44 protein-coding genes (1 of these 44 only partly in view) are annotated in these 51,860 nt (G+C 39.4%); 6 read left to right on the forward strand and 38 right to left on the reverse strand.

The features are described 5' to 3' along the window. From F606_RS20990 to F606_RS0110755, 6 genes are all read right to left on the reverse strand, one after another. Positions 1-657, reverse strand: partial view of a D-alanyl-D-alanine carboxypeptidase family protein gene (locus tag F606_RS20990; RefSeq protein WP_071595048.1) — the 5' portion only. It extends 456 nt beyond the left edge of the window; only the first 657 of its 1,113 coding nucleotides appear in the window; it begins with the start codon at positions 655-657; the stop codon falls past the left edge of the window. Positions 658-898: 241 nt separating this feature from the next. Next, positions 899-2,191 (reverse strand): O-acetylhomoserine aminocarboxypropyltransferase/cysteine synthase family protein, encoded by a 1,293-nt coding sequence (locus F606_RS0110735; RefSeq protein ID WP_019553887.1) that lies wholly within the window; start codon positions 2,189-2,191, stop codon positions 899-901. A 242-nt stretch (positions 2,192-2,433) separates the two neighbouring features. Next, positions 2,434-5,499: an efflux RND transporter permease subunit gene (locus tag F606_RS0110740; protein WP_019553888.1), complete on the reverse strand. Its 3,066-nt coding sequence runs from the start codon at positions 5,497-5,499 to the stop codon at positions 2,434-2,436. After that, positions 5,496-6,590 (reverse strand): efflux RND transporter periplasmic adaptor subunit, encoded by a 1,095-nt coding sequence (locus tag F606_RS0110745; protein WP_019553889.1) that lies wholly within the window; start codon positions 6,588-6,590, stop codon positions 5,496-5,498. Before F606_RS0110745 ends, F606_RS0110740 begins: the two co-directional genes overlap by 4 nt. Before the next feature lie 241 nt (positions 6,591-6,831). Continuing rightward, positions 6,832-7,269, reverse strand: a complete 438-nt coding sequence (locus F606_RS0110750; protein WP_019553890.1) for a MarR family transcriptional regulator — start codon at positions 7,267-7,269, stop codon at positions 6,832-6,834. 120 nt (positions 7,270-7,389) lie between these two features. Then, positions 7,390-8,640, reverse strand: a complete 1,251-nt coding sequence (locus F606_RS0110755) for a M20 family metallo-hydrolase (protein WP_019553891.1) — start codon at positions 8,638-8,640, stop codon at positions 7,390-7,392. A 264-nt stretch (positions 8,641-8,904) separates the two neighbouring features. Here F606_RS0110755 and F606_RS0110760 point away from each other — a divergent pair, with 264 nt between their 5' ends. Next, positions 8,905-10,068 (forward strand): 3'-5' exoribonuclease YhaM family protein, encoded by a 1,164-nt coding sequence (locus F606_RS0110760; RefSeq protein ID WP_019553892.1) that lies wholly within the window; start codon positions 8,905-8,907, stop codon positions 10,066-10,068. 64 nt (positions 10,069-10,132) lie between these two features. On the opposite strand, the gene F606_RS0110765 is transcribed toward F606_RS0110760, so the two are convergent. The 13 genes from F606_RS0110765 to F606_RS0110825 all read right to left on the reverse strand — a co-directional run bounded on the left by F606_RS0110765 (position 10,133) and on the right by F606_RS0110825 (position 24,251). Next, complete coding sequence (locus tag F606_RS0110765; RefSeq protein WP_019553893.1) at positions 10,133-10,561, reverse strand: HutP family protein; 429 nt, start codon at positions 10,559-10,561, stop codon at positions 10,133-10,135. Then, positions 10,533-11,993: a sodium:solute symporter family protein gene (locus tag F606_RS0110770; RefSeq protein WP_019553894.1), complete on the reverse strand. Its 1,461-nt coding sequence runs from the start codon at positions 11,991-11,993 to the stop codon at positions 10,533-10,535. Before F606_RS0110770 ends, F606_RS0110765 begins: the two co-directional genes overlap by 29 nt. Positions 11,994-12,270: 277 nt before the next feature. Continuing rightward, complete coding sequence (gene deoC, locus F606_RS0110775) at positions 12,271-12,942, reverse strand: deoxyribose-phosphate aldolase (RefSeq protein WP_019553895.1); 672 nt, start codon at positions 12,940-12,942, stop codon at positions 12,271-12,273. An 11-nt stretch (positions 12,943-12,953) separates the two neighbouring features. After that, positions 12,954-13,409 carry a ribose 5-phosphate isomerase B gene (gene rpiB / locus F606_RS0110780; RefSeq protein WP_019553896.1) on the reverse strand — a complete coding sequence of 152 codons (456 nt, stop codon included), beginning with the start codon at positions 13,407-13,409 and terminating at the stop codon, positions 12,954-12,956. Positions 13,410-13,627: 218 nt separating this feature from the next. Then, positions 13,628-14,659, reverse strand: coding sequence for a zinc-binding dehydrogenase (locus F606_RS0110785; RefSeq protein WP_019553897.1), 1,032 nt, complete (start codon positions 14,657-14,659; stop codon positions 13,628-13,630). Positions 14,660-14,733: 74 nt separating this feature from the next. Beyond that, a complete protein-coding gene (locus F606_RS0110790; RefSeq protein ID WP_019553898.1) occupies positions 14,734-15,657 on the reverse strand; it encodes a transketolase family protein in 924 nt (307 codons plus the stop codon). Next, positions 15,657-16,478, reverse strand: a complete 822-nt coding sequence (locus F606_RS0110795; protein ID WP_019553899.1) for a transketolase — start codon at positions 16,476-16,478, stop codon at positions 15,657-15,659. The genes F606_RS0110790 and F606_RS0110795 overlap by 1 nt, the downstream gene beginning before the upstream one ends. Positions 16,479-16,489: 11 nt before the next feature. Continuing rightward, positions 16,490-17,530 (reverse strand): galactitol-1-phosphate 5-dehydrogenase, encoded by a 1,041-nt coding sequence (locus tag F606_RS0110800; protein WP_019553900.1) that lies wholly within the window; start codon positions 17,528-17,530, stop codon positions 16,490-16,492. Between the two features lie 159 nt (positions 17,531-17,689). After that, a complete protein-coding gene (locus F606_RS0110805; protein WP_019553901.1) occupies positions 17,690-18,952 on the reverse strand; it encodes a PTS galactitol transporter subunit IIC in 1,263 nt (420 codons plus the stop codon). 69 nt (positions 18,953-19,021) lie between these two features. Further along, positions 19,022-19,309 carry a PTS sugar transporter subunit IIB gene (locus tag F606_RS0110810; RefSeq protein WP_019553902.1) on the reverse strand — a complete coding sequence of 96 codons (288 nt, stop codon included), beginning with the start codon at positions 19,307-19,309 and terminating at the stop codon, positions 19,022-19,024. A gap of 55 nt (positions 19,310-19,364) precedes the next feature. After that, on the reverse strand, positions 19,365-19,835 hold the full coding sequence (locus tag F606_RS0110815) for a PTS sugar transporter subunit IIA (RefSeq protein ID WP_019553903.1): 471 nt from the start codon (positions 19,833-19,835) through the stop codon (positions 19,365-19,367). Further along, positions 19,825-22,770, reverse strand: a complete 2,946-nt coding sequence (locus F606_RS0110820) for a sigma 54-interacting transcriptional regulator (RefSeq protein WP_245542113.1) — start codon at positions 22,768-22,770, stop codon at positions 19,825-19,827. Before F606_RS0110820 ends, F606_RS0110815 begins: the two co-directional genes overlap by 11 nt. Positions 22,771-23,123: 353 nt before the next feature. After that, positions 23,124-24,251 (reverse strand): ROK family transcriptional regulator, encoded by a 1,128-nt coding sequence (locus F606_RS0110825; protein ID WP_019553905.1) that lies wholly within the window; start codon positions 24,249-24,251, stop codon positions 23,124-23,126. A gap of 169 nt (positions 24,252-24,420) precedes the next feature. Here F606_RS0110825 and F606_RS0110830 point away from each other — a divergent pair, with 169 nt between their 5' ends. Both F606_RS0110830 and F606_RS0110835 read left to right on the forward strand, forming a co-directional pair. Beyond that, positions 24,421-25,137 (forward strand): phosphatase, encoded by a 717-nt coding sequence (locus F606_RS0110830; RefSeq protein WP_019553906.1) that lies wholly within the window; start codon positions 24,421-24,423, stop codon positions 25,135-25,137. Between the two features lie 210 nt (positions 25,138-25,347). Beyond that, positions 25,348-26,778 (forward strand): amino acid permease, encoded by a 1,431-nt coding sequence (locus F606_RS0110835; RefSeq protein ID WP_019553907.1) that lies wholly within the window; start codon positions 25,348-25,350, stop codon positions 26,776-26,778. 71 nt (positions 26,779-26,849) lie between these two features. Here F606_RS0110835 and F606_RS0110840 read toward each other — a convergent pair whose 3' ends face one another. The 3 genes from F606_RS0110840 to F606_RS0110850 are packed head-to-tail and all read right to left on the reverse strand — an operon-like array spanning position 26,850 to position 28,972. Continuing rightward, on the reverse strand, positions 26,850-27,308 hold the full coding sequence (locus F606_RS0110840) for a CoA-binding protein (RefSeq protein WP_019553908.1): 459 nt from the start codon (positions 27,306-27,308) through the stop codon (positions 26,850-26,852). A gap of 28 nt (positions 27,309-27,336) precedes the next feature. Beyond that, entirely contained in the window at positions 27,337-27,774 is a 438-nt protein-coding gene (locus F606_RS0110845) for a cupin domain-containing protein (RefSeq protein WP_019553909.1), read from the reverse strand. 55 nt (positions 27,775-27,829) lie between these two features. Continuing rightward, a complete protein-coding gene (locus F606_RS0110850) occupies positions 27,830-28,972 on the reverse strand; it encodes a RuBisCO large subunit C-terminal-like domain-containing protein (protein WP_019553910.1) in 1,143 nt (380 codons plus the stop codon). A gap of 286 nt (positions 28,973-29,258) precedes the next feature. Here F606_RS0110850 and F606_RS0110855 point away from each other — a divergent pair, with 286 nt between their 5' ends. Next, positions 29,259-30,842, forward strand: coding sequence for a WG repeat-containing protein (locus F606_RS0110855; protein ID WP_019553911.1), 1,584 nt, complete (start codon positions 29,259-29,261; stop codon positions 30,840-30,842). A gap of 118 nt (positions 30,843-30,960) precedes the next feature. Here F606_RS0110855 and F606_RS0110860 read toward each other — a convergent pair whose 3' ends face one another. The 12 genes from F606_RS0110860 to F606_RS0110915 all read right to left on the reverse strand — a co-directional run bounded on the left by F606_RS0110860 (position 30,961) and on the right by F606_RS0110915 (position 43,006). Next, positions 30,961-31,404: a YaiI/YqxD family protein gene (locus F606_RS0110860; RefSeq protein WP_019553912.1), complete on the reverse strand. Its 444-nt coding sequence runs from the start codon at positions 31,402-31,404 to the stop codon at positions 30,961-30,963. A 104-nt stretch (positions 31,405-31,508) separates the two neighbouring features. After that, the gene (gene gabT / locus F606_RS0110865; RefSeq protein ID WP_019553913.1) at positions 31,509-32,816 is read right to left on the reverse strand and encodes a 4-aminobutyrate--2-oxoglutarate transaminase; all 1,308 of its coding nucleotides are present in this window, start codon (positions 32,814-32,816) and stop codon (positions 31,509-31,511) included. 164 nt (positions 32,817-32,980) lie between these two features. Further along, on the reverse strand, positions 32,981-34,240 hold the full coding sequence (locus F606_RS0110870) for a PucR family transcriptional regulator (RefSeq protein ID WP_019553914.1): 1,260 nt from the start codon (positions 34,238-34,240) through the stop codon (positions 32,981-32,983). A 278-nt stretch (positions 34,241-34,518) separates the two neighbouring features. Continuing rightward, complete coding sequence (locus F606_RS0110875) at positions 34,519-35,934, reverse strand: aldehyde dehydrogenase family protein (RefSeq protein ID WP_019553915.1); 1,416 nt, start codon at positions 35,932-35,934, stop codon at positions 34,519-34,521. Positions 35,935-36,146: 212 nt separating this feature from the next. Next, complete coding sequence (locus tag F606_RS22325; RefSeq protein ID WP_019553916.1) at positions 36,147-36,836, reverse strand: energy transducer TonB; 690 nt, start codon at positions 36,834-36,836, stop codon at positions 36,147-36,149. 6 nt (positions 36,837-36,842) lie between these two features. Beyond that, positions 36,843-37,253: an ExbD/TolR family protein gene (locus F606_RS0110885; protein ID WP_019553917.1), complete on the reverse strand. Its 411-nt coding sequence runs from the start codon at positions 37,251-37,253 to the stop codon at positions 36,843-36,845. Then, on the reverse strand, positions 37,240-37,887 hold the full coding sequence (locus tag F606_RS21000; RefSeq protein ID WP_071595049.1) for a MotA/TolQ/ExbB proton channel family protein: 648 nt from the start codon (positions 37,885-37,887) through the stop codon (positions 37,240-37,242). The genes F606_RS0110885 and F606_RS21000 overlap by 14 nt, the downstream gene beginning before the upstream one ends. 71 nt (positions 37,888-37,958) lie before the next feature. Beyond that, positions 37,959-39,890, reverse strand: coding sequence for a TonB-dependent receptor plug domain-containing protein (locus F606_RS0110895; protein WP_019553919.1), 1,932 nt, complete (start codon positions 39,888-39,890; stop codon positions 37,959-37,961). Continuing rightward, positions 39,880-40,071 (reverse strand): hypothetical protein, encoded by a 192-nt coding sequence (locus F606_RS0110900; protein ID WP_019553920.1) that lies wholly within the window; start codon positions 40,069-40,071, stop codon positions 39,880-39,882. The genes F606_RS0110895 and F606_RS0110900 overlap by 11 nt, the downstream gene beginning before the upstream one ends. Before the next feature lie 93 nt (positions 40,072-40,164). Further along, complete coding sequence (locus tag F606_RS21005; RefSeq protein ID WP_019553921.1) at positions 40,165-41,193, reverse strand: ABC transporter substrate-binding protein; 1,029 nt, start codon at positions 41,191-41,193, stop codon at positions 40,165-40,167. Further along, a complete protein-coding gene (locus F606_RS0110910) occupies positions 41,193-41,978 on the reverse strand; it encodes an ABC transporter ATP-binding protein (protein ID WP_019553922.1) in 786 nt (261 codons plus the stop codon). The genes F606_RS21005 and F606_RS0110910 overlap by 1 nt, the downstream gene beginning before the upstream one ends. Before the next feature lie 11 nt (positions 41,979-41,989). Beyond that, positions 41,990-43,006 carry a FecCD family ABC transporter permease gene (locus F606_RS0110915; protein WP_033368330.1) on the reverse strand — a complete coding sequence of 339 codons (1,017 nt, stop codon included), beginning with the start codon at positions 43,004-43,006 and terminating at the stop codon, positions 41,990-41,992. 246 nt (positions 43,007-43,252) lie between these two features. Between F606_RS0110915 and F606_RS0110920 the strand changes: the two genes are divergently transcribed. Both F606_RS0110920 and F606_RS0110925 read left to right on the forward strand, forming a co-directional pair. Further along, positions 43,253-43,924 carry a PDZ domain-containing protein gene (locus tag F606_RS0110920; protein WP_019553924.1) on the forward strand — a complete coding sequence of 224 codons (672 nt, stop codon included), beginning with the start codon at positions 43,253-43,255 and terminating at the stop codon, positions 43,922-43,924. Between the two features lie 187 nt (positions 43,925-44,111). Next, positions 44,112-45,773, forward strand: a complete 1,662-nt coding sequence (locus F606_RS0110925; RefSeq protein ID WP_019553925.1) for a ribonuclease J — start codon at positions 44,112-44,114, stop codon at positions 45,771-45,773. 71 nt (positions 45,774-45,844) lie between these two features. Here the strand turns inward: F606_RS0110925 and F606_RS0110930 are convergent, their stop codons facing one another. The 4 genes from F606_RS0110930 to F606_RS0110945 form a co-directional block, all read right to left on the reverse strand. Further along, the gene (locus F606_RS0110930; RefSeq protein ID WP_019553926.1) at positions 45,845-47,563 is read right to left on the reverse strand and encodes a methyl-accepting chemotaxis protein; all 1,719 of its coding nucleotides are present in this window, start codon (positions 47,561-47,563) and stop codon (positions 45,845-45,847) included. Between the two features lie 310 nt (positions 47,564-47,873). Continuing rightward, positions 47,874-49,034 (reverse strand): iron-containing alcohol dehydrogenase, encoded by a 1,161-nt coding sequence (locus F606_RS0110935; RefSeq protein WP_019553927.1) that lies wholly within the window; start codon positions 49,032-49,034, stop codon positions 47,874-47,876. Between the two features lie 199 nt (positions 49,035-49,233). Beyond that, on the reverse strand, positions 49,234-50,907 hold the full coding sequence (locus tag F606_RS0110940; protein ID WP_019553928.1) for a methyl-accepting chemotaxis protein: 1,674 nt from the start codon (positions 50,905-50,907) through the stop codon (positions 49,234-49,236). A 114-nt stretch (positions 50,908-51,021) separates the two neighbouring features. Then, positions 51,022-51,627: a LysE/ArgO family amino acid transporter gene (locus tag F606_RS0110945; RefSeq protein WP_019553929.1), complete on the reverse strand. Its 606-nt coding sequence runs from the start codon at positions 51,625-51,627 to the stop codon at positions 51,022-51,024. Positions 51,628-51,860 lie beyond the last annotated feature (233 nt).

Here is a 51,860-nt window from a genome sequence, read left to right on the forward strand (position 1 = left end):
ACACTCGCCAGCTGCCTGTGTATAGCCAGTTTTCATTCCATTTGCACCAGGATATACACCTAAAAGCTCATTGGTATTTTCAAATTTTATTTTTTTTGCAGACGGAAACTGCCATTGAATTTCTTTTTCTTTCGTACCAACAATTTGGCGAAAAATTGGATTTTTATAACCATATGCGGCTATACGTGCCAAATCATGTGCCGTTGAATAATGGTCGGAATTTGGTAAGCCGCTCGAATTCGCAAAATGGGTATTTGTTGCACCAATCGCTTGCGCTTTTTCCGTCATGTATGCAGCATAGTCCTGCACCGATCCAGCTAAATAATCAGCGACAGCGACGGTGGCATCATTGCCTGATGCCAGCATCATCCCCGTCACAAGGTCTTTCAATTTTAGTTGATCATCGGTCTCCAGATACATTGAAGAACCTTCGACAGCTGCCGCTTGAGCATCTACGGTAATTGTATCGTCAAGATTCGCATTTTCAATCGCCAAAAGCAGCGTCATCATTTTTGTTGTACTTGCTGGATATTGCCTGGACTCTGCATTTTTTTCATAAATCACCTTACCAGTCGAAGCTTCAATCAAAATCATCGATGTCGCTGTCATATCAGCTAATGCCTGCGGATTATCCTCCGCAAAAACAGTTGCTATCATTGAAAAACAAAGTATAGAAATTAAACATATTCCCTGTAAAAACCGCACATTTATATCCCCTTATCGTATCGCCAAACATTCTCATAAATGTCATTCTACCACTCCTTGCAGACTCCTGCAAACATTGGAAAAAGCGAAGCACGACGGCAGATTGCCATTGCTTCGCTTTTTGCATTGTACTTTATAGATTTATCGTGATTTTGCGGGGGACAAATCCGCGATAAAAATTTTACCAAATGGTTTAGACAGCAGCCAATGCCTGTGCTAAATCATCGATAATATCATCAATATGCTCCGTACCAATTGAAAGACGAACCGTGTTTGGTTTGATACCACTAGCCAGGAGTTCTTCACTGTTCATCTGTGAATGTGTCGTACTAGCTGGATGAATAACCAACGATTTCACATCAGCTACATTGGCGAGCAAAGAGAATATTTTTAAATGATCAATAAAGTCTTGTGCTTCTTTTTCTCCACCTTTGATTTCAAAAGTAAAGATAGAAATTCCGCCATTTGGAAAATATTTTTTATAAAGTTCATGATCCGGATGCGAACTTTGCACTGGATGATTTACTTTTTCTACTTTAGGATGTTTGCTTAAAAAATCAACTACTTTTAGAGAATTTTCCACATGACGTTCCACGCGCAATGATAACGTTTCAACACCCTGTAATAATAAAAATGCATTAAACGGCGAAAGAGTTGCCCCAGTGTCTCTAAGGAGCAGCGTTCTGATATAAATAACATAGGCTGGTGCACCTACATCTTTAGCAAAACTCAACCCATGATAACTTACATTTGGTTCAACCAAATGCGGGAATTTACCGGAACCAATCCAATCAAATTTACCACTGTCAACAATAATACCACCAAGCGTGGTACCATGGCCGCCAATGAATTTCGTTGCAGAGTGAACAACAATATCTGCACCATATTCAAAAGGTCTTAATTGGTAAGGTGTGGCAAAGGTACTGTCAACAACGAGGGGAATTTTGTGTTTGTGAGCAATTGCGGCTACAGCGGCAATATCAATTAAATTTGCATTTGGATTACCAATGGATTCAATAACTACAGCGCGTGTATTTTCTTTTATTGCATCTTCAAATACCTGTACACCTTTTGTTGGGTCAACAAAGGTGGTTTCTATACCGCGGTCGGGAAATGTATGCTCAAGCAAATTATAAGTACCACCATAAATTGTAGTGGCCGCAACAATGTGTTGACCATTATGAGCTAAAGCTTGCAATGCATATGTAACAGCCGCTGCCCCCGATGCCACAGCAAGTGCTGCCACACCGCCTTCAAGAGCAGCAATTCGTTTCTCCAGTACATCTTCTGTAGGATTTGTAAGGCGTCCATAAACGTTACCAGCGTCTCTTAATCCGAAACGATCGGCAGCATGCTTTGAATTATGGAACACATAAGATGTCGTCTGATAAATCGGTACGGCTCTTGCATCCGTTGTCGGATCTGCCTCTTCTTGACCTACATGTAATTGCATTGTTTCAAACTTGTATTTTTTTTCTTCACTCATAACAATCTGCCCCTTTTCCTATTATATATTGAATATTTCCGAGTAATGACCGCCACCTGCATTTCCTTAAACATATATGATTAATATGTTTACAATTATATAGTCAGTTTTAGAATATGTCAATACTTTTGTAAAAAATATTTCATTTCATTCTAATTTTATACGCATTTGTTTTTATCCTGTTTTTTATTTTAAATATTCCATAAAAAAATTGGCACAGTTTTCACTGTACCAATTTTCAATCAATCTGTTTTCTCTTTATTTTTCTTTACTCGAAACCATGAAGCATACATGGTAGGTAAAACCAGTAACGTCAAAATGGTTGCAAGGAACAATCCGCTGGCAATGGCTACTGCCATAGGTCCCCAAAACGTATTGCGAATTAAAGGAATCATACCTAAGATAGCTGCTGCTGCCGTAAGCATGATTGGGCGAAACCGCAAAACTGCAGAATCAATGATTGCATCCCATTGATCTTCACCCTCTGCAATATGTTTTTGGATCTGGTCAATTAGAATTACCGCATTCCTGATAATCATCCCACTTAATGCCAAAATACCAAGTTCAGCCACAAACCCCATAGCTTGATTTGTGACGAGCATACCGATGCTGACACCAATAAGGCCCAAAGGAGCTGTCATAAGTGTCAAGAACATTAAGGACATACTTCGAAGCTGGAACATCAACAATGTTATGATCGTAATGAGCATAATAGGGATTGGCACCATAAGGAATTTCATGGAATCATTACTATTAGCTAAAGCACCATCTACATCGATTGAATACCCCATTGGTAAATCTGCACGAATAGATTGTGTAGATGCATAGGCCTTCTGTGTTTCATCATTCGCTGTACCGGAAATAATATTCGCGCGAATGGTAATTGTCGGTTCTAAATTACGCCGCCAAATTAAGCCATCTTCCGCATCATAGCTTATTTTAGCAATCTGTTCCAGCGGCACATAACCGCTTTTGCCAAGATAAATTGGAATATCTTTCACTTTTGCTAAGTCTGAACGGTCCTCATCTTTTAGTTTAAAAACAATATCAATCGTTCTATCTTTTTCATAATACTCCGCCACGGATGCTCCGGAGAGCTGCGTATATAAAGTTTTTGATAAATCCTCTCCCGTAATGCCCAGGTTACGAAGTTTATCCTGGTCCACCGTAAGATGCATAACCTTGCTTTTTTCATTCCAATCATAATTGATCTGCTCAATATTAGGGTTCTGCGCCATTTGTTCGCTAACCCTGCCGGCGATTTCACGAACTTTTTCATGATCATAGCCGGAAACGCGCAGCATAATTGGGTAAGCTGCTGGCGGACCCGTTTGAATGAATTTTATATTCCCGCGAACATTCGGGAACTTCGTATCAAGTTGTTCATTAATTTTTGCGGTAAGTGCCTTACGCGATGCAACATCTTTCGACACAACCACAAATTGCGCATAGTTTTTCGCTGGCAAAACAGGTTCTGTCGTGAGCACAAAACGTGGTGCACCTTCCCCCACATAATATGAATAGTTTTTAATATCACCAGTTTCCTGATCGAGAAAATCAGCAAAACGTTTTGCTTCGTTTTCGGTCGACTTAATGGATGACCCCTCCGGCAAAGTCATTTCAACAATAATTTCCGGACGCAAAGATGGTGGGAAAAATTCCTGTTTGATAAACTGCATCATATAAACGGATATACAAAAGCTTATCAAAGTCGCCCCAAGAATCAGTTTGCGATGATCCAAACACCAAATGAGAATTTTTTTAAATATTTTATAAAATTTACTTTGATAAGGATCAATTTTGCCATCTTCTTTTTTATGAACCTTAACCTTAATAAGCTTATAGCCAAATAGTGGTGCCACCATAACCGATACCACCCAAGAAATAAGCAGCGCTATACCGATAACTGGAAACAATGCTTTGGTAAACTCCGCTGCCATCCCCTTCGAAAAAGCCACCGGTATAAAACCCGCACAAGTAATAAGGGTACCAGTAAGCATGGGCATTGCCGTTGCTGAATAAGCATAACAAGCTGCGCTGAAACGATCACAGCCTTCTTCTAGTTTTACGCTCATCATTTCAACCGCAATGATAGCATCATCAACTAAAAGGCCCAAAGCGATAATCAAGGCCCCAAGTGATACTTTTTGCAAATCAATTGACATAATCTGCATAGCACAAAAAACACCGGTAAGGACAAGTGGAATACAACAAGCTACCACAAGGCCCGTACGCCAGCCCAGGCTCAAAAAGCTGACAGCCAAAACAATAATAATTGCTTCCCGCAGCGTACTGACAAAATCACTAATAGCGTCTTTAACAACGAGCGGCTGATCGGAAACTGGATTGATCTCCAGTCCCAATGGTAAATCTTTTTTGACATTCGCAACAATATTGTTTAAGTTGTCACCCAGTGTCAAAATATTGCCACCCGATTCCATCGACACAGCAATCCCGATTGCTTCCTGCCCATTATAAAACATTTTCGGTTCGGCAGGTTCGACATAACGTCTGTCCACCGTTGCAATGTCTGCCAAACGAAATGTTTTGCCATTCCCCCGAATCGGCAAATTGCGAATTGCTTCAATATCATCAAACATGCCAGTAACACGCATATAGACATTATCCGTTGATGTTTCGATCATTCCCGCGGGTGTCACTGCATTTTGTGTTTTTACAGCATTAGCAATCGTATTGGCATCAATACCAAGCTCAGCCAATTTATTATTAGCAATTTCGATATAAACTTTTTCCGGCTGTTCGCCGACCAGTTCTACTTTTTTTACATTTGGCGTTTGCAGCAAAAGGCGGCGAATTTTTTCTGCCTGCTGCCGCATTTCTTCATATGAATATCCATCTGCCGTCAACGCATAAATCGAACCGTATACATCATCAAATCGATCATTAAAATACGGACCAGCTACACCCTCTGGCAAATCTTGTTTCATATCGTTAACAAGATTTCGAACTTCCAGCCAGGTGGATCGAATCTTATCAGAATCGACATCCTGACGCAGCGTTACATAGATTACCGATGAACCAGATCGTGAATAACTTTTTACATAATCAAGACCTGGCGTATCCTGTAATTTTTTTTCAATTTTATCGGTAATCTGTTCTTCCATCTGTGATGCCGTTGCCCCTGGCCACGCAACGTTGACAATCATTTGCCTGATAATAAATTCCGGATCTTCCATCCGTCCAAGTCTCATATAGGAAAAAATCCCCATGAAAAATACAACAATAATGAAATACCAGACGAGTGTTTTGTTGTTTAATGAAATTTCACTTAAATTGAATTTTTTCATTGACCATCACCAGACATTACACGAACTTCTTGATTATCTCGTAATTTATGCACCCCGGCAATCACGACGACGTCCTTATTTTTAAGCCCTGACGTCACCTTCACTTGATTGTCACCAAATGATTCCACAGTAATATCCGTCAAATGCACGAGGGAATCATCATCAACTACCCAAACTTGCGGCTGTGCACCCGTCTGATAAATAGCTGATAAAGGCAATAAATATAAATAATTGCTATCTGTGCCTTTTGCATTGACCGCATTCACGCTCGCCGTCATCCCTAGCTGAATAGATTCCGGTGGTTCTAACAAACTAATACGAACTTTATAGGTACGCGCTACACTATCTGCCATAGGAGATACTTCACGAACTTTCCCCTGCAGCTGCAAGTTATTCATGGCCCAAAAACCAACTGTAACATCTTTGCCCACTGACATATCCTGAACACGATTTTCTGGTACATTGATTTCCACTTCAAGTTCATTCGTTTTTATGAGAGTAAGTACACTCTGTCCCGATGCTACAACCTGTCCCACTTCTCCATTTAAAGCTGATACGACTCCGTCACTATCCGCAATTAAATCCGTATACCCAAGCGAATTACTGTTTTGGGCATACTGTGCCTGCGCCTGCTGATAATCTGCTACTGCCGCATCATAAGAGGTTTGATATTGATCAATTGTTGATGCACTGATTGCCGCTTCATTATAGAGCTGCTGATACCTGGCAAGATTGGCCTGTGCTAAATTAAGCTTAGCCCGGGCTGCTTCGACTTGAGCTGCACTCATATTAACACTTTGTGCAACATCTTTCGCATCAAGCGTCATAAGGATATCACCGGCCTTCACCCGACTGCCAAGCTGCACATTCCGTGCAATGATCTTACCACCAACCTGAAAAGCCAAATTACTTTCATAGCGACCACGTACTTCACCTGAATAAGTTGACGTCTCCGCTCCGTCTCCCAGTGAAACCATCTGTGTTTTCACCATAGGCGGCACCGCTTGTTCTTCTGCTTTTTTCCCACATCCCGAAAACAATAGAATGACGACAAAAGCAATCAACCACAAAAAATTATATTTATTTCGCATAAAAATCTCCTTTCAAATCGATTATCAATATGAAATCCAGACTCACTTCTATCAATAAAAAAGCTATTGCCCAATCGGGCTACGTTGCATTAAATATTTTATATGGCAATCGACACGGGAATGGTGTATAGGGTTGAGTGGCGTTACGGAGGAAGCAACCGATGCCCTATGCACCATTCCTGTCAGCCTAATAGGCTGTTCTAGATGCAATTTCTTTAATGCGTTTATATATTATTATATGTTAAATTTTATCTAAATCAGCACTATACGCTCTGTGCGATAGATAATGGAAGCCCTGCAAAACAATTTCTACGGTTTTCGGGTCTAACCCCTCACTCAAAAAATCAATCCAGCGACAAACTACATTACGCAGGAATTCTTCCTGTTCATTTCCTTTTTCTGTTGTATAAATTCGTTTGATCCGCTTGTCCACTTTACCTTGTACGCGTCGTACATAGCCTTTCATTTCCAGCGATTTAATCGTCCGCGCAACGACAGCTTTATCAACAAACATTAACCCTGCCATATCCTCCTGACTTACGCCCTCATGATCATAAAGGTTCAGAATCAATACATATTCTGAAAATGTAATATCCAAAGGCTCACAAGCTTTCACAATATACGCCTGTGAACGACGATTTAATATACCAAACCAACGACTTGCATTTCTATAATCCATAGTTTCCTCCCTAGATAGTTGATTTAATCAACTTAATTGTAACAAACAATTCACCTAATTACAATCATTTACGTAAAAATAGCCGCTGAAGCAACTGCTTCAACGGCTACAATCTAATAATTATACAGACTGCTTCCAGCTAAATTCTTTTTGTGACAGTTTACAGATAACTTGATAGAGCACATCTGTCGCTGCTACAATATGTTCCATCGATGCCGATTCAGCTGGATTATGGCTAATGCCGCCTTTACATGGAATAAAGATCATTCCAGTCGGAGCAAAAGCAGCAAGGTGCATCGCATCATGTCCGGCACCGCTTGGCAGCTTCATATAAGAATAGTCTGCCTCTTTGCAGATATTGATTAAGGCATCCTGCACCATTTCTTGAATGATGACAGGGGTTTCATTGACGATTGTTTTAATATGGACTGGAATATCCCGCTGTGCGGCAATTTCTTTTATCTTTGGCAAGAGCAGCTCAACCATATGAACTTTTGCTGGCATAGATATGCTGCGAATATCAACCCCAAGCTCAACACGCCCTGGTATTACATTCATGACACCAGGCGAAACTTGAATCGCACCCACTGTACCAACAAGCTGACCTTTGGCTTCTTTAGCCAATTTTTCGACCAGCAAAATGATTTCGGCTGCCGCACATAAACCATCATGCCGCAAGTGCATCGGCGTGGCACCTGAATGATCCGCATCACCTGCCAATATTATTTTTAAGCGAGTTGGTGCAGCGATGCCGGTAACGATCCCAATTTGTTTACCAGCCGCTTCTAATAGTTTACCTTGCTCAATATGGATTTCTATAAAAGATTTAATTTTTCCCGTATATTTTGCTGTATCAAGCAAAGCAGGATCAAGACCCCGATAACGCAGCATATCAGCAAGTGAAATCCCCATATCATCAACCAAAGCATCCAATTCCGGACTGGTTAACGTACCGCAAAAAGCTCTGCTGCCAAGATTTGCCGCGCCAAAACGACTGGATTCTTCCGCCATAAAAACAACAACTTCTAATGGGTTTTCACTGACAAAGTTATTTTCATTGAGCCAATTAATTACTTCAATTGATGCCAAAACTCCCATAACACCATCAAAGTTCCCACCCTTGGGAACACTGTCAATATGAGAACCAAACATGACTACATCTGCTGTAGGATCTGAGCCTTCACGACGACCGATTAGATTACCAAACGAATCGCTGCGAACAGCAAGACCAGCTTTTTTCATCAAACCGATAATAAACTCACGCGCCCGCCAATCTTCATCTGAAAAAGCCAGTCGTGTAATGCCGTCTTCTGTATCCGTAAATTCTTTCATAGCATTAAAATTATGCAATAATCTTTCTTGTGATAACATATCCATACCCCTTTTCCTTTGCCAAAATGTGCTTGTTGCCCACCGTATATGGTAATAAAAAATACATCCATCCTGTTTATATTGTTTACACAAAAGAACATTTTCTTAGGCCTTAAGTAGTGGCTTATTCTTGTATCATAGCACATCTATATCAAAAATCACATATCGAAACCAAAAATCTTAACAGACAATTTACATTACGATAACATGCTAGCTTGGCAAAATCATTATAATGAAAATAGATATATACAGGAGGTAGATGCAATGAATCCATTCTTTACTTTTGCGAACCAAAAATGCAGCCGTAAAAATTTTTTGCAAATATCCATCGGAGCCGCTGCAGCTGTTGCACTTATGAAGATGCCCTCTTTATCGGCAGCTGCACAAATTGAGCTTACCCCGATTCCACTTGCCCAATGCCCTACTGATCCTTTGATTATATCGCAAAAATCACAAAATGTTCAAAACGCTTATAAAAAAGTTCTAACTTTTGTTAATAAAATTACCGATCGGACTTTACGAGAAAAAGTTTTAGCTATCATTCAATATCCGGCACCAACGGTAATGGAACAATATACCAGCAATAGTTCTGTTGAAAGAACGTATCAAAAATTATTGCAGAAAAAGCTTGTCGATCCAGCCATTATCACTTGGGAAACTTTATTCCCACCGTATCAAAAACCAACAAAACCGGTTCAGCTTTTTATATCCGCCCCCGGCAGCGGCTATAGCAGCCACCATTCTTATCCTGGTGGACTTGCCATACATACTGCTATTAATCTAGGTATTGCGGATGCCATCTGCAGCATCTACCAAGATACTTTATCATATGAAGTGAATCGTGATGTTGTCCTAGCCGCAGAAGCCTTACATGATTTAGCCAAGCCATGGGTCTTTCAATGGAATACAGACGGGTCCTGCCTTAAAGAATTAACAATCGCCGGCACTGGTTCCCACCATATATTAAGTATTGCGGAATCCATCCATCGCAAATTGCCTGCAGAAGTTATTGTAGCGCAGGCTTGTGCCCATAATCATCCAGGTACACCAAAAGACGAAGCCGATGTCGTCAGCTGGATTCAAGCTAGTTCGATTATTGCTGGTGTTGACCCTGTTGCGTTAGGTTTATTAGCGCCTGATGGCAAGACCCTTCCACTCCCGCATAAACAAGAAGGTTATATCACTCATCTTGGGGATCATGATTTTGTAATCAGTGTTCCTGCCGCACAAAACAGTATACAATTATTAAAAAAATTAGCACAAACTGATTACGGGATGAGTTCAACTGACCTTGAAACCATCCGTTTCAATAAATTCCGCAACTACATTGGAGCCCAGCTAAGTTTTATGCAGTTAAACCACACGGCTGCATCTCCCGATCCTTCGGCTGGCATAAAAACCCTCGTCGCTCAGGTTATTACAAAATAGTTTTTGCCTTTCGACAAAAAAATCAGTGGATTCTGTATCCCCCATACAGAATCCACTGATTTTTTTATATTTCTTTAATGGACCGATGTGCAAGCCCCACACAAAGTTCATTTAAGTTAAGCACCCCAACACTCATATAAATCGCTACGCAAAGATGTTCCCCATAACGAGCAATACCAATCTTCCCGCCAACATTAAAACCGATTGCTTTCATTTTCACCTGTTCAAGTGCCGCACTAGCAGCACCCGCAACCGCACCAGCACCGATATGGTTTTCCGGCACAATTTCCTGACGCTGCGCGGCAACCACAGCTCGTTCAATAATTTTGACGATAGAATTCACGAATTCGCCGCCAAAATCAACAGCAGTGGCTTTTATTGCTTTATTTGCCAAGGCTTGTTTAATCTCATTTTCTTCTTCACGGCTGGCCGTCACAGCAATTTTAAGGGCTGCCCGACCAACATCAACGCTCGTAAATTTTGACGTCTCCACAAAATGCCTCCTTTGTTTCATTATCTATTCCTATTTGTGCCGGTTTTTTAATTGGTTCTGCATCAAATACAGCGGTCAAAAGGAATGTTGCTGTGCAAATAATCCATTCAAAATAAATAGGGTGTCCCAATACTTGAAGTTCAGGGAATATCCCCCATATAACAAGTCCAATAAGACCAACAACCGTCGTATAAAAAGCAGAACTTTTGCGGCATAGCTGCGGCATAAAAACAGTAAATAAAAACACTACGGTAAATGCCGTTGTCAAACTAAGACCCGCCAGCATTGTTTTGAGAATCCCCACCGCATTAAATGCGAGCCATAACGTCCCCAGACCTAATACTAAAATGATAATTCGGTTGACCTTGATAAACTCTTGATCCTGTATATTCGGCTTGAAAAAACGTTTATAGATGTCTTGGGAAACAAGCGTGCCGGCACCTAAAAGTATCGTACAAGCAGTTGACACATCCGCCGCCCACAATGCTGCCAGCGTAACACCAGAAGCAATCGGATCTAAACTCATAACCACTTGCGGCAAAGCCATCGTCGGATTCACATCGGGAAACTGTACCTTGGCGGCAAGCCCTAAAATAGCACATAAAAATCCTATTGGAAAAATCAAAATCCCACCCCAAATAAATCCTCGCCGAGCCGTTTTTGCATCTTTGGCCCCGCAGGCAATTTGCACCGTTCCTTGTGATGTAATAGCCTGTGTTGACATTACACAAATCCAGCCGAGCACAACAGCCAGTCCCAGTCCCCCTAAAGGGCTGAGCCAGCCAAAATCAGCTGGTGGAAGCTGCTCTACAATATGTCCAAGACCTCCATTGTTATACAAAACCATCGTCGTCGAATACAAAATACCAATATAAATAAGTGCTACACTCATAATATTAGAAAGCCCTGATGACCACAACCCGCCGATTAGTGTTATCCCAATAAATACCACCGCACTGACAATCATCCCGCCTTGCATCGTAAACATATCCGGCATAAGCGAAGACAAAATTGCGCCCCCCGCTATATATTGCAAGGAAGTAATAACCAATAAAATAATGGCAAGACCTACCGCACTGATCATACGACCTCGTTTATCGTAATATCGTTCAAAAAGTTCCGGGATTGTCGAGCAGTCTAATGCCCGATATTTCCCGGCAGCAGCCACTCCCATAATAACAGCGCCAATAGCCCAGGCAGCATTATACCAGCCCGCCGCCAAACCAACACTAATTGCATTTTCAGCAACGCCGACTGTAGAAGCCGCCCCAACAGCCAGCCCCGTTACATTGAAGGCAATCAACGTAACCGTAAGTTTTCGTCCCGCAAATAAATAATCGGCTGAACCTTGATCCGCACGATGTTTGACATAAAAGCTAATCCCAAACAAAAGTGCAATATATACACAAACAATTATAAACTGAATAGACATAGCTATCCCTACCCTTCTACCATCCTACACAAATACAGACATCGCTGTATTCAAAACTACAAAAGCTAGCCCCTGCCACCATCCTACACTGCTACAACAAACCTCCTTTTGGCAGGTCTATATTCTTTGCATTATATAAGAAATAAACAAAAACTTCAATACTTTTGCCATAAAAAACATGAATTTTAAATTCGTTACATAAAACAAAAAAATCCTGTAAAATACAGGATTTAAAGAAAAATTTTATTCCTATTTATCGTACCACCGCATAGCAAAATCAATAATCACCGTCTATTTTTTCTTCATTGATTATTTTCACTGCATTGCTTGTACCTAAGCGACTTGCACCAGCTTCCAGCATCGCACAGGCATCCTGCCATGATCGTATGCCGCCAGCGGCTTTGATTTTAATCGAATTTCCTGTCACCGACTTTAGCAGTTTGATATCTTCAATCGTTGCGCCACCACCATTGAAACCCGTTGCTGTTTTAACATAATCGGCACCGGCTTCCATAATAATTTTACAAGCTGCCACTTTTTCTTCCTGAGACAGTAGTGCTGTTTCAATAATAACTTTTGTCAAATTCCCCCTAGCTGTGTGTACTACAGCAGCAATGTCTTGTTTGACAACATTATACTCTCTAGACTTCAAAGCTCCGATATTAATCAGCATATCAATTTCTACTGCACCATTTTCAACCGCTTCTGCTGTTTCAGCAATCTTAGTGTTTGTTGTCGCTCCACCCAAAGAAAACCCAATTGGGACACCGACCTTAATTCCATGAGGGGACAACATCTTTACGGCATAGGGTATCCAGTACGGATTGACAAAAACTGTCTTAAAACCATATTGAATCGTTTCTTCACAAAATATTGTGATATCCGTTCTACTAGCTGTCGGTTTCAGCAATGTCGAATCCAAGACAGCAAGCATAGCTTCTTTATTCATTGAATTACACCTCACTTGCCCTTATTAGCTTCATAATCGGCAATATATTGAATTCGCCTTTCATGTTTCCCCCCTAAAAATTCTGTATGCAGCCAAATGGAAGCAATTTCCCACCCCATAGCTGGAGAAATGACTCGTGCTCCCATGCATAACACATTTGCATTATTATGTTCCCGCGTCGCTTTCGCTGAGAACAAATCATGTACCAACGATGCACGAATTTTAGGCACTTTATTGGCCATAATTGACATGCCTATACCCGTACCGCAAACTAAGATTCCTAGTTTTGAATCATCATCGGCTACAGTCTCCGCTACCAACTGGGCAATCGGTGAAAAATCAACGGCGTCTTCACTATAGGTACCTTTATCTTCAATACAAAAGCCTTGCTGCTTCAATTGCTTAATTAAATACGTTTTCATCGAAAAACCCGCATGATCACTGCCAATTACAATTTTTTTTTGCATACTGCACCCCACATTTATTTACTATGGATTTTTCTTATATTTATATAAAACGAACTTGGTATCTCGTAAATAGTCAAAATAAAAATTTATTTTCTGTCAACGATGAAACTGAACATACTACATTTTAAAATTTTCATTGAGCTCAATAACTGCAGAATAACCTGCACATTGCTGTATCATCCGGCCGAAATCTACAACAGGAATTATTTATTAAAAATTTACGCTAAGGGTTCCAAAGCAATTTTAATGGCTTCACCGCTTTTTAAGAGTTTGTATGCTTTATCCCATTCATCAATTTTCATTTTATGTGTAATCATCGCTGCCGCTTGAATAGCCCCACTGTTCATAAGATCCAATGTTGGTTCCCAATCATGTGTATTTTGGCTTCGACTGCCTGAAACAACAAGTTCCTTTTGGATTATTTTTGAAAAATCAACTACTACTTCATTTTTAGCAAAAATACCAACTTGAATATATTGCCCTTGTTTCCTTAATAAATCCATGCCCATCTGCATGGATGGTACGGCTCCTGTACAATCGAAACAAATATCTGCACCATAACCTTCTGTTAATCCATCAATCACCGTTCTCGGACTTTCCGTTTGTATATCTACCGTATAATCAATCCCCAAGGTTTTCGCTTCAGCCAGACGTTTTGAATCTTGTGTAAGACCAGTCATCACAACTGTCCCGCCTTTTGCTTTAACAATTTGTGCCACTAACAGCCCAATTGGTCCGGGGCCAAGCACAAGCACGATATCATTTTGATGGATGGTTGCTTTATCAACACCATGGTATGCACAAGCTGCCGCTTCGGTGATCGATGCATCTAAAAATGTTACATGTTCAGGCAGACGATGTACACTTTCCTTACGAGCAATTACATAATTCGTAAAAGCTCCGTCTTGCTGCGTACCAATCCCCTTACGAGTTGCACAAAGATTATATTTTTTTTCTTGGCAATAACGGCAGGTTCCGCAAATTTCAAACGTTGTTTCCGATGTAACACGATCTCCTATTTTGAAATCTTTTACATTGGCACCTAGTTCAACAATTTCACCAGCAAATTCATGTCCTAACGTTACGGGGGCAGCTACTTTATAATTGCCCTCAAATGTATGGATATCCGAACCACAAATACCCGCATATTTCACTTTTATCTTAACCTGATCCGCATTTATTTGCGGTTCTTCACGATCAATCACTTCTAAATGACCTACCCCTAAAGCTGTTTTTACTAATGCTTTCATACTGATTCCTCCACTAAGTCAACTTATAAATTTAGCATTTTTGTCACGATTACCGCAAACCATATCCATAATACTCAAGACAAAAATTTTACTGCTTTTATGATATCCGTTTCTGTTAATCCATATTTTTCCAAAAGTTCTGTTGGCGAACCAGAACAACCAAACTGATCTTTTACACCAACCATTGCTATTTTAACGGGATAATGTTGTGAAACAACTTCACTAACGGCACTACCAAGACCACCGATTACGCTATGTTCCTCAACCGTCACAATTTTCCCGGTAAGTTTTGCTGTTTCAATAATTAATGCTTCATCAATGGGTTTAATGGTATGAATATTAATAACCCTGGCTTCAATACCTTCTTGGTGTAATTTTTCCGCAGCTATCAGAGCCTTCGCAACCATAATTCCTGTTGCGATAATCCCGACAGCTTTGCCTTCACGCAGTACTTCACCTTTACCCCAATTAAACTGGTATCCTGCGTCATGTAAATCTGGTGTTGCTGCTCTGCCCAGACGAATATACACGGGTCCATAATATTGTACCGCTGCCTTAATTGCTTCTTCTGCTTCTTTTCCATCGGCTGGATTGATCACCGTCATGTTAGGAATACTGCGCATCAAAGCAATATCTTCAATCGCCTGATGACTTCCGCCATCTTCACCAACTGTTACACCAGCATGGGTTGCGGCAATTTTCACATTTAATTTCGGATAAGCAATCGAATTACGAACTTGCTCAAAAGCACGACCTGCGGCAAACATGGCAAATGTACTCGCAATTGGTATCTTACCGCAAGTTGCAAGACCAGCTGCCGTTCCCATCATGTCCTGTTCGGAAATACCCATATCAAAGTAACGCTCTGGCGCAACCTTTTTAAATACAATTGATTTCGTAGCATTACCTAAATCCGCATCTAATACTACAACTTTCGGATTTTTACTTAACTCTTCCTGCAAGACTTTTGCATAAGCTTCTCTCGTTGCCACTCCCATTATTTTTCACCACTTTCTAGTTCTGCAACCGCTTGATCACGTTGCTCCAGGCTAGGCGCTTTGCCATGCCACCCCACTTGATTTTCCATAAACGATACACCTTTGCCCTTGATTGTTTCAGCAACAATGACCGTCGGTCTGCCTTTTATGGTCTGTGCCATCGCAATCGCCGCTTCAATTTGTTCGAAATCATGTCCATTAATTTCAATTACATTCCAGCCAAATGCTCGGAATTTTTCTGGAATTGGATTCACACCCATTATTTCATCGTTTGAACCATCAATCTGCAAACCATTATGGTCAATAAATAATGTCAAATGATCAAGTTTATAATGAGCACTGCTCATAGCCGCTTCCCAAATCTGGCCTTCTTGTATTTCTCCATCTCCAGCAATAGCATAAACTCGATAATCTTTTCCATCTAATTTTCCTGCCATTGCCATACCATTTGCAACGGACAGCCCCTGTCCCAAAGACCCGGTAGACATATCGACACCAGGTGTTCCTTTCATGTCAGGATGACCTTGCAGCATCGCGCCACATTTGCGCAATTTAAGCAGTTCTTCTTTTTTAAAAAATCCTCTTTCAGCAAGGACTGAATAAAGTCCGGGAGCCCCGTGTCCTTTGGATAAAACCAAACGATCGCGATTTTCCCATTTCGGATTTTTTATATCTATATTCATCTTTTCAAAATAAAGTACCGTTAAAATATCCACCATGGAAAGCGATCCACCAGGATGTCCTGACTTTGCCTCCGCCAGCATCTTAATAATATTGATGCGTACATTCTGAGCGATTTTTTTCAAGTTCAATGTATCCATAACAGCCTCCATCACTCTACAACCAATAAAATTTTATTATATTCTTCTTTGCGCTCTTTAATCATCGAAAAAGCAGCCTCTACCTCAGACAACGCAAAACGATGTGAAATCAATTTTTCAAGTTCAATCCTGCCATCTTGGATGTATTCAATACTCTTTTTCCACGCGGCCCCCGGGAATGGTGCAGAATAAGAATTCCAAAACCCTTTCAGCGTCAATTCATGGCGAAATATACTTTCAAACGATTTTTCTTTCAATAAAATATCACTGCGGGCAATACCCAGATAGCCGACTTTACCACGTTTTTTAGTCACCACAAGACACTGTTCCTGTGTGATTTTTGATCCAGCAGTTTCCATGGAAATGTCAACGCCCATTCCGCCTGTTAATTCTAAAATTTCTTTTTCAACATCTGTTTTTAAACCATTGATGCAATAATCCGCCCCCAAAGCTTTGGCTTCAGCAAGTTTTCGTTCCGAAATATCAACTGCAATAACACGACGCACGCCATAAATCTTACACCACTGTAAAACAAGTTGACCAATTGTTCCCATACCTAAAATTGCCACTGTATCACCCATTTTAGGAGCAATTCCCAAAACGCCATAGGCTGCTACTGCACAGGGTTCAATCAAAGCCGCTTTTTGCAGTTCAATGGAACCAGTACGCAAAACATTCGCTGCCGGAACCTTGACATATTGGGCATATCCCCCGGGGACATCAGCGCCAAGCATCGTGATATCATCACAAACAGAATAAAATCCTGATTTGCAATTAATACATTCTCCACATGGAATCAACGGCTGAGCAACCACGGCTTCGTCTAACGCAAACTCTTTAACATTTGCACCGGTTTCAACAATTGTGCCAGCAAATTCATGTCCCGGTACACCCGGAACCGGATATTTCCAGTTTTGTAAAATACGCGGACTATCTGAACCACAAATCCCACAAGCACTTACTTTGATAATAACATCATCTATTCCACACTCTGGATCCTTGATGTCATCGTAACGGATATCACCCGTTCCATAAATTACTGCTGCTTTCATCTTCAGCACTTCCTATCCTTTATTTATACCAAGAGGTTAAAGAGTACTTTCCAGCTGCATAACTGCCAATTTGATAGCTTTAAAGTACTCTTTGGCCTGCTCAAAATACCGAAACTTATATTCGTTCCACGCTAAACATCCTTCTACTTGATTTTTAGCTTAAATCAACTGGAATATTTTAATTACGATCCAGTTTAAGAAGTTACCACCCATATCTAAACTTGAAATCATTGCTGTTCCCTCTGGCATATTAAAGTGTGCCAAAAGTGCTGCTTGCGTATGGAACGACGCAATGTTCGTTGCCATTAACAATGCCAATCCCATAACGATCGTGCCTGCGATAACGGAATGAACGATATTGCCTCGTGCTGCACCAACGATAAACGCAACATAAAAACAGATTGTAGCCAAATCACCAAACGGAAGTACTTGGTTCCCTGGTAAAAGAACTGCTAAAAACAATGTAATAGGAACCAATACCAGTGCCGTCGCTATTACAGCGGGATGACCTACTGCCACAGCTGCATCTAAACCAATTGTAAGATTCCTGTCTTTACCAAAATTCTTGCTTTGTAAAAATTCTCTAACAGATTCTGAAACAGGTATTAACCCTTCCATTAATATTTTGACCATACGCGGCATTAAGAACATAACACCCGCCATGGAAACACCAATTTGTAAGATTTTATCCAATCCATAACCAGCCAGAATTCCCAGCAGCATACCAAGAATAAGTCCCATCATCAACGGTTCACCAAAAATACCAAATCGTTTCTGAATCGTATCCGGATCGGCTTTCAAATTTTTAATTCCAGGAATTTTTTGTACGAGTTTAACGATAGGTATACCGATGAGGCCACAAGCAGCCGTTGAACCAGTTGGTAAAGATACACCATCCAGTCCAAAAAACTTCTGAACCATTGGTGCTGTTTTATCAGCAATTTTTAAAACAGCAATTTCATATAAAATACCTGCTACAATCGCCAGTAGCCAATTACCGCTTGTCAACACGTAAACCGTTGCTGAGGCTGAAGCAAAATGCCAATAATTCCATATATCAATATCGACTACATCAGTACATTTTGTTATTAGCAAAACAATATTGACGGCCATACAAATTGGAATCATAATGGCAGCCACTGGCGAAGCCCAGGTTATTGCTGCTGCTGCCGGCCAACCAACATCTATAATATTCAACACTAACCCAAATCTTGTAACCATTTGTTGTGCCGCACCGCCCAAATTCGTTACAAGTAAATTAATTACCAGATTAATACCAACAAAACCAACACCAATTGTTATCCCAGATCGAAATGCTCTTTTGAAACCTTGTCCAAATGCCATACCGATCAAGGTAATTACGATTGGTAACATAACAGTAGGCCCTAAGTTCAAAATAAATTGTACGGACTCTAATAACATATTATTTCCTCCTACTATACTTAAATTAGACCTTTAAAAATGATGCATTTTACATAAATATCCCTGTTTTTATTTTAATGCGTCAAGAATTTCCTGATCAATTTTACCGGGATTGATATTTGTTAAATAGTTTACAGCCTTCACTACAGGAATTTTATAGGCTCTTGATAAGATGGTAGTTGTCACTAAAAGATCCGCTTGATCTTCATAGCTTCCTACTTCCGTGATTTTACACTGAATAACTTTTGCATTAACATGATTGGCAGCCAATAAAGTTTCCACTTTTTGTCCTACAACAGTTGAAGTAGCAATCCCTGTGCCACAAGCAACTAAGACGATTTTTTGTCTATCCACCATAATCACCTCCTTCCATTCATAAAATTATATAAACAGTTTTTCTATATAAAACTGCTTATTTCTCTTCAATACCTAATTTGTCTAACATAAATGATTTAATATTTCTCTTGTTTGTTTCCTCAGCCAAATAAGCCAGGGCAGTCTGGTCTTGTAAAATTGCCATGAGTTTCTGCAATACCCCAAGCTGAGCGTGCTGTTCTTTCATCGCCATCATAAAGGCCAGCTTTACTGAAATCGTTTCTGTTTCTTCCCCCATAATGACAAAGTCCACCGCTTGTTCAAACCTTGCCATACAGATTGTCGGCTCATTTACATGAATAATATCGGTATGAGGAATTGCGACTCCATAGCTGGCTGTCGGCAATCCTGTAGCAAATACCTGTTCTCGGGCAATTACAGCACTTTTATAGCTGTCTTTCACATAACCACACTCAAAAAGCTTATCCGCCATTTGGGATAAAATTTCTTCTTTTTCTTTTCCCTTGAGCCCCAATATGATTAAATCTTCATCTATTTTAATTTGCATTATAAATCAATGCCTCCCTTAATTCTGCTTCTGTATCTGCTTCTTCAATTTTTCGAATAACTTCATTATTTTGGAAACGTTGATATAAATACCGCACACCATCTTTACCATTAATGTCGAGTCCCAATAGACATATAATCTTCGTTGATTTTTTATCAGCCCAAGTAATACCGGTATTAGACTTAGCAAGTATGATGATCGATTCATTAACATAAGAACTATCTGCGTGCGGTAATGCAACCTTCTCATTAATTAAATAAGACCCCATTTTTTCTCTAGCAAAAACGGCCTCTGTATAGCCTTGTTTTACATACTTTTCTTCCATTAATATCGTACACATTTTTTTCAAGATCTCTGTTTTTGTATAATGTACGTTGTCTAACATAAGAATTTTCATTTTCTTTACCACATCTGGTACCGTAACCTGCTTTTGTTCAATAAGTACGACTGGATTCATTGCTTCATTTAGGAGATACTCTACACTGCTGTTACCATCAGGCTGCGATAAAAGTTCACTCATCGAAATATAAGGTATCCCTTGTATATGCGGATCAACACTGCCAACCATCGCTATGACATCATATTGCATCAGAATTTGCTGAATTTGTTTATAAATATCATGACGACCAATCATTCCCACATTTAAAAAGGCAATATTCTGTAATCTGTCACCAAACATTTTTTTCATCTGTTCCTGACAGTAGAGTGCAACACCTTCACCCGTAAAGCAAATTGTGATAATGGCTTTTTGCCGCAAAACATTTTGTGGTTGTGCTCTCATTTTAGGAAAAATATAGTTTAATTTTTCAATATCAGAAATCAACTCTGTTAAATGCGTTCCTGGTAAAATACTGCGCCGCAAGGCTTCAATTACCATCATCGTATCCACACGGCCAATCGTTTCAACGTTTATTTTTGTCCTCGTCTGAATAATTTCACCAAAAGTTAGCAGCGACCCAAGGTCTACCATTATTAATACACCTTTGCCTTCATCCGCACTTACTATAACCGTCATTAATCGTTCTAGGGCATCATGCGGACTTTCTTCAAAACTCATATTGAATGATTTTCCATGTGTTACATTGAGCAGTTTATGGGCAATTTCCAACATATTACTGCCCACATTACCATGTGTTGCCACTACAACACCGACATTGCCTTCATCTTCTCTCTCATTACCATGTAAATATAAAGCAATATAGCTAATTTCATCATCCGGCAAATCTATTTGGTATTTCTCGCGAATCACATTCACCATTTTTGCTGCAACCGCATATTCTACATGAAATTTCTTTTTAATATCCTCTAAATTAGGATTGATAATTTTCGTACCCTGACTGAGCCTGGTAAAGGTAGCATTCAAGTGAATGGCTAAACAATACACCAGCGATTCATCCAATTTACCAAGCTCGTTTTCTGCCACTCGTAAAATATCTTGTGCCAGATATATCACTTCATTCCCAACGACTTTAGAAACCTCCGCAAGTGTAAGCGGTGTCAAACGATGCTTAATATGCGCAATGACATTTTGCAGTTTTTGTTCAATCTCATCACCTATTAACTGCTTGATTTGCTGCACATCCATCCCTTGACTAACATATGTGGTATGTCGTTGTTCAATATATCCATAAAACGCTTTTGGAAAACTATAAACATCATCTTCCATAGAACTTGGTTCCTGGCACAGCTTTGGCTCAAAATGAAAATCTTTCCAGACCAGTGCATCCAGTTCTTGACGATTGCTCTGAATTCTAAGCAAACCTTTTTTTACATACAGACTTAAATTTGGCAAATCAACTTTAACAATTCTTTCTTTTTTGGTCACATATGACAGAAAGCTCTTAGCACAAGTCACTTGAATATCACTCTTAAGCTGGCCGATATTCCCCTTACACTCATAGAGAAGATACGCTTTAATGACATCAAGTGCCACCTGCATCGGTGCATTCATCCGTGCCGATTCATACCCAAAAAATCTTTGAATCAGCTGCAGTCGTTCTACTAAAGGACGATCCACTAAGGATGGTATGTTAATTAACATTGGTATCCGCCGCTTAAACGTTATGAGTAAACTCGTTTCAATATTTTCTGTGGTTGCAGCAATCAGCTGCACGTTTGCCTGCCTTACAGCATCGGCCTCCCCTAATCTGCGAAAATGGCCTTTATCAATCAGTTGAAACAACATTTCCTGGCCTTCCGAGGATAATCTATGTACCTCATCAAGAAATAAAATTCCACCATCTGTTTGTTCTATTAAGCCTCGACGTTCTGTTGCTGCACCCGTGTAAGCTCCTTTGACACAGCCAAATAATTGCGTAATTAAAAGTTGTGAATTTTCGGCATAATCTGCACAATTAAATATCGTGAACGGTGCGGTTTGAGGCAGACATTCTGCCTCAATGGAAAATCGGTACATCGCTTCGGCAAGTTCACTCTTACCGACACCAGTCTCACCAACAATCAAACAATGCAATCCATGTGGTGGATATAGCATCGTCGCCTTCGCCTGCTGAATTTGGGTATGAAGGCTCCCGCCCGTACCGACTAAATTTTCGAATGCATGATATGATTTTTCCACGATTTCCAAAGAAGAGCTTTCTTTTGGTAATCCACCGATGAGATCTGCATGAATGCTCTGTAATTTGATATTTTTCATATATTTATGCAATAAATAACTTGATATGGAATATCCTTGTTTTTGCAGCATGTTTTGTATTTCTAAATTAGAAATATCCTTATTATCTGAAAGCATATTTCTAATTTCCTTGCAGATGTACTCTTGTTTTCTTTCTCTTGAATCCAAAATTTTCAATTCTTTGCGAAGTAATGTTACATACTCTCGACTCACTAACAGCTGTTTACAAAGTTCTGTATCCGTATACGGCTCATTATGATTTTCTTCTGCAATAAGATTTTGGATGTTCTCTCTCATCATTCGCCCTCCTGCCTTTATATATTGCAAGCCTCGTGCCAAAGAAATGTAAGTTCTCCCGAAACCGCATTATTCAATGTTTTCTGAATATTACCATTTACATATTTTTATGTTCGTATTTACATATGTATATCTAGCGATGCATTTTTCAAACTAATATCACATCCTTCTATTCTCAGCTTACATATTTTTAGTTTTTTAACAACATATATAAAATACTTTTACAAATGTTGTTCATGATAAATCATAGCAAGAGAAAATTGACTCGTCAATCTCAATAATTTCCTTTTACGCAATAAAAAAGCCTCGAATAAACAGTTTCTATAAATCAACTGTTTATTCGAGGTTTCTGTTTTTCAAATCGCCTTAATAAATCGTTCAATATGACGTAACGCCGCACCTGCAGCAATCGCTTCTGTCTTATATTGGCAGATCTTAATGACACTCCTGTTCATTTTAAAAGGATTTTGTGCTTCAACTTTTTCTTGTAATACTTCGCTATATTTTTCCATATACATACCAACATAACCACCCAAAATAACCGTACAATCAAATAACATAATCGTATTATGTATCGCCAATGATAGATGATCCAGATACACGTTCCAAATTTCCACAGTTTTTTTTTCGCCTTGCTCTAATAACAGGAAAAAGTCCTCTAAACTGCCTTTGGCAGTATCCGCTAAAACGGTCGCTGCACAATATGTGTCAAAGCAACCCTTTTGTCCACAATAACATTTTTTCCCCTCTGGAACAATAATCATATGTCCAATTTCCCCGCTGCAACGTGTATCCCCCAGATATTTCATATTGTCAAAAAATACCGCACCACCGATACTGTTACCAAGCGAAATATAAAAGACATTCTTCACATCGTTTGCTACCCAAAACTCTGCAAAACCTGCAACTTCTGAATCATGGCATAAAATACAGGGATATGCTATATAACGAGAAAAGCGCGAGCACGTCTCCCCTGTGTTCTGTAAAATAGCCCCATAAACAACCATCGATTCATCTTCGGAAATCAATGCTGGAACAGCAATCCCAACACCAATGATTTTCGCTGGGTCAAATCTATTTCGCTCGACAAACGCATCAATAAACGATCCAACATTTCTATAATACTCATCATTCGCACCAAAGGGAAAACGAATTCGCTGCGTTGCCAAAATATCACCCGCAAGATCAATTGCAACAATACCAATATGGTTTCGCGTAATATCAAGACCAATAGCCATCTTGACATCATTGACACATGTAAGTACCTGTGCTTTGCGACCGCCAGTAGATTCGAATGTTCCAGCATTGGTGATCAAACCCATTTCACTTAAATCTTTAAGATTTTGCGTAACAGTTGGTAAACTCATTTTAAGTTCATAGACAATATCTTGTTTGGATACTTTTTTTCTTTGATAAATTAAATTAAAAACATGCTGGCGATTCATTTTTTTGATTTCCATTGTCGTACTTGCTTCATTCCTCATTCCACCACATCCATAAAAAGTTTTTAAAAAGTCCTTTCTATATATTATCATAGAATGAAATATTTGATAATATCATCTCGAAAAATCAACAATTTTACTTCTTGATCTATAAGGACTATAATAAAATTTATTGCTAAATATTTTAAATTGAAAAGAGGTCTTCCTATATATGAAAGATATTTTAGATGCACATATGCATACCCTTATGAGTGGTCATGCTTACAGTACGATTCGCGAAATGACTCGTGCCGCGAAAGAGAAAGGTCTCGAACTCATTGGCATAACCGAACATGCACCCTTGATGCCTGGAACTTGCCATGAAATCTACTTTCACAATTTCAAGGTAATTGATCGCAGCGCTTACGATGTCGAACTTCTCATGGGTTCTGAGGTGAATATCAAAAATTTTAACGGTGGTCTCGATTTACCCGAAAAGGCCTTGCGCAAAATCGACTATGCCATTGCTAGTTTGCATGACATCTGTATAAAAGCAGGCAATATCGAACAAAATACTCGTGCTGTAATCGGTGCTATCCGAAACCCATTTATCAATATCATCGGACATCCTGACGATGGCTGTTTTCCACTTGATTATGAACAAATTGTTCTTGCAGCCAAAGAACATCACGTATTACTTGAAGTGAACAACAGTTCGTTTCACCCATTGGCCAGTCGGCAAAATTCTCATGCGAATGCCACCACCATGTTGAATTTTTGCAAAAAACATAATGTCACTATTATTATGGATAGCGACGCTCACATTGATCTTGATGTTGGCAATCATACATATGTCCAAGCTTTACTAAAAGAATTATCTTTCCCTGAAGAATTAGTCGTCAACACGTCCGTGCAAAAATTCAAATCTTATCTTAACTTGATAAAATAAATCACCTCAACAATGACTCCCTCTTATTAATATTTTATATATTATCACTAGCATAAGATATTAATTCAAAATAAAATAATGAAAAACAGCTACATAACTTTAATAAATAAAGTTATGTAGCTGTTTTTCATTTGACATAACACTTACAAGTTACTATACTTTTATAGATTGCTTAAATTAACTTTATAGAAAACAGGTGTTTTTGAATTGATGAACTTATTTCGTACGAAAAGTATTGAACAAATGCGTAGCATGGCTGAAAATTCAGGCATGAAAAAAAGTTTAGGTGCCGTTGATTTAATTTTACTCGGCATCGGCTGTGTAATCGGCACCGGTATTTTTGTATTGACGGGTGTTGCAGCAGCTAAATACGCTGGTCCTGCTGTTATTTTATCTTTTATTATTTCTGGTCTTGCCTGCGCATTTGCTGGACTCGCGTATGCCGAATTTGCTTCGATTGTTCCCTCTTCCGGCAGTGCCTATACGTACACCTATGCTTCACTTGGTGAATTTCTAGCCTTTTTAGTGGGTTGGAATCTCATTCTTGAATATACCGTTACGGCTAGTGCTGTAGCCTCAGGCTGGTCTGGTTATATGGTTGGGCTGCTGAAATCAGTCGGAATCGAATTATCCCCAGCCTTTACACTTGTGCCTAGCGATGGCGGCATCATCAATCTTCCTGCTATTTTCATTACTTTATTCTTGAGTTTTCTCTTAGTACGGGGCACACAAGAGAGCACAAAAATAAACCGTATTCTAGTTTTTGTAAAACTTATTGCTGTATTTATTTTCCTTATATTAGCTGGTCCCAATGTTGATACCGCAAATTGGGAACCATTCATGCCCTTTGGTTTCTCTGGTGTCACTGGCGGTGCAGCCATCGTATTTTTTGCCTATATTGGGTTTGATGCTGTAGCAACTTCAGCCGAAGAATGTAAAGACCCATCACGGGACTTACCAATCGGCATTATCGGTTCTTTGGTTATCTGTACCGTTTTATATGTCGTTGTGGCCGCTGTCTTAACCGGTGTTGTACCTTATACCGAACTTAACAATCCTGAACCCGTTGCATTTGCCTTACGTTATATTGGTTATAATATCGGTTCAGCCGTTGTCGGAGTAGGTGCTATTGCTGGCATTACAACGGTATTGCTTGTTTTATTATACGGTCAGGCCCGTATCTTTTTTGCGATGTCTAGAGACGGCATGGTTCCCGCAAATATTTGTAAAATCCATTCTCGTTATAAAACACCTTACATCGTAACAATTGCTGGTGCTGTATTTGTCTCACTCATTGCCGGTTTTGCCCCAATCGGTCTGATTGCCGAAATGGCAAACATCGGCACACTCAGTGCCTTTTTGATCGCCGCAATTGGCGTCATGGTGCTGCGCCTGACGAAACCTGATCTGCATCGCACCTTTCGTTGTCCAGTTGTCTGGCTTATTGCACCACTCGCCATCCTCTCCTGTGGCTATCTCATGTACAACCTGCCATTTGACACCTGGATTCGCTTTTTTGTCTGGTGCGGCATTGGTTGTATTGTTTATTTCACGTACAGTTATCAACATAGTACCATCAATATAAAACCAACTACGAAAAATGCAATAACCAATGTCGAAGATATAAACACTTCTGTATAAATAAAAACGCTGAATCATCAAATGATTCAGCGTTTTTTATTGCAAAATAATAGAGTCTCAATCGAACCAGACTATTTATCTGGTTCAATGTGATACCGCTCTGCCTCAATTTTAATGCATAAATCTGCAATCACCGTCAAGCCAGCAAGCTGTGCCTGATTGATTGCTTCCCTGTTCATAATTCCCAGTTGAAACCAAATCACTGCCATCTTACAGGCAATTGTCGCATTAACAATCGGCAAGCAATCATTATTGGGACGAAAAACATCAACGATATCGACGTTTTCCGGTATGCTATATAGATCCGGGTAGGAACGTTCCCCTAAAATAAAAGAGTGATACGGATTGACCGGAATAACCCGATACCCACTTGCTTGTAAGTAGACAGCCACCTTATAGCTGTCTTTCGTTGCATCTGCTGAAAGCCCGACTATAGCAATTGTTTTGCTTTGCCGTAAAACTGTCTTGATTGCAGTTTGATCCTGGTATAATGCTTGTTCTGCTAAAGTAAGTAACAAATCTTTATCCAAAAAATCTCCTCCTGCTTATTAGGTAAATTTAAACGTCTAGAAATTCGGTAATGCTTGGATTTTGTTTTAGTTCGCTCAACTGCTCAGCTGTCGGCAATTGCACTTTATCACGATCCACATTCACTAAACATAAAAAGCCGAGTGGACTTTTCGCATTCGCCCTGAAACGATGCCATGTCTTCGATGGTATCGTAATGATATCCTTTTCTTTGACATCATGGATCGTATCGCCGAGCATAACTTGCCCGCAGCCCCGCAAAATCAAAACAAGATGCACATGCACATGACGTTCCAAAGATGAGTAGCCGCCTTCCTGTACTTCAAAATAACGCAGCTGACAGGGAATATCGTCCAAGCCATCAAATAAAACCTGGCGAGTAATACTTTTAAAATTTGTCCCATTTTCTTTATATGCTAAAACATCTATATTATCCCAATTATAATCACCTTTATATTCTACAATCATTTCCAAATCCCCCTATAAACTTTTATCACAACTATTATTTTTTACCAAATTAAAATTATTTTCCTGCTGAAGCTTGTTCAACCAGAGCCAAAAAAGCCTTACAATTATCCGCTAAACTACGCCCGGGTTTAAAAAGTCCGCCTCCCATCAAAAACAGAACTTCTTTACCGTAAAACTTCATCAATTCAGGAATTCGCTCCAAGATCATACCACCACCGGGAGCCGGAAAAATAGGTTTCAGATGCCCCATAGAATCCTGTGTCCCCGCTACTATACTCTGGCACTCTGCAATACTAAAAGAAAAGCGCCCACCAAAATTGGGATAAACAACCGCATCCGCTCCAGCTAAGCGGCTAAGCTGCCCATAAATTACATAATGAGAAAGTCCCACTCCCTGGGCTGCATTTATAACGTAACTGCCTTGAAATGCCGGATGGCTAAAAATCGGCAAGGCTAATGCTGGGTCTTGTGACAACCAGCGCAGCGTATCCAAACCAATCAGGCCCGGTGTAAGCAATAAACCGCCCGCACCTACTTTCTTCGCAAAACGACTGCGTTCCATAATTTTATCGATCGGCCCTGTAACATTTGGTATATACAGACTGTTACGCCCCGTACGACGATTCGCTCTTTGCACAGCCTCACTGCACAAACGAACTCTTTCTTCAAACGGAGCAAAAATCTGATTGCTGAGACCATGATCATCTTTAATAATATCCATCCCGCCCACAGCACATTGATAAACAATATTTGCGAGCTGCTCCGCCGATAACCCCATTGGTTTAATTGCCGCAAACAGCAACGGACGATGAAACACTCCCAGAATTTCTCGCAAGCCATCCCGCCCGAACCGCGGTCCTGCAAAGGCCTCCAAAAGACAATCGGGTAAATTTAAACGATCAACCAAAATGCCTGGTTTAAGACTGATATTGCCAAAAATAACATTCAATAACTGGGTTAATTCATAAGCGGTTGTTTCTACCGCATAACTAATTTCCAGACGATAACTTTTTGCATCAGGCAAAAGTCTCAAACTTTCAATTTTACCGACAATTTCAGCTTTTATAAAACCTGCTGACAAAAGTTCATAGGGATATTCTACCGTTTGTTCAACACAAATATCCTGTGCCTGCTGATAAACTTCTGCCTCATTGTTTCCTATTATATGATAAATTACTGAAAAACGCTGTTGCGCCATATGAACCAGCACTCCTTATCTATTACAATCATTTTTATACAGAAAAAGCTAAGGACAGCAAATAAAAGTGCCCTTAGCCTTTAGTTTTTCTAATCAGCTATTATTTTTAAAATAACATCCATTGCCTGCTATGTCAATCCAAATAATGCAAAAAGACCATTATAAAAAAGATAGCCGTTCGCCAAAAGCAAGACCAAAGTCTTATCTTTTAATATCAACAGGGGTTTTATTTCTCAATACCGAATATATATAAATTGGAATACATAAATTATAAGGAGTGAATTTTTTGATTTTTAGATTTAAAACCCACACAGCAATCTTATTATTATCAATTTTTTTTGCTATTTCAGCCCACGTTTCGGTACATGCTAATGAATTAAGCGGTGCCAGTTCATCCATTCCAACAAGCGATACAGTTATCAATGAAAAGCCCTTATTGCTTGAAGTAAAACAAAAAGGCAAATATGGATGTATTGATAAATCAGGGACTTTTGTTCTACAACCAGTATTTGATGATTTAACTTTCCATTCCCAGCAACAACTTATCATTGCTAAACAAAAAGGAAATTACGGTGTTTTTAATCGATTAGGTAATCCTATTTTACCAATCATATTCAATGGAGTTACAATCAACGACAATGGTTATATCACCGTAACAAAAGATAAAAAGGTTGGCATCTTCACTATCGAGGGAAGACCTGTCCTTCCAGTCGAATTTGATGAATATCTTGGTTTTTCCGAAAATCTTTTCTTAGTCAAAAAAAATAAAACCTATCAATATTATGACACCTCAGGAAAATTGGCATTTGACTCCAACTTTACTAATGCAACAAACTTTTCCGAAGGATTGGCTGGAGTAGGACTAGGAAACAAATATGGGTTCATCAACCCACAAGGGCAACTCGTTATTCCATGCCAATATTCGAGTACCTCCAACTTTTCTGAAGGTTTAGCTGCCATCCAGACAAAAAATCGCTGGGGTTTTATCGACAAAACCGGAGCCCTGCAAATTGAGGAAAAATTTAAAAATTTTGAAGCAGACTTTCATGACGGTCTAGCTCTTATGAGTGATAAAGGTAAATATCAATACATTGATCACAAAGGTTCCATTGTTTTTTCAGCCCCTTATGAATATGCTTATCCTTTTAATGAAGGCGTAGCTGAAATCCGCATCACAAAAAGCAGTTTTTCCTGGGGCGGTTTAATCAGTACAGCAATAAGTGCTACCACTGGTGCCTATACAACAGATGAAGACCGGAATTTATCGCAGACAAAATTAAAGCGCGGTTTTATTGATAAAACTGGCACACAAATCATTCCTACAAAATATGATTTTGTTGATATTTTTCAAGATGACTTAGCTATGGTCATCATTAAACATAAAAGTGGTTTTGCCAATCGCAAAGGTGAATTGGTAATCCCATCAGACTATCAAAGTCTTTCCCTTTTTGCCGATGGTTTGTCTATGGCCGAAAAAGATGATAAATGGACTTTTATCGACAAAAAGAATCAGCCGTTAACACCCTTTAAATTTGACGGAGTCACGCCTTTCGCGTCTGGTATAGCTGCTGTAAAAATTGCTGACAAATGGGGATACATAAACCGTTCTGGACAGCAAATCATCCCAGCAAAATTTGAAACAGCTCAAACCTTCAGCGAAAACATTGCCGTTGTGAAATATAACCAGGGCTGGGGCGCAATTGATCCAACTGGACACTTTGTAATTCCTGTAAACTTAGATTATCAGGATTTACAATCTTTTCAGAACGGCTCAGCCTGTATTAAAATCAAAGGAAAATGGGGCCTAATTGATAGAACCGCAAAAATCGTCATTGATCCACAATATGATTCTATTACTCCCTTCATTTAAACCATATACTTAAAATAAAAAAATCGAGATCAACGCGCCTTACATCGCCTTGATCTCGATTTTTTTATAACATTCTTGATTATTTTTGAAAAACATTAACCAAAATGCTGTACATTTTTCAGTTTAAACAGCCGTTCTCCAATATTTTCACTAAAGCCGCCTGAAACCGTTCATCATCGTGTACGGTTCTTTTTTTAGGTCCTTTTGTTCGCCCGCCCCCACGACGTAATTTTGCTTTCACTTCACGTTCTTCCAATAAAAAATCCATTTTATTTACATCATAAGGAATGCCTGCCGGGCTCAGACAAGCCGCTTTTTTGCTTAAAACCATGGCTGCCAATCCCCAGTCCTGTGTAATCACAAGATCGTCTGCTTTCGTCATATTGATAATCTTTAAATCCGCTTCCTGCGAGGTATTATCGACCATTATATGATGATCATTGTCTATTTGATGGTCAAAGCTGGCAACAGTGTAGACTTCCCGTTTATACATCTGCCCAACTTGTTTACAGATTGTTAATACTGGTTTCGGACATGCATCCGCATCAATAATTATTTTCATGAAGCCCTCTACTTTATTTCATATTTTCAAAGACATACCAAAAATGCCCTTATTAATGATGTATTATACCATAAATAAAGGCATCCGTTACTTGAGCAAAACGATTAAACGTCTTTTGCTGCTTCTAAGATACTGTTTTCTATAATAGACAACCCACGGTCGAGTTGTTCATCTGTTGTAACAAGTGGAATCAAGAGGCGAAGTACATTGCCATAAATACCAGCATTAATCAAAATTAATTTTTGGTCGAGACATAATTTGATTACTTTTGCTGTGAGTTCTTTTGCCGGTTCTTTTGTCTTTTTATCTTTTACTAACTCAATACCAATCATGGCGCCAAGTCCTCTGACATCGCCAATAATCGGGCAGCTGTCTTGCAATGCTTTAAATTTCGTCAGAGTTTTTTCACCAATATCAAGGGCACGCTGACAAAGCTTTTGTTCTTGAATCATTTTAATAACTTCAACACCAGCTACACAAGCAAGTGGATTTCCACCATACGTGCCACCGATACTGCCACCACCTGGTGCATCCATAATTTCAGCTAGTCCCGTTACTGCGCTTAATGGAACCCCTGCAGCAATTGATTTTGCTGTAGTCATAAGATCCGGTTCAACATTCCAGTTTTCGATCGCAAACATTTTACCACTGCGGGCAAACCCGCTTTGTACTTCATCGGCAATAAAGAGAATATCATTTTTTTCACAAATTGTTTTAAGACCTGGTAAAAATTCTTTTGGCGGAATAATAAAACCGCCTTCCCCTTGTATCGGTTCAATAATCATTGCTGCAATTTCACTCGGATCCGCTGTTGCCGCAAAAAACTTATCAAATGCTTCTAGACAATGCATTCCACAGTCTGGATATGTGGAATGATATGGACAGCGATAACAATAAGACGCGGGAATTTTATATAAATCCGATGGAAATGGCCCAAATCCATACTTATAAGGTTTAACTTTACTAGTCAGCCCCATAGTAAGAGATGTCCGACCATGGAAACAACATTCAAACGAAATAATCCCTGTTTTCTTTTTTGCATGACGAGCTATTTTAATTGCATTTTCTACGGCTTCTGCTCCGCTATTCGCAAACATCGTTTTTTTCTTTGAAGTTCCTGGAGCAATGTCATTCATTTTTTCCGCAAGGTCGATATATGGTTCATACATCACAACTGAAAAAAAGGAATGCAATAATTTTTCCGCTTGGTTTTGGATAGCTTTAACAACTGGTTTCGGACAATGGCCTACATTTAAAACACCAACTCCCGCAAAGAAATCAAGATATTCATTGTCTTCCATATCGGTAATTACAGCACCACTGGCTTTTTTGGCAAAGATCGGCGTCGAATTAGCTATACCACTAGGGACTGCCGCTTGTTTACGTTTCAATAGTTCTTCTGATTTTGACATATTTAGCCCTCCCCTGCACAAGCTCCAGAAAAGAGAAAAGCTGCCAAAAAGATACGAAATAATCTCTTTGGCAACTTTGCCCATCTTGCTTTATTTTCTAACTCATGCGATTGATTATACTTTTATTGTAGCAGACCTTTTGCCTCTAAGTCTATGTGCATTTATTACAATGTATGTGATATTTTTTCATACTTTTTCACATTATAGGTATTTCTATTATGTCCTCCGCCAATCTGTCTGGCGATAATGACGCCCAGTTGCAGCATCAGTCGATCATACGAATTTGCAAGTTTTTTACCGCTGACATCTTCAATTTTCTTAAGACGATAATCCAACGTATTGCGATGCACAAAAAGACGTTTTGATGTTTTAACAACATTGCCGTTTTCCTCAAAATATACAAACAGGCTGTTAACCAAATCCATTTTATAATGCTGATCATGTTCTTCAAGTGTTCCAATGATTTCTTCGCAATATGCTTGCAATTTTTCTAGTGGAATTTCAAATAAAAGTTTATAGATACCTAACGATTCATAGGTGTACACGCATTGTTTGGTTGCTAATGATTCCGCAAACCACAAAGCTTTATTCGCTTGCAAATAACTTTCCCGTATATTTTGCAAAGACGGGGCTGGGCTGCCAATACCAGCGGCCACGTTCAAAGCAGTAAAATGTTCACCTAACTGATCAACTAAAAGCTGGACAATACTACGATTTTTCTTTTCGTCTTGCACATTTTCCGGCAGCAAAAATAAAACTTTGTCCATCCATAAAGTCAAAAGGATTTTTTGTCCGCTCATAACAAAAAAATCACGCACAAACTGTTCCAGTTGTGTTTTGATCAAAACAAAATTATGTTTTGCATTCTTACGAGTGAGTTTCTGTTCCGTCAATAAAATTGCACTGATCACAACGACTTGCTGTGATTGCGATAAATCATAGCCATAAACAGCTGCATGCTCCATCAATTCCGGTTCGGCTGCTACAGGTTTTAACAAAAGTTGTTCAAAAAAACTGCTAATGGAATGTTTTTCGGTTTGCTGCATCACAATATAACTGCAAATTTCCTGCATAACACCTACCAGCTTTACTTTCCATGGCAGAGTAAACAAGGGAAAGTTAGCCGCCTCAGCAATAGTTACAACATCATCCGGCACACTTTCAATATAAGGACCGAGATTGATAACCATACCGGCCAGTTTTTTATCAATTAAGCCTTGTACCAGCCTTTTCAATTCTTCCGGTTTACCTTGCAGCCCAATCCCCGTGATAATCAACAGCTCGCCGCCCTGAACCCAAGGCAGAACATCTGGTAAGTCTATAAAATGAACCCAGCGAACGAGTCGATCCAGCCCTTGTGCTCCAGCAACAATCTGAACTTCCGCCATACTATGGAGTTTAATGACCTCTTGACAACTGACCATAAAAATTGCCTCCTTATTTTAAAACGAAAAAAAGACCGCTCATATAAATGAGCAGTCTTCTTTGACTTCAATTCGATACTGTAAGCATAACAAATATCGCACCATCGGTCAATATATAGAACGCATTAAACATTTTATATGACAATCGTCAGGAATGGGGTATAGGGCTCCGTGGGATTACGTAGGAAGCAAACGATCCCCTACCCATTCCTGGCAGACTGATAGATGGGCTGGAATTTCTTTAATGCGTTATATATATATATCTTATCTTGAAGCTTCTAAAAATTAAGTACAATCAATTTTTCTTCCGTCATTTCACGCACAGCATATTCCGGGCCTTCACGACCAATTCCACTTTCTTTAACCCCACCATACGGCATATTATCCGTACGGAATGTTGCCCCATCATTGATAATGACTCCACCAACTTCAATTTTTTCCGCACAAAGATGAGCAATTGCCAAAGAATTTGTAAAAACACCCGCCTGTAGACCATACACCGAATCATTCACTGCGACAATAGCTTCATTAATATCTGTATACGGTACAATCACAAATACTGGTGCAAAAATTTCATTACAAACTACTTTCATATCGGCTTGAACATTCGTCAAAATCGTCGGTTCGAGATATGAGTGGGTACGTTTACCGCCAGTTAAGAGCTTAGCACCCGCTGCAACTGCTTCTTGAATCCATTCTTCCGCACGGATTGCTTCTTTTTCGTTGATCATCGGACCCAGTTCCGTAGTGTCGGCCAATGGATCACCACTAACAACAGCCTTGGCTGCTGAAACAGCCGCTGCGCAAAAAGCATTATAGATCGCCTGATGCACATATACTCGCTGACAAGAAATGCAAACCTGTCCTGCATTTGTAAATGCATACTTGGCACAAAGTTGTCCAGTTTTAACTGGATCGGCATCACCATGAACGATATTCGCTGAATTAGAACCAAGTTCCAGTGCGACACGACGCAGCCCCGCATTTTTATGCAGCATTTTCCCCACGGCTGCACTACCAGTAAAACTATAAAAATTAATACGTTCATCAGCCGTAAGCAAATCACCAAGTTTACTGCCTGATCCCATAACAAGATTCAAGTAGCCCGCCGGAAGACCTGCCTTTTCAAAGATTTCACATAAAATAACAGCCGAAAGTGAAGTTGCCGTTGCTGGTTTGTAAAGCACTGAATTGCCCGCAGCCAATGCTGGACCGATTTTATGACAAGCCAAATTCAAGGGAAAATTAAATGGTGTAATTGCACAAACAATCCCAATCGGCACTCGTTTTGTATAGGCAATACGACTGCCACAACCAGGTGCACCAGCAAGAGGAACCATTTCCCCTGTCATTCGTTTAGCTTGTTCCGCTGATAATAATAAAGTCTGGATACCACGCTTCACTTCACCGCGTGCATCTTGAATCGGCTTCCCCACCTCAATCGATAATGCCCTTGCCATTTTTTCGCTATCAGACTCTAAAAGATTTGCTGCTTTCATCAAAACTTCATAACGTCGATACGGTTCCATTGGTATTTTAAGCGCCTGTTGTGCAGCATCCACCGCAGCTGTGACTTCTTTTGCTCCAGCCACCGAAAGCATTACAGCCGTTTCATTTGTATATTTATTGACCAGAGGCGTTGCTTCTTCTGTCAAAATCCATTTACCAGCAATAAACAGTCCATATTTTTCCATTCTAAATCCTCCCTTACCTTGTGGTAAACAATTAATGAAATAAAAAAGACTGCTTGCCAAAACAAACAGTCAACATTGACTCATTAATCGAATACTATCATAACTTTAGATTAACAAACTTATCTGATCCGGTCAACCTACTTTTATCATAATATATAACAATAATATACGATTTTATTCGTAAAATATTACATAGATAATCAAAGCCGGATTCACTTTAAACCAAAAGTAATTGGCATCGCCGCATAGCAGCCTACGGATTGTCCATCTGCTCGCTTTGCTGGGATAAATAGCCAATTTTGCATTGCACGGACTGCTGCAACATCCATTGCTTCATAACCTGAAGATACAGCAACTTCAACAGAGCCAACACTTCCATCCGTATGAATCTGAACACGCAGGCGAACTCGACCTTCTATTCCACGATTTTTCAAATCAGGCGGATACACAGGTTCTACCATACTCAAAACGACTGGTTTTTGTATAACCCCATTAACCTCTGCTCCCATATTAGAAGAAGAATTGGAACTGCTTGCAGATTCGGGGCCGTCTCCAGAAACTGCTGTCGACTCAACCGCTCCAATCGCCCCTTTGACAACAACAGCTTGACGTGGCTGTTCTCCATCTGCTTTTACGGCCTCCGCTGCATGTGCTGTTGCTTGCAAACTCGCCTTTGCTGCTGACAAATTTTGCTTGGAAGTCATTGTGTTTTTCGTATTAAGTTCTGCCTGTTTCACGGGAACTATATCCTGCTGTGCACCTAACTCAAGTTCCATGTATTCTTCTGGTACTGGTGGAACCGAAATTTCAGGTAAAACCAACAACAAAAGCACCGCGATGCCCACGTGGCAAGCCAACGAAACTCCAAATGCCTTTTTCCACTTCCAGCGTTCCTTTTCCATATAAAATTACCTCACTTTACGTTCTGTAGCAATCGAAATATGTTGTGCCCCTGCTGCTTTCATTTCATCAAGCACCTGAATTACATCCCCGTAGTCTACCATTTTATCGGCACGTAAAATAAAAATTTGGTTATCGTTTTTCCCCATTGCCATTGCGATGTGCTTCCCTAATAGTTCCAGTGGGATTTTCTCTTCATCGATAAGCACCACTGCATCTTTGGACACCGTGACATTCATGCTTTTTGGTTTTTCCTGCTGTGCATAAGCGGATTGTGGCAGTTGAACTGGAATGGAATGCTGCTCAACCATATAAAGTGTACTAATCATAAAAAATACCAAGAGAAAAAACATGATGTCAATCATCGGAATAATCATCAATTCTGGTGCTTTTTCTATTCGCATACTACGCAGCTTCATGATTAACTCCTTTTTCATCCGTAACATTAGGCAAATTCTTTTCAACTTCACCCGCAATCTGTTCAAGATCGGTAATAAAACCATCTAGCCGATACGAAAAATAACTATGTCCCAAAAGGGCTAAAACAGCCACACTCAAACCCGTTGCTGTAGCAATTAAGGCTTCACCGACTCCGCCGGTAATCGCCATTGGCTGCCCACTTTCAAGACTGAATACGCTGAAGGACTGTATCATCCCCACTACCGTTCCCAACAAACCAAATAAGGGTGACAACGTAACGACTGTACTTAAAATAGACAACCCTTTACGCAAATGCGCCACGGCAAGCTGCGCTGAACTTTCCATAGCGGTTGTAATATTGCGACCCATTTTTTGCGCATCGAATGCGGCAATCACAATTTTATGCGCCGGTTTTGCCGAAACACTACAGCTTTGATAAATCGCTTCATACTCTTTATTTTGAAAACCACTTACAATATATTCACTAAAACCTGCTACATCCAAGTCCATTTTTCTATAGTAAACAAAACGCTCCACCAAAATCGTCACAACAACCAACGATGATAAAATCAACAAATACATAACCGGTCCACCTTTGTGAAACCAGCTCATTGCCTCTATCAAAAAATCCATATCTGCCTCGCTTCTTTCTTTTTTATATTTAGCTATATTAAAATAACAATATGTCATACTGTTGCATTTACTTAGAATTTACGTTCTACACCAAAAACAAAATATCGCCCTGGCATCGCATAAGCACCACGGCCAACCGACGAACTCAAAATTTCATAACCTTCATTTGTTAAATTATAGCCCTTAATATAAGCCTTGGTTTTATCATTAAATTGATATCCTACATTAAGATTAACCGTAGTATAAGAAGTATCCGTATATACTTTAGTGTTACGCCCTGTAACTTGCTGCGTTGTTAAATCCGCATTCCATTTGTCTTGCGTATATTGAATGCCTATTGAATATCCGTTGGGACGACTATTATATATATAGTCCGTATATTGTCCATTATCACCAGCATTTTTTTCAATCTGAGAATATGAATAACCTGTATTCAATGACCACCGATCTGAGAATTTATGTGTAGTATTTAACTCCAAACCGCGACGCTTTTCGCGATTGATATTGTAATAAACTGTTTTACTAATATTCGTATCCCATACCCAATCAAGTGCGTTATCTAATTTACTGCTGTAAATACTAGCCTGAACATTCGTTTTTTTATCGATTTGCGAATTTAAGCCCAATGTGACAGTTTCGGACTTTTCTTGTTTCAAATTAGGATTTCCAATCCAATAAGGCGAATTTGCATAACGCTGCTTCAATGTAGGGTTATTGATTGCCTGTCCCCACGATAAATAAGCATTTGTCTGTGGTGATAAGACTTTATTGATGGCAACATGTGATGTGAAATCACCACCAAAATCACTATGATTTTCATAGCGTGTTCCAAAATTCAACGACCAGCCATCAATTAAAGTCCAATGATCTTCTGCATAAATCGATGTCATATGAGCCCCACGTTGAAAAATTGCACCAGAATTTGTTTCATTAATATCTTCACTAATATATTCTGCACCACCAATAAGGGCATTTTTATTATTAAGTTTCCAACTTTTTTGCCATTGCGTTCCCAATGTAGTCAAATCATGCTCATAGGGCGCACCAGCAAACGATGTATCAGACTTTTCGTTATTACGATAAAGTCGCAGATAATCGCCAGCACCAGAAGAACTCCCTTCCTTCCACGTATATGTCAATGCAAAATTGAGATCTGTTGTCTGCAGTGGAGTCCCATCACCATAGACAGTCGGAATTTCGGGGTTTGTTAAATAAAGACCATGTCCGTCATTTTGTTTTGACCGTTCAAGTTCAAATGACAGGGTATCCGCACCGAAAGATTTATCCAGACGTAAACTTTCATATTCTTTATCAATATTACTGTAGGGGAATTCTTTTTCATGTCCTGTTACAGCATTTTTATAATCATAATTGTCGCGTTTTTGTTTGTCGTAGGAAAATAAATAACGGACATCATCGTCTCCACCTTGTGTCGTCAATGTATAACGTTGCGAGTTCCATGTCCCAAATTCTGTATTAACAGTTGTCGATGCAGCAGCCACTGGTTTTTTTGTAATAATATTAATAACACCGCCTACTGCATTGCTACCATAAAGAGCCGAATTTGGACCACGGACAATTTCGATACGTTCGATATTTTTCACGGGTAAACTATCAATATTAATTGCGTTATCATCGCCACTCACCACAAGATGGGACCAATTCATTTTTCGACCATTTACCAAAACCAACACTCTACTATCTCCGTTAAGTACTGGATAAGAAGCAAAACTTGTCGTACTCATATTCACATTATTGGAGCGAAGAACATCTGATACCGTGCTGTAATTGCCTCGTTCAATTGTTGCCTGATCAATTACTGTAACAGCCGCTGCAACCTCATTTGCTTTCACAGGCATACGGTTTGCGGTTACCACATATTCTTCCATATCAAAAATCTTGTCATCGTTCACTATTTCAGCAGCAAAACCCTGACTCGCAAAGCCAATCGACATTGCTCCCAAAACCAAACCGGTCAAAATTTTTCGTTTCTTATATATCATATTTGCTATCTCCTTCATAGTGGTTTACTTCCATATCAATACTCTGTTCGACAATTTCTCGTGCCATTTTCGCATAATCCTCGGGAGAAACATAGTCGTTATTGACTATGCATAATAAATAGGACATCATATAAATCGCAAAAAAAGCGAATATTCCTGTACCAACAATTTTCTTTTTCAAATCTGCGCCTCCTCGTATAATAAGTTTTGTAAACTATGTAAAATTCCCAAGCAATACACGACTTTGATTATCATTATCAGTTAAGGTTGAAAATTAATTACCTGAGAATTTGTTTGGATACAATTCATGTGCTATTTTTTCCACAACATATACCGCACGACTATTACAATTATTTGCGTCATTAAATGGTATATTGATAATATTTCGATTTTGAATTGCCCGAAGTGAGCGCAGCTCTATTTTATTTTGTAATTCATGAATCGCTTCTGCGTCGGTAAGGTCTTTGCCGGTTTCCATACTAGAGGAAACATAAATAATATAATCTGGATCATATGCCAAAATCCGTTCTGGTCCTACAAAAGAAATTTGCTCCTGCACAAGATTTTCAGCTTCCGCCTTCTGGACGAGGTCATTAATAAGGTAATTTTCACCATATAAAGAGTACGTACCATTTCCATGAGATTGTAAAATCAATATTTTCTTAGGACTTGCCATTTGACCAAGTTTATCCTTTACCACTTGGATTCTTGCTTTCGATTGAGCAATTAAAAGCATCGCTTTTTCTTGGATTCCAAAAATTCTCCCCATATCATCCATAAATGGATATACTGAATTTTCTACAGTTGGTTGCTGATTTGGCAAAGTTCCCGGCACAATGTAAGTGCCAATTTTATGTTCATGCCAATTTTGTACATCCCCCATCTCATTATCTGTAAAATTATGAGCCCAGCCAATAATAAGATCTGGCTGCATATCATAAATCTCTTCTTGCGATGGAATATAGACCGCCTCCAGTAATGGAAGCTTGGCATAAGCATTCGCCACAGTTCGCGGTGCAGCGCCATAAGGCTCAACCGTACCAATAATATGTGCATCCATTTCCAGTTCCAGCAAAAGTTCAGTCGCTCCAGGATATGTTATTAAAACTCGTTTTGGTGCTGACAGATACGTGTACACAGACGATCTTTGCAATGCATCATAATTTTCTATTTTTACAGGAAACCCGTTTTCCACGACTGGATCAATCGCCTCCATTTCTATTGAAGAAGCACAGCCTGTTAAAAACAAAAAACCAAAGCCTATGAAAAAAACACTTACTTTTATCTGTCGCGACCAGCCCATCAGTTGTACCCCATCGCTAAATCAAGCGGACGATAAACAATTGAAACGCACTTCGTTCTTAAATCCACGTCAACATGGCAGTCAATGTTATAGACATCACGAATTAAATCTTCCGTTAATACATCCACTGGCATTCCTGCAGCAACGATTTTTCCATCTTTCAATACGTACAATTTATCGCAATACATAGCCGCCAAATTCAAATCATGTAAAGCCGCTAAAATGCCAATACCTAATGATTTGACTGTTCCCAAAAGCTGCAATTGATATTTAATATCTAAATGATTCGTCGGCTCATCCAAAATTAAAAATTTGGGTTGCTGTGTTAATGTTCTGGCTAAAATAACACGTTGTTTTTCTCCACCTGAAAGAGTCAAAAAACTGCGATTGATTGATTCCGTCATGCCAACTTTTGCAATTGCTGCTAACGCAATCAAACGATCCTGCTCGTTATCTGTACTCAACATTTTTTTATGAGGTGTACGCCCCATCAAGACCATTTCCATAACTGTAAAATCAAAATTCACATTATTGAATTGCCCCACAACTCCCATATTTTTAGCCGATGCGCCAATTCGCATTGACTGTATATTTTCACCTCCAAAGAAAATTTTGCCGCCACTTGGTTTGAGCACACGATACACTGTTTTTAGCAATGTAGATTTTCCACTACCGTTTGGTCCTATCATACCAACAAATTGTCCCGTTGCAACACCTAAAGAAACATCCTTAACAATTTTTTGGTGATCTAATGCTACACTAATATGTTCCAGTTTCAAATCCACAGTCACACCTCCTAGCTATTTCCAAAATTAAACGACTGTTGAAATAATAAATACATAAAAAATGGCGCGCCAATCAACGCAGTGATAATACCAATTGGCAGGTCGCCGCTTTTAAGCAGTACACGAGATAAAACATCAGCCCAAATTAAAAAAAAGCTGCCAGATAGTATCACGACCGGCATTAATTTGCGATGATCTGACCCTATCAGTGAGCGTACAATATGCGGTATTACCAAACCCACAAAACCAAAAACACCACAAGCTGAAACAATGATAGCGGTCAGCAGCGCCGTCAGAATCATATAAAATCGTCGCACACTTACCAAATCAATGCCTAACGTCAAAGCAGCCTCTTCACCAAGCAGCATGACATTAAGTTTTCTTGCCTGTGCAAGAAACAAAATACCTGCCAACCCTGTACCGACTGCTGGTAAAAACAAAGTACTCCACTTCGCTCCAGCAAAAGACCCCATGGTCCAAAACGTAACACTGCGCATGCCTTCCGCATTGTTTGACATATAAATTATAAAATTTGCTCCTGCACTCAGCAAAGCACTTACCACGGCGCCAGCTAATACCATCTTGACGGTCGACATTTGTCCTCGCAGTCCTGCTAAAAACATCACGAGCACGGTTGCCAGTATCGCTCCCCCAAAAGCCCAGATTGTCGTTCCCACGAAACCTCCGATACCGCCAATTAAAATAGCAATAACTGCACCGAATGAAGCCCCCGATGCAATACCCAAAATATAAGGTTCTGCCAGTGGGTTCTGCACCGAGGCTTGCATAACAGCCCCAGACATAGAAAGTGCTGCGCCCGCAATTGCAGCCATCAAAACACGAGGCAGCCGCAGCTCCCAGATAATATCAATATGGGATGGTTTCAAGTCTCCCATTATTTGCTGTCCAAATATTTTATGTGCCATAATATTATAGACCTCAAAGAGCGGAATTTTCACGGATCCAAGGCAAACCGCTACAAGCATTGATAGCAAAACCAACCCCAACAAAAAAATAATACCTATCATAAAAAAATAGTTTCGCCTGATTTTCATTTATCCTGTATTCGCCTCTTTCCTATTGCAAATGATAACGATACTCGTAATCATTATCGTTTGTAATTATAATATAGATAACCTATTGCGTCAACTTGATTTTTCTAAATATTTTTAGCAAAATATTCTATTATTTTCTTTCACTTTCGCTAACCGACAATGTATAATAAATCTAAAAAACGGTTCTTATTATTGGTTTCAATGAAGGAGTGTATGATTTTGAAAAAATACTGTTTCACTATATTGATAATACTGGCCCTAACAACAACCTGTTTTGCTCAAACCACTATTCCTTTTAACAAAGGACTCGTTGTGGATAATACTTTACAAGTCCTCGGCGTTAATCTTTTCGGACCAGCTTTCAAAGCCGGAATTAGACCCAACGACAAAATATTCAATACCAGCAAAGAATTGTTATACAGCCACACCGCTTATCGTGCCCATGAAACGATCGAACGTAAAAATAAAAATTATCAATGTTTTATTGTCCCTGAACAAATCGACCGCCCCACAACACAATCTGTATTTTTACTCGCAACGAATGGTTTGACCATACCTAAAATCCAGAATATCATCGCACAAAGTCCCGAGCTGCAAAAAATATTTCTTACCAAATCAATAGATGCGAACTGGGGAATTTTATATACAGTCGGAGAACTTGACCCAGAAAAAGCCCCCGCCTTGGATTACATTGTAACCGACAAACAACCCTCGCTTATTCGCTTAAAAACAGTCATGTTTTTTACCAGCGGTGAATTTAATACATTTCAGCTATTCCATATGGATATGACATTCGAAGCAAAAAACGGAACGGTTTGGGAAAAAGTCCCTTCCAGTGGGGTATTGGAACAACAATTTATTGAAAAAATAACAAGTGCCACCAATCTTTAATTGTCCACTTACTTTTAAGTTGCATATCTCCCCCGCTCAACCTTTTGTTGTCCTTTTAATATATGTATGTTACAATGTAAAGATTAATAATGGGCGGTTAATCTGTTGATTTTTACGGATCAGACAAACTATTTTGCATAGTTTTTTTATAAAATTTAGTATATATATTAAAGGAGGATTTATTCTGTTGGAACAAAAAAATAAATTACGTATTATCCCCTTAGGCGGTTTAGGTGAAATAGGGAAAAATATGACAGTCTTCGAATACGGTGAGGATATCGTGATATTAGACTGTGGTCTTGCTTTTCCTGATGATGATATGCTAGGAATTGATTTAGTTATTCCTGATATGACCTATGTATTGGAAAACAGAGAAAAAGTCCGTGCTGTTGTTTTAACACATGGACATGAAGATCATATCGGATCCTTATCGTATCTACTGCGAGAAATCAATGTCCCTATTTATGGAACCCGTTTAGCTCTAGGTCTTGTTGAAACAAGACTCAAAGAAAATCGGTTAGAAAATTATCACTTGATGCCAATTGAAGCTGGGGATGAAATCAAAGCCGGCATATTTGATATTGGTTTTATTCAAGGAAGTCATTCCATTCCAGATGCTTGTGGAATTTATTTAAAAACCCCAGTCGGAACAATTGTACACACTGGCGATTTTAAGATTGACCCAACCCCTGTCGATGGAAAACGCATTGATATTCACAAGTTTGCCCAACTTGGCAAAGCGGGGGTGCTCGCACTCTTAGCAGATAGTACAAACGCTGAACGTGAAGGTCATACCGGCTCTGAACTAGAAGTTTCGAATACCCTAGATCAAGAATTCAGCATTGCCCGAGGCCGCATAATTATGGCAACCTTTGCTTCCAATGTGTCACGTCTCCAACAGGCAGCGAATATTGCCTGTAAATATGGTCGCAAAATTGTCGTCTGTGGACGCAGTATGGTAAATGTAGTAAATATTTCCATGGATTTGGGTTATTTAACTATTCCTGAAGGAGTTCTCATCGAAGAAGATTTGATGCACAATTATGAGGATAAGCAGATTTTGATTCTTACAACAGGCAGTCAGGGTGAACCGATGGCAGGTTTAAGTCGTATGGCTAATAGGAACCACCGTCGCATAACAATCACACCTGGTGACACAATTCTAGTTGCCGCAACACCGATCCCAGGAAATGCAAGATCTGTTGGCAAAACCATTGATAACCTGCTGCGTTTGGGAGCTCATGTTGTTTATGAAAAAGAATCTGGGATTCATGTATCTGGACATGCCAGCCGTGATGAACTTCAACTCATGCTCAACCTCGTCCGTCCGAAATTTTTCTTGCCAGTACATGGTGAATATCGCATGTTGAAAAAGCATGGTGAACTTGCCGAAAAATTAGGTATTCCAAAGGAAAACATCCTATTGGGTGAAAATGGCTCGGTATTTGAATTTACTGAAGATACCGGCTGTATAAATGGTAAAGTAAAAGTTGGCAATATATTTGTTGATGGTCTTGGTGTCGGAGATGTCGGAAACATCGTCATTCGCGACCGTCAACAGCTCTCACAAGACGGTGTTTTAATTGTTGTCGTAACTTTAGATAAAGAAAGTAAACTTGTTAAATCAGGACCAGATTTAGTATCACGCGGCTTTGTTTATGTTCGTGATTCTGAAGCATTGATGCACGGTGCTCAACTAAAAATAAAAAATGTCCTTCATAATTGTGAAGTCAATCATATCAGTTCATGGACTACCATCAAAGTACAAATTCGTGAAGCATTAAATCAGTATTTAATTGAAAAAACTGGACGTCGTCCAATGATTTTACCAATTATTATGGAAGCATAAAACATAAAAAACGGCAAGCTGCATTTTGCATCTTGCCGTTTTTTTGATATTATATTTTATAAAATTCAATCCTAAACCTTGAATTTTTCGATAGATTTTTGTAAAGTTTCCGCATGCTCAGCTAGTTTCCGCGTACTATCAATCACTTCGTGAATTGTCGCCGTTGTTTCTTCACTCAAAGCTGCAACTTCCTCTGTTCCAGCGGCTGCTTTTTCTGCAACAATCGCAATTTGCTGAATTTCTTGTCCCGCGGTTTTGGCTTCTGTATTGATTATATTCGAGGTAGCCGAAATATCATTTACTTTGCTTTGAATATTTTCAATGGAATCTGAAATCTCATGAAAAAATTCAACAATTTTCGTCAAGCTTTGTTCTTCTTCTTCTACCGCTTGGTTGGCGAGTTCCATATGGGCTGCCGTTGAAGAAATACCATTTTCGACTTCACTCACAATCGTAATAACTTTACTGCCAGACAAGGCAACCTGTTCGGCTAATTTCCGGACCTCTTCGGCAACAACCGCAAATCCGCGGCCATGTTCACCAGCCCTTGCTGCTTCAATCGCAGCATTTAGCGATAACAAATTTGTTTGTTTCGCAATTTCTTGAATGACGGAAACAATCTCGCTGATTTCTTTGGATTTATTTGCCAAAGATAAAATAGAATCACCAATCTGTGTATAGACGACTTTATTGTTCACAATTTTAATTCCCTGATCTTTTACTAAATCTGAACCAATACGAACGGATTCCGTTGCCTTTTGTGCTAAATGTCCAGAAACGGCAATATCCTCATGAATCGATCCCAATCGATTGATGATTTCTTGAATCTGATCATTTGTATTCACACTCGCTTTTGCCTGTTCTACTGCCCCACCTGCCAGTTCCGTAATTGTCACTGCCGTGCGATCTGAGGCGATACTAATTTCTTCGGTTGAAGCAATCATCTTTTTCGATTCGCTAACCACCACTTCGCCCAGGCCCTTGGTGTCCGTAATCAATTGATGGACATTTGTTACAACATAGCTAAAAGAGTCAGCAATAATACCCAGTTCATCTTTTTGGTTCAAATTGATTTTTTTTGAAAAATCATAGCCAGCTAATTCTTCTAAATAGGCCAATATTTTATGGATGCTGCGATTAATTGGATAAATAATCAATGTAGATACCAATAGTATTGCAATTACAATAACAGCAAGTACCGCGAGCACAATTTTAAAAACAATGCCTTGTTTTATTTCCGTTAAATCATCGACATAAATCCCCGTGCCAATAACCCATTGCCAGGGTTCAAACCCTTTTACATAAGAAAATTTAGGCTGAGCTTTATCTTTACCAGGTTTTGGCCATTGATATTTTACCAAACCTTCTTTTTCCGTTTTCGCCACTTTGGCAAATTCCATAAAGATGGCTACACCATCTGGATCTTTAATGTCACTGATATTTTTCCCGTCCAGCTCCGGTTTCATGGGATGCATAATCATATTGGGCGTATAGTCATTAATCCAATAATATTCATCTCCCCCATAGCGTAAAGTACGAATTTCTTGCTTGGCTAAATCCTTGGCCTGACTTTCAGTTAAAATACCCTTCTGGGATTGTTCATAATAAAATTCTAGAATTTTATAGGATGTTTCGGTTAAATTTTGCAGTTTTACTTTTGCATCCGTTTCCAACGTATTCGTTATTACCGGAATGATATAAAAAGCTACCAAACTACTAAAAGAAAGCGTTAGGAAAACAATGATACCAATAATTTTTGTTGTAAGACGAAAATTTTTAAAAAGGTCCATATACACAATCCTCCTATATTTAAAATCTCCTATACAAGTCAGCCATCATACCTTACTGGAGCAAAAAAAGAGGTCATCCCTTCAAACATGTTCATACCTTGCACAAGCAAAAACACACTCTCGGATAACCTCTTACAAACTCAAATTCTATGTATCTATATAAAATTTTAATTCTCCAAAACTAATTCAAATCCTCTTATTTTTCATTTTTTTTAAATTATGGACACTCTTAAATTTCAAATCAATGCAAAAAATCCCTGTTAAAGAACTGCCTACCAGTTAGGCGTCTTTAGCAGGGATTTCCGATTTTCTATAGACTCAATTCTAAGATTTTTCTTGTTACAGCCGGGGTAACAAGGCTTTTTTCACCTAACTTAACCATTTGATGCGACTCTAGGCTGGCAAGGATTTTATCAATTACTTCTCGCCCTAGTCCATAATCAGAAAAATGGGTTTTGTTCCCCATAATGGCAAAGAAATTTCTGGTCCGCTCAATAATGAGCATAATTTTATCGTCAATTGGAATATCACCGGTAATATGCCAGATGCGTTCACCGTATTGAAGCAGTTTATCCGATTTTTCTACCTGCATGACTTGCATGACTGACGGCAGAATGATAGCTAGTGTCTGTGCGTGGTCCAGCCCGTACAAAGCCGTTATTTCGTGACCAATCATATGAGTCGCCCAATCTTGCGGCACCCCACTGCCAATAAGTCCATTGAGGGCCATGGTTGCACTCCACATAATATTGGCCCGCACATCATAATTTTCTGGTTCTTGCAAAGCTTTCGGGCCTTCCTCAATCAAGGTAAGCAAAAGCCCTTCGGCAAAACGGTCCTGTACTTTTGCAGCTACGGGATAGGTCAAATATTGTTCCATAACATGGACATAGGCATCCACGACGCCATTGGCTATCTGCCGAGTTGGCAGCGTATACGTATAAACAGGATCTAAAACAGAAAACTTCGGATAAACAGCGGGGCTCGCAAAGGCTAATTTTGCCTGTAATGATTTTCTGGTAATTACGCCGCCATTATTCATTTCGGACCCCGTTGCCGGCAAAGTCAGCACCGTCCCAAAAGGGAGTGCTTCTTTTATAGCAAGACCATCCGTAATAAAGGTCCACGGATCAGCCTGAACAAACGGAACAGCTGCTGCGATAAATTTTGTACCATCAATAACTGAACCGCCGCCAACAGCCAAAAGAAAATCATATTTTTCAGCACGAATCAGTTCAACCGCTTTCATCAACGTTTCGTAAACCGGATTTGGTTCGATTCCACCAAATTCGCCAATTGTAAAGTCTTTTAAAACGGTTTTGATTTCGTCTAAAAGACCAGTTTTTTTCGCACTCCCACCGCCATACGTAATAAGGACCTTACTACCGGCTGGGATTTCATGGGACAGTTTAATAACTTCCCCTTTGCCAAAAATAATCTTTGTTGGATTCATAAATTGAAAGTTTTGCATAAAAACAACTCCTTCGATTTTTTAATAAACGATTTTATCGGCACAATGGCATTTCAGACTACAAAATAGCTACATAAGCCTATTTTCATTATACGTTTGGTGATATTGCTTGTCAATTAAACATACATACAAAAAGCCAAAGGACCTGATAAAAAAAACAGACCTTTGACTTTTTATATGCACGAAAATAAATAACTTTTTAAACCGTAAATGCACGGACAATATCTTTAAGTTTTTCGGCCATTTTCGCCAAACCTTGACTACTAATAGAAATTTCTTCGGTGGATGCCGACTGTTCTTGTGTCGAAGCGGATACCATGTGCGTTTGGTTAACGGTTATTTTCGTAACGGTTTCTACTTTGCCAACTAAATCAACAATATTTTGACCGCCATCCGCGAGTCGCTGCATCGTATCTGAAATTTCCTGAACTTGCAATGAAACTTCATTCACTCTTTGTACAATATTTGTAAAGGATTGTCCGGCAGAAACAACAACTTCCGATCCCGTCTGTACTTCTTTGTTACCTGCTTCCATAGCACTAACAGCTTGTGTTGTTTCGGTTTGAATTGCCCCAATAAGTGTAGCAATTTGTTTTGCTGCCTCTTGTGATTCTTCCGCTAGTTTACGAACTTCTTCGGCTACAACTGAAAACCCACGCCCCTGTTCACCAGCTCGCGCTGCTTCAATAGCAGCATTTAACGCCAATAAATTCGTTTGATTGGCGATCGCAGAAATCGTTTCAATAATCTGTCCTATTTCTTTTGAACGATCTCCCAGTTTACGTACCAGTAAAGAAGAGTGTGTCACCGTTTGGTCGATGGACTGCATCTGCTTTATCGATGTTTCAATGTTTGCCAATCCAGCTTGTGCTACCATTTCTGTTTGCTGCGAATTATTGGCTACATTCGTCATTTTACCTGTTACCTCTTGAATCTGTAAACTCATTTGCCCCACCGTTTGACGCGTATGATCGACGACTTCCATCTGCCTCTGTGCACCCTCAGCCACTTCGACGATAATCTCAGCAACTTGATTTGCCGCCAGTGCCGACTGCTTTGAACTAGCTGTCAAATGCTGCGAAGCCTCTGCCACTTTTCCCGCAGATTCTTTTATATTAACTATCATGTTTTGTAATTTGCTAACTAGGTCGCCAAACGATCGGGTAAGCAATCCAATCTCATCGTTAGAAACATTTAATGTGGCAAAATTCAGATTGCCATTTTTCATATCTGCTGTAATCTTAAGAATAGGATTAACAATATTACGCGACAATACAAAGCCAAAGATCAGACCCGCCAAAATAAGTCCCAGCGATACTACTGTGACAATGATTCGAATACGCGTTGCATAAAGATCCGCCTTGCTTCGATTGACTGTGATTTCTTCTTTTTGAATTTGAATCAACGCATTAAATGTGCCTTCTAAATTTTTACGCAAAGAACGACCTTCTGTAAAGGATAGCCGCTGAGCTTCGGCTTTTTTACCCTGTCCATAAAGTTCCAGAACCTTCAAATTAAAAGCCGTAAATTCCGTGTGCGTCGTATCGAGCTTCATAAGCAGTTCTTTTTCTTGCTGCGTTTCCATAAGCGGCGCAAGCTGCGAAACAATTTGTTTGACCTTATCTGATTTAGTCAAAATTTCATCTTTAAATTCACTCTGCGCTGTTAACAGAAAGCCGCGTTCATCATTCGCCTGCCCTGTAAAATAATATTGGATTTCTCGCAAATTTAAAATCGTCGCATTGGAATTGTCAATAATATCTTCATAATTCGCACGAATCTGATTGAGTCCAACTAAAGAAATAATTGTAATGATTAAAATGAAAATTGCTATAAATGCATAACCGGCTATAATCTTGGTTTTTACTTTCAATGTGCTAGACCCCTTTCAACTAAGCCTCTTTGGTAAACGCCAGCAAGAATCCAATTTGCCGACAATACGCAAAAGCCTTCTATATATTATCGTAAAAGGAGTCTTAACTCAACCCTAAAAAGAAGAATACACTAAATAAATAGCGGTTACCCACATAAAGACCGCTGAAAACTTATTAATACAGCACAAAATCTTAGTGCTTTGACGTTGTCTGCCAATCATCCTGCCCGTGATGGCCAAACAAAAAAACCAGATCCATGAAATCAGAATACAAGCTGACGTAAACAAAATTTTATCCAGTCCATTGTAGTTTACCGAACTTGTACCGATTACACCGACAGTATCTATGATCGCATGTGGATTTAGCAAAGACACCGTAACAGCAAAACCAATCTGCTGTTTTGTCGAAAGAGCTTTAACCTCCTGATCGCTTACTGTAACGGTTTCATGCCAAATCAGCCAGCCCATAAAAAACAGAAAAATCACCCCCGCCCCAATGAAAAGCGTCTTTAGTAGGGCAAATTCCAAGACCAGCACCGAAACCCCATTCACGGCTACTAAAATAAGCAGCGTATCACAAATTCCAGCTGTAATTACAACTGGTACGACTCGAAAGAATGTTTTTTGCATAGCTCCTTGATTAAAGACAAATAAATTTTGTACACCTAAAGGTAAAATTAGTCCCATCGATAATATAATTCCATGTATAAATCCCGTCATTATTTTTCTCCTGACTTTTCTCTTCTAACTAAAATTAAAGAGTTACTACAGCACAGACCATGCCCTATATCCCATCCCTGACAGACTGATAAGCTGTATGTAATTTCTTTAATGCGTTATATATAGTATAAAAAATTTGGTATGTCAACACTTTATTAGACAGTTATTTTGAGGTGTGCACATTTGTAGTCTATTGGGCTTAAATAGCCTAATGTTGAATGAATTCTTTTGCT

Origin of the sequence: Propionispira raffinosivorans DSM 20765 (genome assembly GCF_000381065.1) — a bacterium.
In the GTDB taxonomy this organism is placed as follows: Bacteria; Bacillota; Negativicutes; order Selenomonadales; family Selenomonadaceae; genus Propionispira; species Propionispira raffinosivorans.

Excerpts from the sequence above, each read along its gene's own strand:
- F606_RS0110735 (WP_019553887.1), bottom strand. The coding sequence starts at position 2,191 with ATGAGTGAAGAAAAAAAATACAAGTTTGAAACAATGCAATTACATGTA.
- F606_RS0110740 (WP_019553888.1), bottom strand. The coding sequence starts at position 5,499 with ATGAAAAAATTCAATTTAAGTGAAATTTCATTAAACAACAAAACACTC.
- F606_RS0110745 (WP_019553889.1), bottom strand. The coding sequence starts at position 6,590 with ATGCGAAATAAATATAATTTTTTGTGGTTGATTGCTTTTGTCGTCATT.
- F606_RS0110750 (WP_019553890.1), bottom strand. The coding sequence starts at position 7,269 with ATGGATTATAGAAATGCAAGTCGTTGGTTTGGTATATTAAATCGTCGT.
- F606_RS0110755 (WP_019553891.1), bottom strand. The coding sequence starts at position 8,640 with ATGTTATCACAAGAAAGATTATTGCATAATTTTAATGCTATGAAAGAA.
- F606_RS0110760 (WP_019553892.1), top strand. The coding sequence starts at position 8,905 with ATGAATCCATTCTTTACTTTTGCGAACCAAAAATGCAGCCGTAAAAAT.
- F606_RS0110770 (WP_019553894.1), bottom strand. The coding sequence starts at position 11,993 with ATGTCTATTCAGTTTATAATTGTTTGTGTATATATTGCACTTTTGTTT.
- deoC (WP_019553895.1), bottom strand. The coding sequence starts at position 12,942 with ATGAATAAAGAAGCTATGCTTGCTGTCTTGGATTCGACATTGCTGAAA.
- rpiB (WP_019553896.1), bottom strand. The coding sequence starts at position 13,409 with ATGCAAAAAAAAATTGTAATTGGCAGTGATCATGCGGGTTTTTCGATG.
- F606_RS0110785 (WP_019553897.1), bottom strand. The coding sequence starts at position 14,659 with ATGAAAGCATTAGTAAAAACAGCTTTAGGGGTAGGTCATTTAGAAGTG.
- F606_RS0110790 (WP_019553898.1), bottom strand. The coding sequence starts at position 15,657 with ATGGGAGTGGCAACGAGAGAAGCTTATGCAAAAGTCTTGCAGGAAGAG.
- F606_RS0110795 (WP_019553899.1), bottom strand. The coding sequence starts at position 16,478 with ATGGATACATTGAACTTGAAAAAAATCGCTCAGAATGTACGCATCAAT.
- F606_RS0110800 (WP_019553900.1), bottom strand. The coding sequence starts at position 17,530 with ATGAAAGCAGCAGTAATTTATGGAACGGGTGATATCCGTTACGATGAC.
- F606_RS0110805 (WP_019553901.1), bottom strand. The coding sequence starts at position 18,952 with ATGTTATTAGAGTCCGTACAATTTATTTTGAACTTAGGGCCTACTGTT.
- F606_RS0110810 (WP_019553902.1), bottom strand. The coding sequence starts at position 19,309 with ATGGTGGATAGACAAAAAATCGTCTTAGTTGCTTGTGGCACAGGGATT.
- F606_RS0110815 (WP_019553903.1), bottom strand. The coding sequence starts at position 19,835 with ATGCAAATTAAAATAGATGAAGATTTAATCATATTGGGGCTCAAGGGA.
- F606_RS0110820 (WP_245542113.1), bottom strand. The coding sequence starts at position 22,770 with ATGATGAGAGAGAACATCCAAAATCTTATTGCAGAAGAAAATCATAAT.
- F606_RS0110825 (WP_019553905.1), bottom strand. The coding sequence starts at position 24,251 with ATGAGGAATGAAGCAAGTACGACAATGGAAATCAAAAAAATGAATCGC.
- F606_RS0110830 (WP_019553906.1), top strand. The coding sequence starts at position 24,421 with ATGAAAGATATTTTAGATGCACATATGCATACCCTTATGAGTGGTCAT.
- F606_RS0110835 (WP_019553907.1), top strand. The coding sequence starts at position 25,348 with ATGAACTTATTTCGTACGAAAAGTATTGAACAAATGCGTAGCATGGCT.
- F606_RS0110845 (WP_019553909.1), bottom strand. The coding sequence starts at position 27,774 with ATGATTGTAGAATATAAAGGTGATTATAATTGGGATAATATAGATGTT.
- F606_RS0110850 (WP_019553910.1), bottom strand. The coding sequence starts at position 28,972 with ATGGCGCAACAGCGTTTTTCAGTAATTTATCATATAATAGGAAACAAT.
- F606_RS0110860 (WP_019553912.1), bottom strand. The coding sequence starts at position 31,404 with ATGAAAATAATTATTGATGCGGATGCATGTCCGAAACCAGTATTAACA.
- gabT (WP_019553913.1), bottom strand. The coding sequence starts at position 32,816 with ATGTCAAAATCAGAAGAACTATTGAAACGTAAACAAGCGGCAGTCCCT.
- F606_RS0110870 (WP_019553914.1), bottom strand. The coding sequence starts at position 34,240 with ATGGTCAGTTGTCAAGAGGTCATTAAACTCCATAGTATGGCGGAAGTT.
- F606_RS0110875 (WP_019553915.1), bottom strand. The coding sequence starts at position 35,934 with ATGGAAAAATATGGACTGTTTATTGCTGGTAAATGGATTTTGACAGAA.
- F606_RS22325 (WP_019553916.1), bottom strand. The coding sequence starts at position 36,836 with ATGGAAAAGGAACGCTGGAAGTGGAAAAAGGCATTTGGAGTTTCGTTG.
- F606_RS0110885 (WP_019553917.1), bottom strand. The coding sequence starts at position 37,253 with ATGAAGCTGCGTAGTATGCGAATAGAAAAAGCACCAGAATTGATGATT.
- F606_RS21000 (WP_071595049.1), bottom strand. The coding sequence starts at position 37,887 with ATGGATTTTTTGATAGAGGCAATGAGCTGGTTTCACAAAGGTGGACCG.
- F606_RS0110895 (WP_019553919.1), bottom strand. The coding sequence starts at position 39,890 with ATGATATATAAGAAACGAAAAATTTTGACCGGTTTGGTTTTGGGAGCA.
- F606_RS21005 (WP_019553921.1), bottom strand. The coding sequence starts at position 41,193 with ATGGGCTGGTCGCGACAGATAAAAGTAAGTGTTTTTTTCATAGGCTTT.
- F606_RS0110915 (WP_033368330.1), bottom strand. The coding sequence starts at position 43,006 with ATGATAGGTATTATTTTTTTGTTGGGGTTGGTTTTGCTATCAATGCTT.
- F606_RS0110930 (WP_019553926.1), bottom strand. The coding sequence starts at position 47,563 with ATGGACCTTTTTAAAAATTTTCGTCTTACAACAAAAATTATTGGTATC.
- F606_RS0110935 (WP_019553927.1), bottom strand. The coding sequence starts at position 49,034 with ATGCAAAACTTTCAATTTATGAATCCAACAAAGATTATTTTTGGCAAA.
- F606_RS0110945 (WP_019553929.1), bottom strand. The coding sequence starts at position 51,627 with ATGACGGGATTTATACATGGAATTATATTATCGATGGGACTAATTTTA.